We start from the raw sequence: 57,179 nt of genomic DNA, 5'->3' as shown, positions 1-57,179 counted from the left end.
AACCGGAACCGCACGGACTCGGGCGCACCCGACGACCTCCCGGAGGTCCAGCCGCAGGCGCAGGCCCAGGTGAACACGCAGGCCGTGGACGACGTCCTCGACGACATCGACAGCGTCCTGGAGTCGAACGCCGAGGAGTTCGTCAAGAACTTCGTCCAGAAGGGCGGGCAGTGAACACCGGATTCCCCGCCGCCTTCCTCGACTCGACCTCGAACTCCTTCGTCGAGTTCGCGCGCGCCCACGCCCCACACGTGCTGCCCGGTGGTGACGGTGCCATGACCCGCGACCTCGCCGTCCGGGCCGCCGGTGCCGATCCCCACCACGGCGTCGAGGCGCCCGACGGCACCACCATCGTGTCGCTCACGACCGCCTCGGGCATCGTCATGGCCGGTGACCGTCGCGCGACGATGGGAAATCTCATCGCCAGCCGGACCATCGAGAAGGTCCACGCGGCCGATTCCGCGTCGGTCGTCGGTATCGCCGGGTCCGCCGGGTTGGCGCTCGACCTCGTACGGTTGTTCCAGTTGGAGCTCGAGCACTACGAGAAGATCGAGGGCACGCCACTGTCCCTGGAGGGCAAGGCCAACCGGCTCGCCTCCATGCTGCGCGGCAACCTCGGGCTCGCCATGCAGGGCCTGGCGGTCGTCCCGCTCTTCGCCGGGGTCGACCCGGGCCGGGAGTCGGGACGCCTGTACTCCTTCGACGTGACCGGCGGCAAGTACGAGGAGGTCGCCTTCCACTCGATCGGTTCGGGCTCCGGCTTCGCCCGCGGGGCGCTCAAGAAGCTGTGGACCCCCGGTCTGGAGGCCTCCGACGGCGTCCGTGTCGCGGTCGAGGCGCTCGTCGACGCCGCGGACGACGACTCCGCGACCGGTGGACCCGACTTCATGCGGTCCATCGCCCCCGTCGTGTACACCGTCGACGGAACCGGCGTCACCCGGGTCGACCAGGACGCGGTCCTGGCCGTCGCCCGCGAGGTCGTCGACGCCCGGGCCGGAAGGAGCCAGGCATGAGTCAGCCGTTCTACGTCTCACCCGAACAGCTCATGAAGGACCGGGCGGAGTTCGCCCGGAAGGGGATCGCGCGCGGCCGGTCGGTCGTCGTCACCCGCTACGCCGACGGCGTCCTCATGCTCGCGCAGAACCCCTCGCAGACCCTGCACAAGGTTGCGGAGATCTACGACCGCATCGGGTTCGCGGCCGTCGGCAAGTACAACGAGTTCGAGACCCTCCGGCAGGCCGGTGTCCGCTACGCCGACCTGCGCGGGTACTCCTACGACCGGATCGACGTCACCGCCCGGGGTCTCACGAACGCCTATGCGCAGACGCTCGCCGGGGTGTTCACCACCGAGTCGAAGCCCTTCGAGGTCGAACTCGTCGTCGCCGAGGTCGGCGACACCCCGGAGTCCGACCGTCTGTTCCGGCTGTCCTACGACGGCTCGGTCGCGGACGAGGGCGACCACGTGGCGATCGGTGGCCGCGCGGAGGCGGTGGCCACGCGTCTGCAGGACTCGGCGGGCGCCTCGGCCGCGCTCGACGTCGCCCTGGCCGACGCCGTGCGTGCCCTCACCGATCCCGGCGAGGGCACGATCCCGGTCGAGCACCTGGAGGCGGCCGTCCTCGACCGCACGGTGACCTCGCACCGGAAGTTCCGCCGTCTGCCGGTGGACGAACTGCGGGAGCTGTTGGGCTGATGAAGAGGATCGGTGCATGAAGAGGATCTACGGTCTGGAGACCGAGTACGGCATCGCGTACACCGCGGGGGAGGGCCGTCGCCTGGGCCCCGAGGAGATCGCCCGGTACCTGTTCCGGCCCGTCGTCGAGTGGGGGCGGTCGTCGAACGTGTTCCTACCCAACGGCGCCCGGCTGTACCTCGACGTCGGCTCCCACCCGGAGTACGCGACCGCCGAGTGCGACCGGATCCCCGATCTCGTCGCGCAGGACGCCGCCGGACAGGAGCTCATGGTCGACCTCCTCGCCAAGGCCCAGGCGACCCTCGTCGAGGAGGGCCTGGACGGTACCGCGCACCTGGTGAAGAACAACACGGACTCCGCGGGGAACTCCTACGGCAGTCACGAGAACTTCCTCATCCGGCGCAGCATGGACTTCTCGCACCTCACCTCGGCGCTGTTGCCGTTCCTCGTCGCCCGGCAGTTGCTCGTCGGTGCCGGTGCGGTGTTGCCCGCGGCCGTGAGCACCGAGATGCAGCCGGCGGACGTCACCCGGGCCAACCCGAACGCGCCGCGGACCGAGGTCGTGGCACCCACGAGCGAACTCGTCTACGGACTGTCGCCCCGCTCGGACTTCATGTGGGAGGGCGTGTCGTCCGCGACCACCCGTTCCCGGCCCATCATCAACGCCCGCGACGAACCCCATGCCGACGCGGAGAAGTACCGCCGTCTGCACGTGATCGTCGGGGATTCCTCGATGTCGCAGACGACGACGGAGCTCAAGGTCGGGTCCGCCGGACTCGTCATCGACCTCATCGAGTCCGGTGCACCGATCGAGGACCTCACGTTGCGCCACCCCATCCGGGACATCCGGCGGGTCGCCCGTGACCTCACCGGGTCGACGGAACTCGAGCTGAGGGACGGGCGGAAGCTCTCCGTCCGGGCACTGCTCGGTATCTACCTGGAGCGCGCCCGGACCCTCGTCGACCGTGGCGACCACTCGCTCGGCGACCAGTCGACCGCCTCCCGGGTGGTCGACCTGTGGTCCCGCATGTTGGAGGCGACCGAGTCCGGTGACTTCTCCGCCGTCGACACGGAGATCGACTGGGTCATCAAGAAGAAGCTCATGGACCGGTACCTGCAGAAGTCGGGGGCGGGGGAGTCCGGCGGACTCGCGGATCCCCGGCTCGCGCGCCTGGACTTCGCATACCACGACGTCACCCCCGGTGTCGGACTGTTCCCCAAGCTCGAGGCCGCCGGGCTCGCCGCGCGGACGGTCGACGCGGCGGCCGTCACCGCCGCGACCACGCAGCCACCGGCGACCACCCGGGCGGCGGTCCGCGGTCGGTTCGTCGAGGCCGCGCACGACGCCCGCCGTGACTTCACCGTCGACTGGGTGCACCTGCGCCTCAACGACCGGATGCAGCGCGCCGTCGTCCTCAAGGATCCCTTCGATCCGACGAGCGCGGCCGCGGACACCCTCATCGAGGGGCTCGCAGCGGAGGCCTGAGCGGCTTCCCGGCTCCCCGTCGCCCGGCTTCCCGTCGCCTGGGAACGGCGGGGCGGCGGACCCCCTAGACTGACCGTCGGCCCATACGGAACAGCAAGGAGACCACGTGCTGCACAGGACAGCCAAGACCACGGTGCTCGGTGCGCTCACCGCCGCCACGCTCCTCCTCACCGCCTGTGGCGCGGGCGCCGGAGCGGATTCGCTGGAGGACGTCGCCGTCGAGGGGGCGACCGACGCCCAGCCGGAGGTCAGCTTCGACACGCCGCTGGAGATCGGTGACACGACGAGCGCGGTGGTCCGGCCCGGTGACGGCGAGACCGTGAAGGAAGGTCAGCAGGTCACGGCCAACATGACACTGGTCTCCGGAGAATCCGGGGAGATCATCGAGAGCTCCTACGAGGCCGACACCCCCGCCGGTTTCCCGATGGACACCTCGCAGATCAACCAGTCGCTGTTCGACGCGCTCATCGACGTCCCCGTCGGCAGCCGCGTGCTCATGACCCTCAACGGTGCCGCCACCCAGGGCGCGGAGGAGGAGACACTCCTCTACGTCATCGACATCACCGGTGTGGAGGACGTCCTCACCCGCGCAGAGGGTGAGGAGCAGGACCTTCCGGAAGGAATGCCGGAGCTCACCCGCGGAGACGACGGTGCCCCTAGCATCACCCAGCCGGAGGGCGACGCGCCGACGGAGCTCCAGACCCATGTGGCGATCAAGGGCGAGGGCGAAGAGGTCCGGGCCGGCGACACCACCACCGTGCACTACACCGGCTGGTTGTGGGATGACGCCTCGGAACCCTTCGACAGCAGCTGGGACCGCGGTCAGCCCTTCCCGGTCGAAGGCGTGGGCCAGGCCCCGGTCATCGACGGCTGGAACGAGGCGCTCCAGGGTCAGACCGTCGGTTCACAGATCCTCGTCGTCATCCCGCCCGAGAAGGGCTACGGCGAAGAGGGCAGCGGCGAGTCCATCCCGCCGAACTCGACCCTCGTCTTCGTCATCGACATCCTGAAGACCACACGCTGACACTGCGCTCGACGCCGCCCGGACCCCGGCACCCCACCACGGGGTTCCCCGTCGCCCGGGCCCGCACCACCGACTTCCATACGTAACGACTGACTCCAGAGGAGCACACCATGGCGAAGACCAAGCCCGAGATCGACTTCCCCGGCGACACCGCCCCCACCGAGCTCGAGATCGTCGACAACGAGATCGGCACCGGCGAGGAGGCCAAGGCCGGCGACATCGTGTCCGTCCACTACGTCGGCGTCTCGCACTCGACCGGCGAGGAGTTCGACGCCTCCTGGAACCGTGGCCAGCCGCTGCGCTTCCAGCTCGGCGTCGGCATGGTCATCCCCGGCTGGGACCAGGGCGTCCAGGGGATGAAGGTCGGCGGCCGCCGCACGCTGCGCATCCCGTCCTCCCTCGCCTACGGCCAGCAGGGCGTCCCCGGCACGATCGCTCCCGGTGAGTCGCTCGTGTTCGTGTGTGATCTCGAAGGGATCGGCTGACCACACCCGTCTCGCTTCCAAGGCGCCCTGCAGTCCGCGTGTAGAGGTGCCGGGCGCGGCGGGGTGTGAGAACCACCCCTCCCGCCCACATCGGCCCCGCCCCCGACCTCCGTAGGACTCCGGTCGGGGGCGGGGCCGATGTATGCCCGACCGCTATCCCCTCGGGGGAAACCTCACACCCCCCCGCGCCCTCCCTTGGCATGCCGGCTGGGTACCTCGGGAACGCTCGGGCGCGTCAGCCCAGGAGTGTCGCGGCGTGGGGGCCAGCGGCGGCCGCGGCGAGGAAGGCCGGGGTGTCCTCGGTGAGCCCGCGCCCCATCGTCGACAGACGCACCGGGGACGAGGTGAGCGCCTCGAACAACCCCACCGTCGAGACGTCCACCCGCCGGTGACGAGCCAGGTGTTCGGTCACCTGCTCGTCCGCCAGGTCGGAGATCATGGCCGGGTCACGGTCACACTTGAGGCGCTCCTTCTGCGGCATGTCACGGAAGTCCGGCACCGGCAGGTGCACAGGGGTGAGCGCCCCCGTCCCGACGGCCGTGAGCGTGTGGTGGGAGATCCCGTAATGGCGGCCGCGGGCATCCGCATCGGACATCCGCAGACACGCGACCGGTTCGCCCCCGAGTGCCGCCACCGCATTCAGGTGGTCCCCGACGACCATGCCGGAGAACCCGAAGGGCGTGCCCGTCCCCAGATTGCCCGGACCCTGTGCGACGACCACCACGTCGGCCTCGACGACGTGGCGCGCCGCGAGCAGCGCCGAGTGGACCGTCACCGCCTCGTGGTCACCTCCCCAGGCCTGGCCGACGGAGAACGTGGAGTGCAGCCACCCCGCCTCGACGAGACCGGCGACGGCGCGGGAGAACGGCAGCGCGAGCGCGGCTCCGTCGGTCATCACATAGGAGACACGGGCCTCGGGCGCCGCGGTCCGCAGACCCGCGATGACGGCGGGCAGTGCGGAGTGGAGGTCCGCGACGACGACGGGCATGCCGTCGATCGAGCGCGCCTCGGCGAGCACGTGATGGTGTGGTGACTCCTGATCGTCGACCCCGAGCACCATCGTCTGCGTGGGGGAGTAGCGGTCCTTCACCAGGTGCCCGTCGGCCGGCGGGGGATCGGCGGGCAGGCGGTCCGGCAGCGCGACGACGAGCGCGAAGCCCCCGGTCCCCAGCCCCCGCGCGAGGGCCGACACGTTGAGCAGGACCCGATCACCCTCCTCGGGAGTCCCCACGAGGTCCGCATAGGCGATCGCCCGGATCGGCGCGATCGCCTCACTGCTCTGCTCGCCCGCGGTACCGGGGAGCGGGGTCGACGGGCGGGCCCACACCTCGCGGACCCCCGGCCACTCGCCCTTCACCGATTCGACTGTCGCCTCGCGCCAATGGATCATGCACGCCACCGTACCGGGAACCACAGCCGGAGTCCCGGACCAGGACCCCACAGGCTGTGCCCGACGCCACCCGGCACCCCGCCCCGATATCGTCGGCGACCCTCGGTATGTCACGACATATCCGGGGTCACCGGGGACATCGGGGCGGTTGTCTGACCGTGGCCGGAAAGTCGCCGGGCAGTCACTGGACAGTAGCCGGTCTGTCGCCAGGCCGTCGCCGGGTGATGCTTGCTACATTCAGGCCTCGTGGGTACCCCAGTGCATGACCAGTCCGAACGCCTCCTCACGCTGCTCTACGTGCTGCGCCGATCGGAACGAGGTCTCACGGCCGGACAGATCCGACGCCTCGTCGAGCCGTACCGCGCGCACCCGGACACCACCAAGGGGAACGAGGCGTTCACCAAGCAGTTCGACCGCGACAAGGCCAAGCTCCGCGAGCTCGGCGTGCGCATCCAGGCCATCACCCACGACGCGCAGGGACCCCGGCTCCTCGACGTCGCCGAGGAGCCCACGGATGCCGAACTCGCGGCCCTCGACGCGGACCCCGACGCCGAGGCGCCCCGCACGGGCAAGGCTCCCACGACACCTCGCGGTGAGGCCCTGTCCGAGCCGGTCTACCGCATCGCCCAGGAGGACTTCGCCCTCCCGGAGATCACCCTCACCGGCCCCGAACGCGCGGTCCTGTCACTCGCCCGCGGCTTTTGGCGCGGCTCCGAGCACGAGCGGGACATGGAACGCGTCCTCCGCAAGTTCCGCGCCGACGGTGGCGACCTCACCGGCACCGATCCCACGGCCGACCCCGACGACGCCACCCTCGCCTCCACCCTCCCGGGCCCGGCGCCGCTCGCCCCGCACCTCGGCACCCCGACCTTCGTCGACGCGACGTTGCGCGACGCCCAACGGTTCGTCGACGAACGCCGCCCCGTGTCCTTCCGCTACCGCAAGCCCGGCGAGGCGCCCTCCCGCCGCACCGTCCAACCCTGGGGCATCCACCAACGGGGGAGGACCGCCTATCTGGCCGGATACGACCTCGACCGTGACGGGGTGCGGTACTTCCGCCTGTCCCGCGTCGAGGGGCCGATCCGCGCCCTCGGTGGCTCGTCCGGCGCGCGCACCTTCGAGATCGACCCCGACTTCGACATCGCCGCCGGGTTCCGGTCCCTCGACGCCGACCAGCGTGACACCGGCCCCATCGCCGTCGACCTCGCTGTCGTGCCCGGACGCGGCACCCCGCTGCGCGACGACGCCGTCGAGATCGAACCCGCGGCCATCCGTCTGGCCGCCGGCTCCCGCGACCGCCTGCGCCTGGAGGTCGCCGAACCCGCCGCCCTCGTCGCCCGGGTCGCTCCGCTCGTACCCCACGCCGTCATCGTCGCCCCGGAGTCGACGGCGACCGCACTGCAGGACCACCTGCGGGCCACCGCCGACGGGCTGCGCCGCGCGGCCGCCACACCCCTGCCGGACCTCCCGGAGACCGCCGCGGGCCGGAAGAAGAAGGTGTACAAGAAGCGGGAGGACGCCGTCGACGTCGTCCAGCGCTGGCTGCGGCTCCTCGTCCACGTCACCGAACACCCTGACGCGCGTCTGGACGAGACCGCCGCCCACCTGGGTCTCGCCCCGGAGGAGCTCGAGGCCGAACTCGGCACCATCAGCGTCGTCGGGCGCGCCGACGAGCCCCACACCGGTTACATCCGCGCGGAGGTCCTCGGCGACCGGATCGTCGTCGACAACGCCGCGGAGATCGCCCGCCCCGCCCGCCTCAACGGCACCGAGACCGCCGCGCTCCTCATCGCGCTCGACTTCTTCGCCGCCACCGCCGGCCACGAGGTCCGCCGCACCGTCGACTCCGTCCGCGACAAGCTGCTCACCACCCTGGCGAGCTCCGAGGCCGGGGCACCCGCCCGTCTCTCCGTCCCCGAGGTGCCCGCCGAGTTCCGCGACGCCCTCGACGCCGCGATCCGCCGGGGCACCACCCTCGACCTCGTCTACTACGTCGCCTCCCGCGACGAGCTCACCGAACGCACCGTCACCCCGCGCCGCCTGCGCCTGGCCGACGGCCTACGCCTCGACGCCTGGTGCCACACCGCCGGCGGCGAGCGGACCTTCGCCGTCGAGCACATCCGCGCCCTCGCCCCGGCCGCCACCGAACCCACGACCCCCGCCGCCGAGGCGCCCCGCACAGGAGCACCGGACGCCCGGGGCGCCTCGGGAGCGGCGTCCGAGCAGGAACCGGACGGGCTGCGTCGGGGAGAGGACCAGGGCGCCTCGGGAACGGCGTCCGGGCAGGAGGACGCCCGGGACGACGACCGGGAGGTCGTGCTCGTGCTCGATCCTCAGGCCTCGTGGCTCGCCGACGAGATCGTCGGGGCCCGGACCGTGCACGACACGCACGGGCCAGGCTCCGTCACGCTCGTCTACCGTCCCTGGGGATCGGCCTGGCTGACGGGCCTGTTGTTGCAGCACGGCCCGCACGTCCGCGCGATCGGGTACGCCGACGGGGCCGGGGGTACGCCGCCGGCCGTCGATCGGGCGATCGCGCGGGCGGAGGAGGCCCTCGGGTTACGCCCGGGTGGCCAGTCGCCGACGCAGGGGTGAACCATCCCGGTCGCGCGAGCCGATACCGTGCGTGACTGGTGACGGAACACCCAGGCACCGGGTCTAGAATGAACCGTCGCCGTACCCACGACCACCGAAGGAAACCATGTTTCGCTCCATCGAGCCCTGGCACCTGATCGTCGTACTGCTCGTCATCCTTGTCATCTTTGGTGCTCCCAAGCTTCCGTCGGTGGCAAAGAACCTCGGCAAGTCGATGAAGATTTTCAAGTCCGAGGTCAAGGACCTACGCGGGGACGACTCCGAGGAGAAGGACACCCCGCAGGAGATCACCGACGCCCAGCGCGCGGGTGAGGCACGGACCGGGACGGCCACGTCGAAGGACGAGGTCCCCGGTGTGACCGTGGACGAGACCGACCGCAAGAACTGACCGGTGGGTCCCACCCTCCCCGCCCCTCCCAGGATGAAGAAGACCCGTAACCCCGAGCGGACCATGCCGCTCATGGGGCACCTCAAGGAGCTCCGGAACCGCATGCTCGTCGCCGGTTTCGGCGTGCTCGTCGGTGCCGTCGCCGGTTGGTTCCTCTACGACCCGGTCCTGCAGCTCCTGCAGGCCCCGGTCAAGGAGATCTCCGACCAGGCCGGACGTGTCGCCGAGGTGAATTTCGCCTCGGTCGCCTCGCCCTTTGACATGAAGATCAAAATTTCACTGTTTATCGGTGTACTCGTGTCTTCACCAGTCTGGCTCTTCCAAGCAGCAGCATTTATTTTGCCCGGACTTACCAAGAAGGAAAAGAAGTACGCTCTTTCTTTCGTTTTCGCCTCACTACCACTGTTCATCGGGGGATCTGGTCTAGCGTGGTTCGCAATTCCGAAGGCGGTTGAGGGCCTCACGTCCTTCACGCCGGAGGGGTCGACGAACATCATCCCAGCACAGGACTACCTGACCTTCGTCATGGTGGTCATCGTGGTGTTCGGCCTCGCCTTCGTCCTGCCGGTATTCATGGTCGGGTTTAACATGCTGGGAATTCTTTCCGCCAAGCGAATACAAAAGTCTTGGCGCTGGCTAGTGGTGCTGATATTTGTTTTTGCAGCAATGGCATCCCCAGCACCTGATGTATTGTCAATGTTCATTCTTGTGGTCCCAATGACCGTCCTTTTCTCCCTCGCCTGGTTGCTCTGCTTCCTCCACGACCGCAGGGTCAAGAAGAAGATGATCGCGGATGGCACCTGGGTCGAGCCGGAGGAGTGAGCCCGACGCCGCCCGAGCCCCGGCACCCCGCCGCTGCTCAGGGCTGATCCCTCTGCCTCCGGGGTGAGTACCCGCACACCCGGCGGCTCCTCTGACACGCGTATCATCGGGGATCATGGATTCCGAGCTCACGCCCGCGCAGGCCTACGCAGCATTCACGGCGAAAACTCGGTCGCGGAAGGGCCGTGCCCCACATCAGGACTCCGCGTCGAAGGGGACCCGCGGTGGGTCCGTGCTCGACGACTTCCGCCTCGAGTTCGACCACGGCCTCGACGATTTCCAGGTCCGTGCCTGTGAGTCCCTGGAGTCCGGACGCTCCGTCCTCGTCGCCGCACCCACCGGCGCCGGCAAGACCGTCGTCGCCGAGTTCGCGGTGGCACTGGCCATCGCCCGCGGCGTCCGCGTCTTCTACACCGCGCCCATCAAGGCCCTGAGCAACCAGAAGTTCCAGGACCTCTCGGCGCGCTACGGCGCCTCCCGGGTCGGTCTCCTCACCGGCGACACGACGATCAACCGGGACGCCCCGATCGTCGTCATGACGACCGAGGTCCTGCGGAACATGGTCTACGCCGGGCAGGACCTCGCCGATCTCGGCTTCGTCGTGCTCGACGAGGTGCACTACCTCGGCGACCGCTTCCGCGGGCCGGTCTGGGAGGAGGTCATCATCCATCTCCCGGAGCACGTGCGGCTGGTGAGCCTCTCGGCGACCGTCTCGAACGCCGAGGAGTTCGGCGACTGGCTGTCCGAGGTCCGCGGCAGCACCGAGGTGATCGTCTCCGAGCACCGTCCGGTCCCGCTCCACCACCATGTGGCCGTCGGCACCGACATCCACCCGCTCTTCGAACCCTCGGGCCCGGCCGGCGACACCACCGGTCCCGGTGGGCACCGTGACCGGAGCGGGACCGGGAAGAAGGGCTCCAACAAGAACGGCTCCGTGAAGAAGGGGAAGGGCACCGCGGCCAAGCGCGGGCCGGGAGTGCAGGGCGCCTCGGCGGCAGTGGGTCGATCCGGACCCCCGCGGGTCTCCCGCGACCTCCAGCAGGTGGTCCGGCCCTTCGTCGGGCGCGGCGGCTCACGCCGGGACAAGTACCGGCGTCCGGGCGGTCACCTGCGGTTCCGGCGGCCCTCGCGGGTGCTCATCGCCCGGGAGCTCGACGAGGTCGGACTGTTGCCGGCGATCTTCTTCATCTTCTCCCGTCGGGGGTGTGACGACGCGGTCGAGCAGATGCTCGCCGGCGGAGCGGACTTCACGACGCAGGAGGAGAAGGACCACATCCTCGCCCGGCTCGACGACCTGATCGACGAAGTCGCGACCGAGGACCTCGGTGTGCTCGGCTTCCACTCCTTCCAGGAAGGGCTCATGAAGGGGTACGGCGCCCACCATGCCGGCCTCATCCCCGCCTTCAAGGAACTCGTCGAGGAACTCTTCGCCGACGGCTACCTGCGGCTCGTGTTCGCCACCGAGACCCTCGCACTCGGGGTCAACATGCCCGCGCGCACCGTCGTCCTCGAGAAGCTCACGAAGTTCAACGGCGAGTCCCACGTGCAGATCACGCCGGGCGAGTTCACCCAGCTCACCGGGCGTGCCGGGCGGCGCGGCATCGACGTCGAGGGCCACGCACTCGTCGTCTGGCACCCGAGCATCGAGCTCGCCGACATCGGTGCCCTGGCCTCGAAGCGCACCTACGCGCTGCGCAGCCAGTTCACGCCCACCTACAACATGACGGCCAACCTGCTGGCGCGGATGACCGTCGAGGACGCGACCGGGGTCCTCGAGACCTCCTTCGCCCAGTTCCAGGCCGACCGTGGTGTCGTCGAACTCGCGCGCCGCGTGCGGAAGAACGAGGAGGCGCTGGCCGGGTACCGGAAGTCGATGGCCTGCGACCGCGGCGACTTCGAGGAGTACGCGGCGCTCCGCCAGCAACTGACCGACACCGAGAAGTCAGCGGGGAAGACGCGCAACCGGGTGCGGCAGGTGTCCGCCCTGGAGTCCCTGGACGAGGTCGCCCCCGGTGACGTCATCGTCCTGCCGGGGTCGAAGATCCGCGGGGCGGCCGTCGTCCTGACCGGCACGGAGAACCGGGGCGGGGCCACGCGACTGCCGAGTGTGCTCACCGAGAACGGCAAGATCTGGCACCTTCGCCCGCACGAGGTGCAGCACCCGGCCCTGCCGCTGGGCCGCGTCCGCATGCCCAAGAAGTTCAATCTCCGCAGCGGGGGAGAGCGGCACCGGCTCGCCCAGTCGCTCGCGTCCGCCCTCGAGGCCGGCAAGGTCGAACGACCCGCGGAGGCGATCGCGCGCTCCCGGCAGGAGGGCGGGCGTGCCCGGACGAAGGGCGCCCGGGTCGACGTCGACGAGATCGAGCGGCTGCGGGAGGCCATCCGGTCCCATCCCTGCCACGACTGCCCCGACCGCGAGGCGCACGCCCGCTGGGCCAATCGGGTGCACCGTCTGGAGAAGGAGGGCGCCGGGCTCACCCGGCAGATCGAGAAGCGCACGAGCTCGATCGCCCAGGTCTTCGTCCGGGTCCGCGAGGTCCTCACCACCCTCGGGTTCCTGCCCGACGACAGCCGGATCCTGCGCCGGATCTACGGCGAGCGGGACCTGCTCACCGCCATGACCGTCCGCGAGGGGCTGTGGGACCGTCTCGACGAGCCGGAGGTCGCCGCACTCGCCTCGACGCTCGTCTACCAGGCACGCCGGGCCGAGATGTACGGCCGGAGGACCCTGCCCTCGGCCGGGGTCGAGGAGGCCTACGGAGATCTCCAGCGACTCTGGAAGGACCTCTACCGCCTGGAGGAGGACGCCGGGCTGCCCACGACCCCGGAGCCCGACGACGGACTGGCGAACGCCGTGTTCCGGTGGACCGAGGGTGCCACGCTCACCCGCGCGCTCGGGTCGAGCGACATCGCGGCCGGCGACTTCGTGCGCTGGGCCAAACAGACACTCGACCTCCTCGGGCAGGTCGCCGAGGTGTGCGCCCCGGCCACCGCGCCGACCGTCCGCCGCGCCGCCGAGGCGATCCGCCGCGGGGTCGTCGCGGATTGAACTGTGCTCGACGCCGCCCGCCCCCCGGCACCCCACCGCTGCTGAAGGCGAGAGGGCGCATACCCGCGGATCCGAGACCGGAATCCGCGGGTATGTGCCCTCTCGACTGTGAGTGGCGCGCGCTTCAGGTGCTCGCCGCGCCGACCCGCTTGACGAAGGACTCGATGTCGGAGCCGAAGGTCGACTCCGTCGTCAGGTAGGTCCACGTCGACGAGGGCCGCTTCATGCCCTGGGCCGGCAGGTCGATGCCCGCGGAGGTGAGGGCGTCCTCCGGGAGGTCCTCGAAGGTCGTCACGGACTGCTCGACGACGTCCTCCCAGAAGGTCCCGAAAGCGCGGATCGACTCGGTGTTGAACGCCTCGTGGGGCTTCTCCCGGGCGAGCGTGCGCAGGTGGATGCCCTCGCGCAGGTCGTTGAGGAAGGCGAGGTGGTCGACCCACCGGGCGTCGAGGCGGAACAGCAGGACGTCGCGGACCGCCTCCCGGAGGACCTCCTCGCCCACCCGGTCGACCATCGCGTCCCAGGCCTCGTCACCGAGTGCGGTGCGGACCTCGTCCTGGCCGGACTCGTCACCCTCCATCGACCGCACGGCGGCACGACGGCGCAGGACGACCTCACGCTGGCGGCTCATGAGCTGGTTGAAGCGCCAGGTGTCACGATGGATCGCGGTGTTCTCGCCCTCGGCGGTGCGCTGGGCGTGCTCGACGAGCTGGGCGGCGCGCTTGGCGGTGATGTGACCGGTCTCGTCACCCTCCTCGACGAAGCGCTGGGCCTCCGGTACGCGGGCCATGAGGTCGTCCTCGAGCGAGGTGAAGAAGACGGAGGTCCCGGGGTCACCCTGGCGTCCCGCACGGCCACGCAGCTGGTCGTCGAGGCGGGAGGAGTCGTAGCGTCCGGCGCCGATGACGAGCAGGCCACCGGCCTCCTCGGCCTCGGTGTCGAGGCGGATGTCGGTACCGCGTCCGGCCATCTGCGTGGACACCGTCACCGCACCGGCATGTCCGGCCGCGGCGATGATCCGGGCCTCGTCGGCCTCGTCCTTCGCGTTGAGGACCGCGCACTCGACGCCGCGGGCGCGCAGGCGCTCGGCCAGGCTCTCCGACTCCGCCACGGACCGGGTGCCCACGAGCACCGGTCGGCCCTCGGCGTGGGCGGCCGAGATCTCCTCGACGATCGCCTTCTCCTTCGACTCCTGGAAGGTGTAGAGGCGATCGGGTTCGTCGACGCGGATGAGTTTCTCGTGCGGCTCGACCGGAACGATCTCCAGTTCGTAGAACTCCCGTAGGTCGTCACCGACGGCGAGAGCCGTGCCCGTCATGCCACAGACCGTCGTGTAACCGTGGATGAGTTCCTCGACGGTGATCTGGTCGAGGATCTCGCCGCTCGCGGTGGTCTGCAGTTTCTCCTTCGCCTCGACGGCGGCCTGCAGCCCGTCGGGCCAGCGCTGGAGTTCGGCGATCCGGCCACGGGACTCGGAGACGAGCTTGATGCGGCCGTCGACGACCAGGTAGTCGACGTCCCGCTTGACGAGCGCCTTGGCGTAGAGCGCCAGGTTGAGGGAGGCCAACGTGGCCGCGTCCTCTCCGAACAGGTCGACGTCGAGTTCGACCTCGACGTGTTCGATGCCCTCCTCGGTGAGCGACACCGCCTTGTGGTCGGCGCTCACCTCGTAGTGGACGCCGGGGACCAGGTTCTCGGCGAGGACGGCCATCTCCGCGTCGGCGTCCTCCAGCGTGGAGGACCCCGCGAGGACGAGGGGCACTCGGGCCTCGTCGATGAGCACGGAATCCGCCTCGTCGACGATGACGACCTCGCGGTCACCCACGCGGACGTCCGCGTCGTCGAGGACGAACCGGTCGCGGAGGACGTCGAAGCCGACCTCCGAGACCGAGGCGTAGACAACCTCGGACCGGTAGGCCTCCCGGCGGGCGTCCTCCGTGTCGTCACCGCGGACGGCGCTCACCGACACACCCAGGAGTTCGAGGACCGGTCGCATCCAGTCGGCGTCACGCGCGGCGAGGTAGTCGTTGACGCTCACGACGTGTACCCGACGGCCCCGCAGGGCGTAACCGGCCGCGGCCAGGGCACCGACGAGCGTCTTTCCCTCACCGGTGTTCATCTCGACGACGGTGCCGTCGAGCAGACCGATGAGGCCCTGCACCTGGGTGTCGTAGGGGCGTTCACCGAGTGTGCGGTCGGCGACCTCGCGGGCCAGGGCCGCATAGGCGAGCACCTGGTCCTGCGCATTCCCGGTGGTGAAGACCTCTCCGGCCTTCTCCGTGAGTTCTGCGTCGTCGAGGTCCGCGTACTTCCGGCCCAGTTCCTCCAGGCGGGGCCACCGTTTCTGCAACCAGCCGATCCGGCGTCCGGCCTGGGAGCCTGGTCGGTTGAGCAGTCGGGTGAGGAGTCCCATGCGGTCGTACTCTCTTCCTCGTCGTCGATCGGTGTGCCGGTGCTGTGGCCGTGCCGGACCAAAGTCTAGGGTGGCGCGCGCCACGTCTCTGCCAGGAGGCTTCCAGGCTGTGTTCTCGGGCCCGTTCGGGTCGTGTTCTCGGGCCCGTCCGGGTCGAGCCTTCCGAAGCCCGCCCGGGTTCAGCGTTCGAAGGGCCAGTCGCCGCTCACGTCGTTCCCGCTGCGGCCCTTGCGCTGCAGGTAGGCGCGGAAGTCCGCAGCCTGGGCCGCTTTCCAGTCGATCTGCGCCGCATGGACGGCACGGGCGTCGAGGCCTCCGACCTCCGGGTGGGCCCGGGCGATCCGCAGGGCCATGAGCGCGGCCGCACGGGCGTCCGCCGTGGCGTCGTGAGCGTCGTCGAGCGCCACGCCCCAGACCGCCGTGAGGGTCGTGAGGTCACGCTTGCCGCGGCGGTACTTCTCCACCTGCTTGTCGAGGACGAAGGTGTCGACGACCGCGCCGACGACCTCCTTGGCGGTCCGCGGCGTCCCGTCGGGTGCGGTCTGTCCGGTCCGCAGGGACTCCGCCTGCAGGATCGTGAGGTCGTAGACGACGTTGTGCCCGACGATCACCCCGCCCTCGGCCGCGACGGCGGCCAGGGCGTCGAGGATCGAGGCGACGCCGGTCGCGGGGTCCTGCCCCTCGGCACGCACCCGTTCGTTCGTGATCCCGTGGACGGCGATCGCCGCCTCGGGGATCGGCACGCCCGGGTCGAGCAGCCACTCCCGCGGCTCCAGCGGCACGCGCAGCATGGGATCCGGCCGCGCACCCCCGGTGGCCGCCGGGACCGGACCGAAGGGGACGAGTGCCGCGGAGACGATCCGGGCGGTCCGGGTGTCGACGCCGGTGGTCTCCAGATCGAACCCGTAGAACGGACCGGTCGACCAGGGTGCCCCCTCGCCGGAGGCCTCAGCGGTACCGGAGGAGGCGGCAGGTCCGGCGACGGCCGTGGAGACGGCCGGTGTGTCGATCGGGAGCGCCGCCTGTACCTCGGCGCCCGCGGCACCCGCCGGGCCCGCGGATCCACCCGCGGCAGCTCCACCGGAGTCCGCCCCACCCGCGGGCGCGCCACCACCGACCGCGTCCAGTGCCGTGAGCAATCGCTGTACCGACCGGTCGACGGCGTGATGGTGCGCCAGGTCCGCCAGCGCGCCCGGATCCCGCCGGTCGGCCACGCGGTCGGCCGCGGCCATCAGGTCCGCGACCGGCAGGTCCTCCTTGCAGCGCATGACCTCGAAGGTCGCCCGCACGGCGTCCGCGTGGGCGAGGATGCTCTCCCGCCGTTTGGGGGAGAGTCCGTGCTCCTTCTGCCCGGCCCCGGCCGCCGCGAGGATCCCCTCGAGCGTGCCGTAGCCGGCCAACAGCTTGGCCGCGGTCTTCTCGCCGATCCCGGGGGCGCCGGGAAGACCGTCCGAGGGATCACCCCGGAGGGCGGCGAGCATGCGGTAGGTGGTCCCGTCGGGCACGCCGTAGAGTCCGGCGAGGTCCTCGACCCGGGTGGTCTCCCACTGGCCCTTGGGCCGCGGTCGGTGCAGGCGCACGTCCGCCCCGTCCCGCAAGAGCGCCAGGAGGTCCCGATCGGGGGAGACGACGGCCACCGGCACCCCGGCGGCCACACCCGCGACGACGAGGGAGGCGATGACGTCGTCCGCCTCCGTGCCCTCGATCGACCCGATGGGGATGCCCGCGAGTTCCAACAGCCTGGTGAGCACGGGCACCTGCGGTTCGAGTGCCGGCGGGGTCTCGATGCCGCGTTCGGCGTCGGTCACCCGCTGGGCCTTGTACTCCGGGACGAGCGCGGTCCGGAAGGCCGGGCGCCAGTCCGCGTCCATGCAGGCGACGACCCGGGCGGAGCCGAGGTCCTCGACGAGCGCGGCGACCGAGTCCACGAGACCGCGCACGGCCCCGATCGGCATCCCCTGTGGATCGGTCATGTTCTCCGGCATGGCGTAGAACGACCGGTAGTACAGCGCCGGGGTGTCGAGGACGACGAGCGGGGTGGTGTTCGCGGCTGAGTTCACGGCGTCCACCCTAGCGGGCGCCTCGGACGCCATTCCTCACCGCACGCGCTGCCGCACGCCCTCCCGGGGTGCGGACCGGCCCTCCGGGGTGGGATACTCTCCGACCGTGACTCTCCACGACTCCGCCTCGAAGACCTCCGCCCCGACGACCGTCCTCTCCGGCGGTGACGTGTACAGCAGCGCCGACCCGTTCGCGACGGCGCTGGCCGTCGACGGGCCCACCGTCGCCTGGGTGGGTGGCGACGAGGCGGCCGCGGACACCGTGGGCGGCCCCGACGCCACCCGCATCGACCTCGCCGAGGACTTCGTCACCCCCGGCCTGGTGACCGCCGGGCTCGACCTCCGCACCCACTCCGTGACCGCGGAGGATCTCGTCGCCGCCGGCATCACCGCCGCCCACGTGGTCGGCCAGTCGTCCGCCGTGGCCTCCTTCGCTGACCGTGCCCCCGCCGGCTTCACCGTCCACGCCTACCCCCTGGACGCCGCCGAGGCGCCCGCCGACCCCGCGGACACCGTGCCTTCCGGCCCCGCCGCCGTCCGCGTCACCGACCTCGACACCACGGCCCTGCCGGCCGCCGCCCGGTTCCTCCTCGTCGACGACGCCGCCGACCTGGCAGCCCTCCGCACGCTCCTGGCCGACTCCGCCTTCCGGACGCATGCGCAGCGCCACGCCTACCGCGTCCTCGTGTCGACGCCGCTCGGCGCGGAGGACGTGGACCCGCTCGCCTCCTCCGGGATCGGCCTCACGCTCGATCCGGCCGCGCACGACCAGCCGCTGGCGCCCCTTCTCGCCGCCGGCGCCCAGGTGAGCTTCGCCCTCGACCCGGCGCGCCCCTGGGCGACCCTCGCCGCGGCCGTCTTCGGCACGACCGCCGGGATCTCCGCCCGTGCCGCCTTCAACGCCGTCACCCGGTTCGCCCACCGCGCCACCGGCGATTTCGAGGGTGGGACCCTGCGGCCCGGTGCACCCGCCACGATGGTCCGCTGGAAGGTCTCCGAACTCGTCGTCCAGGTCGCGGACGAACGCGTGGCCGCCTGGAGCACAGACCCCCGGTCGGGGACGGCCGGGCTGCCCGATCTCTCCGATCCCGCGCAGCTCCCCGAGGTCGTCACCGTCTGGCTCGCAGGCTCACCGCAGACCCGTTCCTGAACTTTTCCTGAGCAGAGTTCCTCGGATTCTGACCCGCCTCACCTGCACCGACACATGTCACTGCAGGTCAGACCGCGGTTGTCCGTGACCTCTCGTCCGAGTAAGTTCGGACCCCTGAGCCACACGGCGGCCCGGATCCCCGGGACCTCGTCGACGGCCGTGACCCGGTGCCGGCGCCATTAGAAAACTCCGCGGGGGACTCACCTCCACGGAGGCCCGAAGGTGTCGGCACCGGGTCGTTCCTGAGAGCTCCCGCACGGGATAGGACTCCCCGGACCACCCTCCGTCCGGACTCCACAGGACACCACTTAGATGCCATACAGTGGCACGGTGCTCACATTGGTCGTCATCCCCACGTACAACGAACGCGAGTCCCTGCCCGTCACGCTCGAGCAGATCCACCGCTACAGCCCCGCCGCCCACGTCCTCGTCGTCGACGACGCGTCCCCGGACGGCACGGGGGAGTGGGCCGCGGAACGCGCTTCCACCGACGAGCGGGTCCACGTCCTCCACCGCCAAGGCAAGGGCGGCCTGGGCGCGGCATATGTCGCAGGGTTCCGCTGGGCACTCGATCGTCCCGAGTACGGCATCGTCTGCGAGATGGACGCCGACGGGTCCCACCGCGGCCGCGACCTGCCCCAGCTCCTGGCCGCCGTCACCCCCGACGACTCCGGCCACTCCCGCGCGGACCTGGCCATCGGCGCCCGCTGGATCCCCGGCGGCGCCGTCGTCAACTGGCCGCGCGAGCGTCTGGTCCTGTCCCGCGGCGCGAACATCTACGTGAACCTCCTCATGGGCCTGGGCGTGCGCGACGCGACCGCCGGCTTCCGCGCCTACCGCCGCGAGGCCCTGGCGGCCATCGACCTCGACGGCATCGAGTCCCGCGGCTACAGCTTCCAGGTCGACATGACCCGCCGCGTCGCCGACGCGGGCCTGCGCATCACCGAGGTGCCGATCGTCTTCGTCGAACGCGTCCTCGGCGAGTCGAAGATGAGCGGCGACATCATCCAGGAGGCCGTCGTCCGCGTCGCCCGCTGGGGCCTCGAACGCCGCCTGCGGCAGCTGGGTGCCTTCCTCCCACGCCGCTGAGCCCGACACCGACCGCACCCCGCCGTCGAGGCGCCCCGCCCGGGACGACGAACGCCCCACCGGTCTCATGGACCGATGGGGCGTGGGTGTCGTCGGGGGTTCAGACCTGCGGGGGCAGCTCGCCGCGGCGGATCTTGAGACGCTCGTCGAGGAGCACCTCGAGCTCCTCGAAGGAGCGACGTTCGAGGAGCATGTCCCAGTGCGTGCGCACGTGCTTGCCCTCCTCGTCCTCCGGCTGCTCGGCGCCGACGCGCTGGCCCAGGCCGTGCGTGCCGTCCTCCCAGGTCGCGGGCACCTCGGCCTCGACGGAGAAGGTCACGGTGAAACGGGTGCCGTCCTCGGTCTCGTACTCCACCACCTGCCGGGGTGCCGGCTCGACCCCGGACTCGGATTCCAAGCTCCGGGAACCCAGCTGGGTACCGCGCAGACTGCGTTCGCTCATGACACACCTTCCGGTCGACGACCACTGATCGGACGAATACAACAGTCTACGGCATCGGTTTCTTCCCGCAGGCGTCGATCCCGGTGGTCGCCCGGATCGGGGTGACGATCACCGCGTCGTGAAGGCCGTGGTCACCGCGCCGTGAACTCCGCGACCACCTCGGCGGCGAGCAGCGGGTGATCGGTGATGAGGGCGTCGACCCCGGCTGCCAGCGAACGCTCCATGTCCGCCCGGTCGTTGACGGTCCACTCGTGGACCTGGAGTCCCGCGGCGTGGACGGCCCGGACGAACCGGCCGGTGACGACCGGGATCCCCGCCTGGGCACGGGGGACCTGGAAGCAGTCGAGGGCCGGGTGGAGCCCGCGCGCACACCCCAGGGCGACGACGCGGGCCGTCTCCGCGGTCCCGGCGGAGGTCGGCACGTCGGGCAGGGCGCGGCGCAGGCGCTTCAAGCGGGCACTCGAGAACGAGGCGAGGCGGATCCGGTCCGCGGCCCCGGACCGGCGGACGGTCCGCACCATCGCGGCGACCGAGCGGTCGGCCTTCACGTCGATGTTGAAGGAGGTGTCCGGTAGGTCCTCGAGGGCGTCCTCCAGCCGTGGGATCAGCCCGCCGTCGGCCAGGTCGACCCGGTCGAGATCGCGGGCGGACAGATCGCCGATCGCCGCGTCGATCCCGGCCAGACGGTCCAAGCGTTCGTCGTGGAAGGCGTAGAGCACGCCGTCCCGGCTCGCGTGCACATCGGTCTCGATCCACGTGATCCCGGCAGCGACCGCCGCACGGAAGGCCGGCAGCGTGTTCTCGGCACAGCCGGGCCACAGGCCACCCCGGTGAGCGATGACGAAGGGGGTCGGGGGAGAGGAGTCCACAGCGACGATCCTATCGACGCCCCGTCACGCCGGAACGCCGGGCGCCGACTGGGGATTTCCTCCGTTCCCGGTCACGGGCCCGCCGGTAGGCTGGACGTGACGTACGACAACCCGTTGCCGCCACCCCAGGGAGAGGGACCCGCGATGACCGAGCAGCACACACCCCGGGACGAGAACGACACGACCCACCGGGCCGACGAGCCCATCGAACCGACCCGGGTCTTCGACGCGACCCGACGTTCCACCCGGGACCGTCTGCGCGACGCCGCGGAGTCCGTGACCGGCCGGGGCACCTCGGCGGCGTCGAAGGCCACGGGTGCCTTCGCCGGTCTCAAGGACTTCGCCGAGCAGGCCGTCAAGGACGGCTCGCAGCGCCTGCGGGAGGGTTCGAAGAAGGTCCCGGGCGACCCGGCGGGCAAGGCCGAGGAGTACGCCTCGACGGCGCAGGAGCGCACCTCGGGCCTGCGGGACAGGGCCCGCTCCCAGGCAGGCAGGATCGCCGCTCCCGGCGGGGCCGTCGACTGGACCGAGAACACCGTGAACAAGCTGCTGGGCGGCGTCGGCGGATTCGTCACCGGGGTCGTCACGAGCGGCAAGGTCGACAAGGCCGTGAACTTCGCCCAGTCGGGCGTGACGAAGGGCGCCACGCAGGCACGCAAGCTGCTGCGGAAGTGACCGCATCCGTGTGACATGACGCGGCCCCGTCGACCGATCGGTCGGCGGGGCCGCGTCATGTCAGGCGGGCCGGATCACTCCGCGTCGGCGTCGATGTCCGGGGTGCGGGAGCCCAGCTCCGAGTCGATCCGGAGGACGCCGGCACCGTCGTCCTTGATGAGTTCCAGACGACCGACGATCTCGCCGACGCTCGCCTCCTCCTCGACCTGCTCGGTGAGGAACCAGTTGAGGAGCGGGAGGATGTCGATGTCGCCCTCGTCCTGGGCGGTCCGGTAGAGGTCACGGATGGCCTCCGAGACCGTCTCCTCGTGGGCGAGGGCGGCGCGGAAGAGCTCGACGGGCGTGGAGCCGACGATCTTGGGCGCCTCGATCGCACCGATCTGCGGGGCGAGGCCACGGTCGAGGGCGTGCTGGATGAACTTGGCCGCGTGAACCTGCTCCTCCTCGGCCTGGGCCCGCATCCACCGACTCATGCCGGTGAGGTCCTGGTCCTCCAGGTGGACGGCCAGCTGCAGGTACACGATCGAGGCGGAGAGTTCGAGGGTGATCTGGTCTTCGAGAGCGGTCGCGAGGGCAGGTGTGATCTTCATGCCGGACACGCTACGCCTCCTGCCGGGATCCGCACCCCAGGCGAGGCAATCCTTCGGCAGGTAAGCCTCACCTCGCAGGTACCGTGGGGCCCATGACCGACGCACCCACACCCCCTGCCGCACTCCTCGCCGTCGTCCGGGGTCTGTCGACCCCGGAACTCCTGGAGGACTTCTGGGCCGACGAGTTCCCCTTCGCCGGGCTCGGCGAACAACTCGACGCGGCCCGGGCGGTGCTCACGGAGTTGCGGGCGCGGTGGGACGCCGGTGAGCGGTTCGACCCGCCGCCCTTCGTGCTCGACGACGTCGACGAGGTGATCTTCCACCTCGCCCGTCACCTCCGGCAGGACCCCAAGGGCAAGAAGGCCGCACTGTTCCAGATGCACATCGGGATCGGGCTCCAGCAGGCCGGCTCCGAACGGGGTGACGCCCTGGAGAAGTACGTCGACGCGGTCCGCGCCGACGAGCCCGGCTCCGTCACCGGCCCCCTCAAACGTGCCCTCAAGGCCGAACTGCTCGGCGAGGCGCCGGCGGGCTGAGGCGGCCCCTCAGCACTCGGCCTTCATCTGCTTGACCCAGTCGCGCTTGGTCGAGCGCCACTCCTCGTCGGTGAGCGGACGCTTCCAGTAGGGGGAGCAGGAGAACATGTCGTCGTCGGCGAAACCACGCTCGGTGATGAGGTGTTTCCGGACCACACGGATCTCCTCCGCCTCACCGTGGATGAAGGAGTGTGCCGTCCCGTCCGGGAAGGCGGCGGCCCCGAGGGCACCGACGAGCAGATCGACGTCCTGATCGGCCGCACCGGTCCGGTGCAGCCAGGTGATGTCGACACCGGAGGGCGCCTCGACGGCGAGTTCGTGGGCGGGGGAGTCGACGAGGACGAAGGCGTGCCCGATCGCGGTCGCAGGCAGCACCCGCAGGGAGGCGGCGATCGCCGGCAGCGCGGACTCGTCGCCGACGAACAGGTGCCAGTCGGCCTCCGGGTCCGGCGCGTACCCCGAGCCCGGGCCGTTGAAGACGAGGACGTCACCGGGGGCTGCGTTCGCCGCCCACGGGCCGGCCTTCCCCTCGTCGCCGTGGACGACGAAGTCGACGTCGAGCCGATGGTTCTCCGCGTCCCAGGCCCCGACGGTGTAGCGGCGACGGAAGAGCTTGACGTCCGGGTGCGACTCGCGGATCGCGGCGGGCTCGAAGACGGGTCCGAAGGGCGCGTCGTCCGGCGGGATCGCGACGTTGATGTAGGCATCGGTGTGCGCGGGCATCGCGAAGTCCGCGAGGTCCCCCTCGGCCAGATGGACGCGGATGAGGCCGGGGGTCAGGCGGGTGGTGCCGGTGACGACTGCATGCATGGTGGTGGGGGAGCTCCTGTCGACGCCCGGAAGGGGCGTCCTCGTCCGTCGACCCGGCCAGGGTCGAGGTGAAGAATGGAATTACGTAATGTTTTCGTGGTTGATTGTGTCACCGCTCGTGTCCCGGCGCACGTCACACCGCGTGATCCGTGATCGATCCGTGACGGAGGAGGGGCCGACAGTGCACGTCAAGGGCACGTTCCGGCCCTGGTGAGGGCGCCTCGGCGGCGCGTAGGGTCGGGCCCGGGGCCCGTACCGACGGCCCCGCACCGACGTCGACCGAGGAGTCAGCATGCGCATCCACGTCCTGGGAGGAACCGGTTTCGCCGGAGGGCACACCGTCGCCGAGGCGGCCGCCCGCGGACACGAGGTCGTGTCCTTCAGCCGCCACGTCCCCGACCGGAAGGTCCAGGGGGTGGCCTACCGCGAGGCCGACGTCCTCGACCCGGCCACCCTCGCCGAGGCGACGGAGGGCGCGGACGCCGTCGTCTCCGCGATCGCCCCACGAGGCGCCCTGGAGGGCCGCACCCGCCCCGCCCTGGCGGACCTCGCCGGTCACTGCGCGCAGAAGGGGGTGCGGCTCGGCGTCATCGGTGGGGCGGGATCCCTGCGTGTGTCCGAGGACGGACCGCTCGTCATGGACACGCCCGACTTCCCGGCGGAGATCCTCGCCGAGGTGAAGGAGATGGCCGGCGTCCTGGAGGACCTGCGGGCCGCGGACCAGCGCCTCGACTGGTTCTACCTGAGCCCCGCCGGTGGGTTCGGCGGATTCGATCCCGGTGAGCGGACCGGCACGTACCGGTTGGGCGGCGAGGTGCTCGTGACCGACGAGGACGGTCGGTCATACATCTCCGGGGCGGACCTGGCACTCGCGCTCGTCGACGAACTCGAAGCGCCGCGCCACCGGCAGGCGCGGTTCACCGTGGGGTACTGAGTTTCACGCCGCCCGGGCCCCGGCACCCCACCACTGAGTCCGACGCCGTTCAGGGCTTGAGCTTCGCGAGGAGGCGGAGGAACTCGGCGCGTTCGCCCTCCTCCAGGGGCGACAGGATCCGGTCCTGGATCGCGGTCATCGACCACCCGAGTTCCTTCGCCCTCCTGCGACCACGGTCCGTGATGCTCAGGAGTTTGCGCCGCCCGTCGCTCGGGTCCGGGGTGCGCTCCACGTGGCCACCGCGCTCCAGGAGCGTGACGGCGTGCGAGAGGTCGCCCTTGTCCATCCGCGCCTGGAGCCCGATCTCGGCCTGGGGGAGCGGCTCGGAGTGTTCGAGCACGCTGAGCACCCGGTAGTGGTGTTCGGAGATGCCCTCGGTGTCGAGCGCCTCGCGGAGGATCCCCTGGGACCGCTGCTGCGCGCGGGACAGGAGCCAGGACGGCAGCTCGTCGTAGGTGGTGCGGGTCGCGTCATCGGTCATGCGACCCAGCCTAGGAGACGTCCGTTGGTGGGACCAACCATATCGGGGTGATGGCCGGGACGCCTCGGGAGCGAGGTCCGGGTACTGGCGAGATTCGGGCACCGGGGGAGAGGCCGGTAGGACGGTGGGGAATCCACCGGTGACGGGGCGGCCAACCCCCGCGCCCGGAACAGGCCCGGACGGGAGCATGGAGGGCATGATGCCCTCACCCCGCCCGTCCACGCCCGCACCCGACCCGAGGTCCGATCCGGTTGTTCCGTCTGATCCGTCGGCGGCGTCCGCGCCGGTCGGCCGCGCACCGACGCGGACCGTCGCCGGGCACGTGGCCCTCGTCCTCGGGCTCGCGTTGCTCACCGTTCCACGAGTGGTGCTCCACGATCTGCACGTCATCGACGAGGGCACGGCAGTCAACAGTCTGCTCGTCTTCGTCCCGCTCGTCGCGTGGATCGGTGTCGTGGTGGCGCTCGCGGTGCGGTCGCGTGCCCCGCGCATCCCGAACCCGTTCGGCACCCTCGTCTTCACCGGGTTCGTCTCCGGAGTGCTGCTCGTCCTCGTCCACCAGATCCTCTGGACCCAGAACCTCGGCGCCTCGACGCCGGTGCTCGGCGGGAACCTGGCGGACCTGGATCCCGGCCTCCAGGCACTGGTCTTCCGGGTGTCCGCGGTGTTCTCGGGGCTCGCGCTCGGGACGTTCCTCGGGGTCGTCACCGGCGGTGCGGCATGGGTGCTCACGCGGCTCGTCACGCGGATGCGCCGTGACTGAGGATGCACCGCGACTGGGGCGTCAACCGAGACAGCGACCGAGACAGCGACGCAACCGCCTCGTTGCGCCATGTGAGCCCATATATCTACCATCTCGGTAGGAATAGTGGGCTCGACCTCCGAGGTCGAGCCCGACCTGGCACCGCCCCCGACGGTCGGTGCGCGGTTCGGAGCCCGACCACCGGGCTCCGCGATGACGGAGGAGTCCACGATGGGTATCGACGCTTGGCTCACCCTCGCCGTGGTCCTCGGAGTCCTCGTCGCCCTGGTCGGCAACCGGGTCTCACCGGCGGTCGTCATGCTCTCCGGTGCCGTCGCGGTCCTCGTCCTCGGGATCGTCCCCGCGGAGGACGCCTTCTCCGGGTTCGCGAACGCCGCACCGATCACGGTCGCCGCGCTCTACGTACTGGCCGCCGGCGTCGAGAAGACCGGGGCGCTCACCCCACTCATGCAGGGGACGCTCGGGCAGAAGGGCACCTATCGACGGCCGTTGCTGCGGACCCTGATCCCGACGATGGGCGCCTCGGCGTTCCTCAACAACACGCCGATCGTGGCGATGCTGATCCCACAGTTGACCACCTGGGCGAACCGGCGCGGCGTCGCCGTGTCGAAACTGCTCATGCCGGTCTCGTTCGCCGCCGTCATGGGTGGCCTGCTCACCGTCATCGGCACCTCGACGAACCTCGTCGTCTCCGGGCAGATGACGACCCTCGGCCTGGACGAACTCGGCTTCTTCGAGATCGCGAAGGTCGGCCTGCCGATCGCCGCCGTCGGACTGGTCCTGCTCCTCGTGCTGTCACCGATACTGTTGCCCGACCGCCGTTCGGCCCGGGCCGAGGTGGAGAAGGAAGGTCGCCGGTTCTCCTTCGAGATGATCGTGGAGCCGGGTGGCCCGATCGACGGCCGGACGGTCGAGCAGGCCCGGTTGCGTGACCTCGAAGGCCTCTACCTCGCCTCGGTCGACCGTGGTGACACGGTCATCGCGCCGACCCGCCCGGACACGGTGCTGCGCGGTGGTAACCGCCTCCACTTCGTCGGCCCGACCACCCGGGTCCTCGACCTGCAGAAGATCCGCGGGCTCCGGTCCGCCGAACTCACCCACGTCCTCGACCTCGGACAGTCGACGGTCCGGTACTTCGAGGCCGTCGTCGGCCCGCGGTCACCGCTCGTCGGTCGCACCCTCAAGTCCGTCGGGTTCCGTGCCACCTACCAGGCCGCGGTCCTCGCGATCCACCGCTCCGGGCACCTGGTGGAGAACCGGCTGGGTACAGAGCGGATCCGCCTCGGCGACACGCTCGTGCTGGCGAGCGATCCGGATTTCCGCGACCGCTGGAGCGATCGGGCGGACTTCCTGCTCGTCGCCGACCTCGACGCCGACCCGCCGGTGACCAGCCGGAAGGCATGGATCCCGATCGCGATCCTGCTCGCGGTGATCCTGGCCGCGGCGACAGGACTCGTGCCGATCCTGCACGGTTCGTTGATCGGGGCGATCGCGCTCGTCGCCACCCGGGTGCTCACCCCCTTGGAGGCCAGACGCGCCGTCGATTTCGAGGTGATCGTGGTGATCGCCTCGGCCTTCGGACTGGCGGCGGCCATGCAGAGCTCCGGGCTGGCGGAGACGATCGCCTCAGGCCTGGTCGGTGCCTTCGGGGGATTCGGGACCTACGGGGTGATCCTGGGGCTCGTGCTCACGACCGTCGTCCTCACGGAGCTCATCACCAACAACGCCGCGGCACTGCTCATGTTGCCGATCGCGGTGAGTGCCGCCGTGAGCACCGGGGTGGATCCGCGTGGCGCGGCCATCGCCGTGGCGGTCGCGGCCTCCGCCTCGTTCCTCTCGCCGATCGGGTACCAGACGAACATGATGGTGTACGGACCGGGCGGTTACCGGTTCACCGACTACGCGCGACTGGGCTGGGTGTTCACCGCGCTCGTCATCGTCGCGACGGTTGTGCTCGTCCCGGTGATCTGGGCCGGCTGAGGCGGTTGGCCGCGACTGGTCGGCTCGGCTGCGTCGGTACACGCGAACCCCTCTCCTGACTCCCGTGAATCGAGTGCCGATAATATACATTATGTTAACTAGGCATCGAGAGCAGCTCTCGGGACTCCCCTCCGACATGTGACTGCGAGGAACATGTCGTTTCGCAGGACTCATGTCTCGCACTCCTGCGTGACTGCGAGACATGTGCCCCGTCGAACGACATCTACCTCGTAGTCACGCCGTCTAGGATCTGCCCATCGCACCGACGCCCGACAGCCAGCTCCTCGACTCCGCCTCCGGGACGTTCTTCCGCGCGATCGACCCGGCGTTCCGGGAGCACGCCCTCGACGGCGCACGTTCCGCCGGCCGCTACAACCGTCCCGGACAACGCACGCTCTACCTGAGCGGTTCCCGAGACGGTGTCGCCGCCGCGATGATCGCCCACACCGATGACACGACTCCGGAGCGCGAGATCCTGGAGATCTCCGTACGGGCCGACCGGATCGTCGACCTGCGCGATCCCGAGGTCGGCACCCGGTTCGGGTTCGACCCCGCGGATGCCGCCGCCGACTGGCAACACCTGCTCGACGAGCACGGCCGACCGCGGATCACCGCTCCGCCGTCCTGGCAGGTCCGCGACCTCCTCGAATCCGCCGGCGCCCACGGACTCATCGACCCGTCGCGCAAGGCCCCCGGTCTCTGGCACCTGGTCCTCTTCGACTGGAACTCCGGCCCCGACTCCCCTCACGTTGAGGTCCCCTGACCCCTGTATCGTTGGTCAGCCCAACAATTTGTGCACCCGTCGGCGCCCCGCACCACATGCTTGCGCAACCTCCCTGTCGTCTGCCGTACCGATGTCCGGCAATCCGGGAAGACTGCCGGACATCGGTACGGCAATCGACGATGAGCATGCACTCATCGTGGACGGGCGTGCGACCACCCGAAACACACCCCACGACATCGGGACCCGGATCACCTAGGCTCGCGGCATGGTCGAGACCGATGCACACACATCCCTCCGCGCCGCCGTCTTCCTGGGCCTGAGCGTCGACGGCAGGATCGCCCGCCCCGATGACGACCTCGAATGGCTCACCAGCCGTGGTGAGGCCGCCGGGGACGCCGGCTTCACCCCCTTCATGCACTCGGTCGATGCCGTGGTCATGGGCAGGAAGACCTTCGAGACCATCGCGCCCATGGACGACTGGCCCTACCTCGACCGCCCCATGCACGTCATCAGCACCACCCTTCCCCAGGCCCCGGAACCCGAAGCCGACCCCCGGATCACGGTGCACCGCTCCCCCGAGGCCGCTGTCGCCGCACTCGAGGCCGCCGGCCACCGACGCGTCTATGCCGACGGCGGCGCGACCGTCCGCTGGTTCCTCAGGGCCGGACTCGTCGAGGACCTCACGCTCTCGCAGGTCCCCGTCCTCATCGGTGACGGCCCCACGCTGTTCGGCCCTCTCGGCGGCGACGTCGACCTCGAACACCTGGACACGCGGGTCCTCGGCGGCGGGATGGTCCAGACCACCTACCGCGTCGTGAGCGGCCCGACGCCACCCGCCTGACCCGATCCACCCACACCGCTCGACGCACCCTGATAGCGTCCTGATCCATGACCATCGAGATCGGCGTGGTCCTCGGCATCGTCGCCGTCGCGCTGTACCTGTTCGCCAGCCAGAAGCTCCCGCTCTACGTCACGTCGCTGGCGATCATGGTGATCGTCATCTGTGTGCCGTTCCTCGACCACCTGTCGTGGATCCGGGATGCCGGACTCGACTTCACCGGCACCTTCCCCACCGTCACCGAGGGACTGTCCGGACTCTCCAACCCGGCGACCGTCACCGTCATGGCGATGTTCCTGCTCTCCGCGGGTATCCAGCGCTCCGGCCTCATGCACGTACTCGGCCGCAAGCTCGTCCCGCTCGTCGGCAACTCCGAGACCCGGTTCCTCCTCGTCGTCACCGGCCTCGTCGGCCTCATCTCGGGGTTCGTCAACAACACGGCCGCCGTCGCGGTCGCCATCCCCTTCGTCATCGAACTGGCCCGGCGCATCGGCATCCGCGCATCGAAGGCGCTCATCCCCCTGAGTTTCGTGAGCATGCTCGGCGGGATGCTCACCGTCATCGGCACCTCGACGTCGATCCTCGCCGTCGCTGTCCTCGCGGACATGCCGGAGTTCGGCCGCCCGCTCAGAATGTTCGAGTTCGCCCCCGTCGGACTCCTCATCCTCGTCGTCGGTCTCGTCTACTTCCTCACCGTGGGCCGTCACCTGCTCCCCGACCGCGAGATCGGTGGCGAGGCGACCGCCGGAACCGGGAGCGACGACGGCACCGACGGCAACGGCGACACCTCCGAGGGCACCTTCGTCGTCGAACTCCGCGTCCCCAAGGGCAGCGAGGCCGTCGGCCGCACCCTCGACGACTTCGGCGCCTTCACCGAGATCGGCGCCACTCCCCTGCGCCTCACCCACCCGGAGGACTCCGACACCTCCGACCGTCCCGCACCCACCGCCGCCGAGGCGCTCTCCACCACCCCACTCTCCGACGGAGACATCGTCACCGTCTCCGCCACCACCCGCCAGGTCGCCGACTTCGTGGCCGCCGAGGACTTCCACGTCGCCTCGGACATGGACGGGTCCTACGGGCACGCCCGCGACGGCGTCCTCGTCCGGGCCCTCGTCCGCAACCGCCTGCTGTTCGACGGCCGCAGGGCCCGCGACATCGGCTTCTGGCGCCGCTACCGGGCGCGGCCCATCGGCATCGAGGCGGAGGGCGTTCACTCGCCCCGCCTCGCCGACGCCACCCTCCGCGTCGGCGAGGTCGTCCTCCTGGAGACCGAGGAGTCCGAGATCCCCCGTCTGCGCCGGCGCCCCGACCTCGTGCTCCTCAGCGAGTTCGAGGACGAGTTCGACCGCGCCCGCATGTGGGTCACCGGTCTCACGATGGTGGCCGTCATCGCGCTGGCTGCCCTCACCCCGGTCCCGATCGTCGTCTCTGCACTCGCCGGTGTCGTCGCGATGGCCGTCACCCGCTGCATCACCGCCGAGGACCTCACGAGCGGCGTCCAGTGGGAGATCATCTTCATGCTCGCCGGTGTCATCCCGCTGGGCATCGCGATGACGAAGTCCGGCGGCGCGGAACTCATCGGCGAGACCCTCGCCGCCGCCACCGGCTCCTGGCCACCTCTCCTCGTCCTCATGGCGCTCTACGCCGTCACGACCGTCCTCACCGAGGTCGTGAGCAACAACGCGAGCGTCGTCATCCTCGTCCCCGTCGCCGTCACCCTGTCCTCGGCGCTCGACATCCCCGTCCTCGCCGTCGCGCTCACCGTCGTCTTCGCCGCCTCGACGAGCTTCCTCTCCCCCGTCGGCTACCAGACGAACGCCATGGTCTTCGGCACCGGCGTCTACCGCTTCACCGACTTCGCCAAGGTCGGCGCACCCCTCAACGCGATCCTCATGGTCGTCACCTGCTCGGCCATCTGGTTCCTCTGGGGCTGAACTCCCATCGGATCATCCGGAGTGCGCCCAGTGGCGTTCTCCGGGCCCGGATCCGCCACTGAGCGCACGCCGGATATCGTTGGTCTTCCCAACGGACTCCTCGCGCGTGCCCTTTGGACACTTTTGGATTTCTCGCTCCCGAGGCGTCCTGGCCCGTTCCCCGACGCAACCGGACCATCCCTGCCCGGTCCCCGCCCCCGAGGCTCCCTGGCCTCCACCTCTCACCCGCCGTCGACCTCTCCGCCCTCCCCGTGTCGCGCCGTGCGCAGGGGTGAGAACACGATGACGAGCGGGCCGGTGCCGGTCCACGCCACCGGGGCGAGCCCCCGCCCCAGCAGCAGTGCACCACCGGCCCCGAGCCGTCGTCCGACGGCCGGGGCCAGCAGCGCACCGAGCACTCCACCCGCTCCCCCGCAGGCGAGGACCAGCCCGAACCCCACCGGCCCCACTCCGAGTTCGCGCAGCGCGAAGGGCGCGAAGGCCGTCATCGTGAGCGCCAGGGGCCGCACGGTCCGGTGCGAGTAGGTCCAGCGGAGGCCGTCGAGCACCTCGTGACCCACGTGCCGGCCGCTCGTACGGGCCGGCGCACGGGGTTCCTCGACCCGGATGCACGCTGCGACGACCGCGCTGCCGGCGGAGACCACGACGTCGATCACGACTGCGAAGGGCGCCGTGAGCCAGGCGACGACCGCACCCCCGAGTGCCGGCCCGCCGGACTGCGCGAGTGCCCCGGCCTGCATGATCCGCGCGTTGGCGGGCAACAGATCGCGCCGGTCCACGAGCCGCGGCAGCAAGGCCTGAGTGGCCGAGTCGTGGAAGAGCGCCACGAGCCCCACCGCGCAGAACACCCCACCGAGCGGCCACACGTCCAGGTGCCCGCCGACCGACAGGACCGGGATCGCCGCGAGGGCGAGCGCGCGGGCGGCATGGGCACCGACGAGCACCGGTCTCCGCCGCCAGCGGTGCATCCACGCGCCGACCAGCAGCCCGAGGAACACGTACGGCACGACGCGCAGCGCGTTCAGCACCCCGATCTCGAACGCGGCGGCACCGACGACGCTCACGACGAGCACCTGGAACGCGACGGTCGTGAGCGACCCGGAGAAGTCCGTGGCCGTCGAGGCGGTCCAGAACAGCGCGAAGGGCCGACGTCGTAGCACCTCCCGAGCCTCACCCATCCGTCGACGGTACCCCGCCCCCGAGGCGCCCTGGCCCGATCCCCGACGCAGACGGTCGGTCGGGTGCCCGCACGACGACGTGGCGCCCTGCGCGCAGGCGACGGCCTGCGACCCGGGTGACCCACCTGCGATACTGGCCCGCGTGACGGAGTGGATGGAGAAGCACCAGGTGGGGCTGTACGTGGCGGCTCTCGGTGTGGGCGCCGTCCTCGGTCTCGGACTCCCCGCCCTCGGTCTACCCTCCGTCGCTCCACTCGCCGCCACGCTCGTCGAACCCTTCCTCGCACTCCTGCTCTTCTCCACGTTCCTCGCCGTCCCGCTCGCCCGCATCCCGGAATCGATCCGCTCCCCGCGCTTCCTGCTCGCCGCGATCGGCGTCAACGTCCTCCTCGTCCCGCTGCTCGTGTGGGCGATCGCCGCGGTTCTCCACACCATCGGCACGCCCGCGCCCGTGCTCGTCGGGGTCGTGCTCGTGCTGCTCGCCCCGTGCATCGACTACGTGGTCGTCTTCACCCGCCTCGCCGGCGGCGCCACCGCCCGGGTCCTCGCCGCCACTCCCCTGCTGCTCGCCGCGCAGGCCGTCACGCTCCCCGTCCTCCTCCCCGCCATCGCGGGCACCTCCCTCACCGACGCCGCCGAGGCGCCCTGGCCACCCCTCCTCCGCGCCCTCCTACTCCTCGTCGTCGCGCCCTTCCTGTGCGCCGCCGTGATCCAGCTGTACACACGTGAGAACTCCCGGGCACCCGGACCGGTCCGCCGGATCGCCGGCACCCTCGATCACCTGGGTACCGGCGCGATGGTCCCGCTCATGATGCTCGTGCTCGGCTGCACCGTCGCCGGTCACGTGGCCGCGGTCGGCTCGGCACTCGGCGCACTCGTGCCGGCCGTGCTCGCATTCCTCGTGTTCTCCCTCGTCATCGTCGTGCTCGTCGGTGCATTCGGGGGTCGACTGCTGGGCGGAACACCGGAACGAGCGAACCATCCGGGCACCGGGTTCTCCACGGACCCGGCCGCCCAGGTCGCCGCACACCGGGGGCTCGTGCTCACCGGGCTCACACGGAACTCCCTCGTCGTCCTGCCCGTGGCACTCGCACTCGGCACCTCCGGCGCGGCCGGGCCGGATTCCTCGCTCATCCCGATCACGGTCGTCACCCAGACACTCGTCGAGCTCGTGGTGCTCGTCGTCCTCGTCCGCCTGCTCCCCCGGGTCATCCCCCACCGATGATTTAGTTGATTCTTCAACTATCTTGTCGTAGACTTCCCTCATGACCGCTTTCACGCAGCAGCCCGTCGATCCCGCTCTCACCGTCGACCGCCTCGGCGCCACGACCGCCATGGGCGCGGTCACCCTCTACGTCGCCGATCTCGACGGCATGGTCGCCTACTACCGGGACGGCGTCCGTCTCGACCTGCTGCGGCAGGAGGGCGCCTCGGCGGTGCTCGGCCGCCAGGCCCCCGGACGCGCGCCGGAGCCCGTCGTCGTCCTCGAGCACTCCCCCACGCTCGCCGCCGCCACCCCCGGGTCCGCCGGCCTGTTCCACGTCGCCGTCCTCTACGAACAGCGCGCCGACCTGGCCGCGAGCGTCCTGTCCCTGGCCGAGAAATACCCGCAGACCTACGTCGCCAACCAGGACCACCTCGTCTCCCAGGCCTTCTACTTCACCGACCCCGAGGGCAACGGTGTCGAGCTCTACTGGGACCGTGACCGTGCGGACTGGGACTGGGTCGACGGGCAGGTGCAGATGGACAACCTCGCCTTCGACCCCAACGCTTTCGTCACCTCCCACGTCGACGAGGCGGCCGTCCGCGACGCCCAGGTCCGCCCGGCGAGCGTCGGCCACGTCCACCTGTCGGTCGGCGACATCGACACCGCCCGGGATTTCTACGTGAGCACCCTCGGGTTCGCCCAGACCTTCGTCATGCACGGCACCGCTCTCTTCGTGAGCGCCGGTGGCTACCACCACCACATGGCGATGAATGTGTGGAACTCCCGCGGTGCCGGCCTGCGCGCCCCGGCACTGGGCCTCGGCCTCGTGCGCATCGCCCTGCCCGACCGCCAGGCGATCGACCACGTCGTCGAACGCATGCGCGACCACGGCGTCGACACCCGTGACGAGGGCGCGACCGTGAGTTTCGACGACCCGTGGGCCAACCGCATCGAACTCTCCGTCACCGGCTGAGTTCGACGCCGCCCGCACCCCGGCACCCCACCGGCGAGGCGTGAGGTCTCCGGCGAAGAAGGCCGAGGGTGTCGTCGGCCGGCCTCAGACCTCCTTGGGGTCCACCGGGGACCGGCCGGTGACGGCGTCGAGCAGATCCGCGAGGATCCCCACGCGGTCGGTCGGCAGCTTGTCGAACACGATCCGCCGGACGTCCTCGACGTGCACGGGCGCCGCCCGCTCGACGAGCTCCCGCCCGGCCTGAGTGAGTTCCACGAGCGATGTCCGCTTGTCCTCGGGCTTCGGGAACTTGCGCACCTGACCGCGCTTCTCCAACTTCGCGACGGTGTGCGACAGACGCGACAGCGACCCGTGGGTGACCATCGCCAGGTCCGTCATCGGGCGCAACCCCTCGCGGTGTTCGCTGAGCATCGCGAGCACGTTGTACTCGTAGCGGGTGAGGTCGAACTCCTTCTTCAGCCGGCGTTCGATCGCCGCCGGGACCGTCTCCGCGAAGCTCAGGATCGCCAACCACGTCCGGCGCTCCTCGGAGCTGAGCCACCGGACCTCGTCCGCCGGGACCTCCGGGCCGGTACGGTCCCCCGCGGCACCGTCCGTGGGGATCTCGGCGAAGTCCTCGCCGGAGGTGGACATGGGATCGTTCTCGTGGTGCACGGTCATGCCTGCCATCATCGCACTATCGGCGCTCGCCCCGGCATCACCCGCCCTCCGGGTCCCCGACAGCAGGTCGCCGGACCGTTCAGATCGTCACGTCGACGAAGTCCGTCGAGGCGAACCGCAGCCCGTCCTCCGAGTCCTCCAGGACGGTGTCGACCTCGACGGCGGGGCCGGTGATCCGCAGGTGCGCCCCCGAGGCGCCTTCGTTCACCGCTACGAACGTGCGGTCGAGTGCCGCGACGTAATCGGCGACGAAGGCGTCGGCCAGGGAACCGCCGACCGAACGGGCCTGATCGGTGAGGAGTTCGGTGACGAGGCGCCGGGAGTCGTCGGGAAGATCGGTGACGGCAATACGTGCAGCGGGGGCCGCGACCCCCGTCCCGGCGGCGATGACCGCAGCGGCGGTACCCGCCCCCAACCACTGGGTGACGGCGGTCGTTGTCGTACTCATGCCCCGCACCCTTCCACTCCCTCCGGTGAGGACACCCGGCACCGGCTGTGCATCCGCTGAGTCGTCCAGACCTCAATGATCGACGCCTCAACCATCGGGGGTCCGACCATCCGGATCCCGGCCGGTCAGGACGGCGCGGCGCCCCTGTCACCAGGCGATTCGTCACGAGACGACTCCTGATCCCGCACCTCACGGGCGACGGTCTCCAGGGTCTGGGCGAACACCTCGGCCGGCTGGGCACCCGACACCCCGTACTTCTGTTCGAACACGAAGAACGGCACCCCACTGATGCCCAGGCGCCGCGCCGTCGCGAGATCGTCCTCCACGAGCCCGGCGATCGTCTCGCTCTCCACCGCCGCGTCCACCGCGGCGGCGTCGAGACCGAACCGGGCCCCGAGGTCACGCAGGACCGCAGGTTCGGACAGCGCCCGCCCCTCGACGAAGTGGGCGGAGAACAGTGTCTCCTCCACCTCACCGGCGTCCGCCCCGCGGAGCACGGCCTCCTTCGCCAGGGAGTGCGCCTTGAGGGACTGCGCCGGCACGAGCGCGTCGAAGTCGTAGTCGAGACCGAGGTCGGCGGCGACCTCGGTGACCTGGCGGAGCATCTGCGCGACCTGCTCGGCGGGCATGCCCTTGCGTTCGGCCAGGTAGTCCGCCTCGGACCCCGCGTAGCGGTCGGGTAGGTCGGGATCGAGGACGTAGGCGTGCCAGGTCACCTCGACCTCGGGCGCGCCCTCGTCCCCGGAGCGGAAGAGTTCCAGCCCCTGTTCGAACCGGCGCTTACCGATGTAGCACCACGGGCAGTTCACGTCGGACCAGATGTCCACTCGGATCGTCATGTCCCCCAGCCTAGGACCCCGGACACGACGACAGCCCGTCCCCGGAGATCCGGGAACGGGCCGTACGTGGCTGCCTCCTGCGGAGGCGGTGCCCCATCAGGGGCGATGTGTCACTTGAGGGCGTCGCGGGCGATACCCGTGAAGATCTTGGTGACGGAGTTGATGTAGTCGGCGTGTGCCTTCGTGATCGAGGAGATGAACTCGACCTCGGTGGAGTCGGCGGTCTTCTGCGAGTACTGCAGCATGTCGGCCAGGGTCTTCTCGTAGACGTCGAGCGAGACGTTGCCGTTCTGCTTGGCGGCCTCGATGAGCTTCTCGTTGAGGTCGCGGACGCGGGTGGCGGCCTCCTCGAACTGGGGTGCGAAGGCGTCGGCGGGGTTCTGGGCGCCTGCGGCGGGCTTCTGTGCGGCCATGATGTTCTCCTCGTGGTCTCGGTGGAGCGAACTGTACGGATCTACGCGGCGGGCCCTCCGCGTGTTAGCAACGTTAGCAGAGAGCTGCTAACACGCGCAAGGGGTCACTTCCCCTCGGTCTCCGCAGGCTTCGCCGGAGCCTTCTGCGCGGGCTTGTTCGCCGCTGCCGCCGTGGAGTCCGTCTCCGTCTTCTTCGCCGCCGGCTTCCGCGTCGTCGAGGACTTCGCGGTCGAGGTCTTCGACGCCGAGGCGCGCGCCGTGCCCGTCTTCGCCGCCGTGGTCTTCTTGGCGGTGGCACCGGTCGTCCGCGCGGTCCGCGTCCGGGTCGTCTTCGCAGGAGCCGCCTCCGCGGAGGTGCTTGTGGTAGCAGCCGACTTCGCGGTCGTCGCCGGGGCAGCGGGCACCTCGGGAGCGGCCTTCTCCTCGAACAGGGTCTCCGGCGCCTCGGCGGACTTCGCCTCAGCGGCCCGCGCCGCGGTCGACTCGGCGATGTCGCCGAAGACCGGGCCCCAGTGCTCCTGGAGGGAGCTGCGGCCCATGAACAGGCCCAGGTGGCCGGCCTCGAAGAGGCGGGCGTGGACGTCCTCGCGCGGGGTCGAGGCGTGGTCGGCGAGCGCCCACACCTGCTCCGGCGGGGTGATGTGGTCACGGGTGCCGGCGAGCAGGTAGAGCGGCGCGGTGATCTTCCCGAGGTCGACGGTCTCGCCACCGACCTGCAGGGTGCCGGCCACCACCTCGTTGTCGACGAACAGGTGCTCGACGGTCCACAGGTAGAAGTCGCCGGGCATGTCCTGGGTCGTCTCGAACCAGGACACGAAGTCGGTGTAGCGCTCGACGTAGGCCTCGTCACCGATGTTGGCCCACAGTTCCGCCAGGCGGGTCAGCTCGCCGGCCGGCTCCATGAGCTTGAAGCCGTCGAGCTGGTTCTGTCCGCGGTGGACGCCGCGGCCGGCCTTCACGAGGGACCGGTAGACGACCATCGGGTCGTCGACGGACTTCCGGAAGGCGGTCATCCAGTCGACGATCGCACCGTGTCCGGCATGGAAGTCGATGGGGGCGGCACCGATGGACAGCGTCGCGACGTTCTCCGGGCGCAGGGCCGCGTAGATCGTCGCGAGCCATCCGCCCTGGCAGTCACCGACGAGGTTGACCGGTCCGCCGACCTCCTGCACGACCTCGTCGAGCACGGCCACGTAGTCCTCGATCGTCGTGTGCTCGGTGATCTCGGAGGCCGCCACCCATTCGAGGACGTACATCCGGTCGAGACCGGCCGCCGTACCCGTACGGACCTGCGACTGTGTCGCGGTGTAGTCGACGATCGTCGAGGGGTGACCGGCCTGCGGCGGCAGGATCACCGTCGGGTGCGTGGCGGTGTCACCGGTCGAGAAGTCGAGCAGGCGGGTGGACGGCCAGCTCTTCACGACGCGGTGCTCGGTCGACCAGGTGGTCTCCGGGCGGGCCCCGGCGACGTCCCAGAAGCGGACGGCGTCCTCCCAGACCTGCCACGGGTTGTGGGCGTGCTGGAGAGCGCGGGTGCCGTAGGACGCCCAGCCGGCGGCCCGGGACATAGCGGAACACCAGGTCACGCGGCCGCAGGAGGTCGAAGGCGGTGGCCATGTCCTTGGCCGGGAGCACTCCCCCGGAGGCCTCCATCCGGACCTTGAGACGGTCGAGGGTCTCGTCGTCGACCATCATCCCCAACTGGCCCGGCTCCGAGTAGTCGAGCAGGGTGTTGAGTGTCGTGAGCGTGACCAGGCGGGTGTCCTTCCGGGCCGCCAGGTGGGCCGCGGCCATCGAGGCCATGGCGCCGCCCAGGCACAGGCCCAACAGGTCGATCTTCTTGGCCCCGGCGATCTCCGCGACCACCTCGAAGGCGGTGAGGACGCCCTGCTCCAGGTAGTCGGCCATCGTGAGCGACTGCATCGAGGCGTCCGGGTCGCGGTAGCTGATCATGAAGACGGTCCGCCCGTGGTCGACGGCCCACTGCACGAGGCTGCGGTCCGGGGCGAGGTCCATGACGTAGAACTTGTTGATCCACGGCGGGCTGCACAGGATCGGTACGGCCCGGACCTTCTCCGTCCGCGGGCTGTACTGGATGAGCTCGATGAGGTCGTTGCGGAAGACCACGTGCCCCTCGGTCGCGGCCATGTTCTCCCCGAGGGTGAACGGCGTGTCGTCGACCTGGGCGGGCATGCCGCCGCGTGCGGCCAGGTCCTCGACCAGGTGGGCCGCACCCTTGACGAGCGAGGTCCCGCCGGTCTGGAAGGCCCGGGTGAGCGCCTCGGGGTTCGTCGCCGCGTAGTTCGTGGGTGCGGCGGCCTCGGTGACGAGTTCGGCCAGGAAGGCCGCCTTCTGGTCGGCCAGGTCCCCACCACCCTCATGGCGTCCCGTCTCCAGGACGTCGGCGACGAACCGGCAGCCGAGCAGGTACTGCTGACGCAGCGCGTAGAAGGCGGGGTTCGTGGTCCACGCAGGGTCGGAGAAGCGGCGGTCGCGGGAGTCCGGGGAGATCTCCTCCTCGGTCTCGACACCGGCGGCCCGTGCGATCGCCCCGGTCGCCGCCTGCGCCGTCCCGAGGCCCAGGCGGGTCGCCGCCGAGAGCAGCCCGAACGGGTGGGTGGCCGCCCGACCGAGCACCGTCGCGGTCGCGGGCCCCAGACCCAGCGGGTCGACCTGCGCCATGACCTGGGCGGGAACCGCCTGACCGAAGGCCGACGTCATCGCCTCCAGGGGGTCGGGGAGGTCGGTCCCGGGCGTGCCCGCGTCACCTGCGGACTTCTCGGGTCGGGGTCCGTCGGATCCGGCCGGTCCGGACTGTGGCGTGTTCATGCTGTCCTCCACTCGTGGGCGGTCCGTGCACTCCCGCGTCGGCCGCGACCGGACGCGGATGGCCTCGGTACGGACCCTAGTGGAGACGACGGCCCTCGGGGAGACCTGTGTCACATGCAGGGCCTTGATCGGGCACGGTCCGGGGTCCCGACCGCCCCTGCCAGGACACCCCGACGGGCACGCGACCGCGCGCCGATAGACTGGTCGGCATGTCGAACGTCCCGTCCCTCGGTGCCCTCATCCGCCAGCAACGTGAGGTCGCGGCCCTCACCATGCGGCAACTGGCCACCATGTCCGGGATCTCCGGCCCCTACCTCTCGCAGATCGAGAACGGCCTGCGCCGTCCGAGCGAGCAGGTGCTCCGCAACCTCGCGACCACCCTCGGCCTGGAGCCGGAGGACCTCCTGGGCCGCGATACCGCGGACATCCACGCCGCCGCCCGTGAGGCGACGATCACCGCCATCCGCCACGACCCCAACCTCTCCCCCGCCCAGCAGGCCTCGCTCCTCGAGGTCTACCGCGCGATGGCCGGGGAATCCGCCGCTGGGGAATCCGCCGCCGAGGCACCCTCGCCTGCGGACACCACCACCGGTGACACCACCTCCGGTGGCACCGACGCCGAGGCGCCCTCCCCGGACGACGACGGGCGCTGATCACCCGGAGAACCACCCCTCGGACGCGCATCCGCTCCGACGAGCCGAGGCGACGGGCGAGTACGCAGGAGCACCCTCACCCGATCCCGAGAACCCCGGTCCCGAGCAGGAGGACGACGGGGAGCACCAGCAGCCCGACGACCGTCTGGGCGGCGATGATCGCGGCCATGAGCGGTGCGTTCCCACCCAGCTGACGGCTCATCACATAGGCACTGCTCGCCGTCGAGATCGACTGGAAGACGAGACCGACGACCGCGGCGTCGCCGGTCACGCCGAGGAGCAGGAACGACACGACGGTGAGCGCCGGGAGCAGGAGCATCTTCACGAGGGACCCGACCAGGAGCCCCACCGCGTGCAGACGGAGCGAGAAGGGTCGCAGACCCGCTCCGACACACATGAGCCCGATCGGCAGGGCGGCCGCAGCGAGGCCCTCGAAGACCGTGAGGACCGGGCCCCCGAGGCCCCAGGGACTCACCGACACGCCCGCCCCGAGCAGACAGGCGAGGACGAGCGGGTTGAGGATCACCGTGCGGGCCAGTCCCAGCCAGGAGTGCTTGTCGACGAGCAGGAGTTCGAACCCGAGAGTCGAGAGGACATTCACGAGCGGCACGAGCACCGCGCCGACGATCGCGGCGAGCGCACCGCCGGTCCCCGGGACGAGTCCGACCGCCAGGGACACACCCAGGTACGTGTTGAACCGGATGGCGCCCTGGAGCACCGAGGTGAAGGACGCGGCGTCCGGGGTGATGACCCGCCGCAATCCGAAGAGCAGCCCCGTGACGACGAGGGTGGGCAGCACCAGGGCGAGCGCATAGCGGCCGAGTGGGATGGTGCCGAGGTCGACCGCGGCGATGTTCGAGAACAGGAGGGCCGGGAGGAGGACGAAGTACGCGAGCTTCTCCGCCCCGGCCCAGAAGGCATCGGGATAGGCTCCCGTTCCCGAAGCATCGGTCCCCGCCGGTTCCCCGGCGCCGCGGTCGGACCGCAGCCGGGCGACGAACAGGTGGGTGTTGCGCAACGCGAACCCGAGGGCCATGTAGGCGACGACGGGGACGAGGACGAGCGCGATCTCACCGATTCCCATCGCGTGTCCGCCTCCTCCTCACACTGGCGTTCCTGATCACACGGTCGTTCCTGATCACACGGTCGTTCCTGACACCGTCGTTCCCGTCGCACAGGTCGTCGCACAGGTCCGTGGGTCCGTCCGCTCCCCCACCTGTTCCCTTCCTACCACCGGTGGAGGACACTGGAGGGTATGACACGAGCGAACGGGCCTCTCACCTCCCTCTTCACCTCCACCGTCGGGTCGATCGGACAGGCCGGCGTCCGTGCGGTCGAGAGCGTCGTCGAGGAGGTGCGCGCCCCCACGGACCGCCGCGCGGTGCCCATGGACCTCATGCGGACCCCGGAGGCCTGGATCGCCCGATTCGACGTGCCGGGAGTGGGCGCGGACGACATCGACGTCGACGTCCGGGACGGCCGGGTCACGGTCCGCGTCCGACGGGTCGACGACCTGGCCCCGGAGGAACACGACGAAGTCGTCACCCGCGAACGCCCTGTCGGGGAATTCGTCCGGGAACTGGCCATCGGTCCCCGGATCGACACGACCGCGGTCCGCGCCGATCACACCGACGGGGTCCTCACGCTCACGATCCCGTTCTCCTCCGACGCCCGCGCCCGCAAGGTCCCCGTCGAGTCCTGATACCTCGAATCCGACGCCGCCCGTCCCCCGGCAGCCCACCGCGGTGCCCGATGCCGCCCGCGCTCACACCTTCGTCGTCGTGTAGCGCAGACACAGGTAGGGCAGGTCGAGCACCGTCTCCGGGTGGTGGCCCAGGTGCTCCTCCAGGTACCAGCGCAGGTTGTCCGCGACCTTCTGCCGGGTCGCCTCCCCGGAGCGCAACCAGTAGGACCGGGTCGCCGCGAGGTCGACGAGGTCGGCCGTCGTCATCGGCTGGGTGAAGGCCGTCGTCGCCGCCTCGACGGCGCTGAACCCCTCGCCCACCTCCGGACGCCAGGCGGGCCGGTAGACGTCCCCGGCGTGCATGATCCGGCTCAGCCGGTGCACCCAAGGTTCCCGTACGTCGAGCTGGTTCACGAGGATCGCCAGCCGTCCGCCGGGCACGAGCACCCGGTGAACCTCCCGGCAGGTCGCAGCGGGCTCCATCCAGTGCCAGGCCTGCGCGATCGTCACGAGGTCGACCGAGGCGTCCGGCAGAGGGATCTCCTCCCCCGTCCCGACGTGCACCTCGGCGGCAGGGTTGCGCTGCAGGGCCGCCGCGTCCGGATCGACGGCCACGACCGTGCCGGCCCCGTGCTCACCCCACATCCCGTGCTCACCCCGTCCCTCCGGCGCACGCCGTCTCTCCAGCGCGCTCACGAGGTGCCCGCTGAGTTTCCCCGTCCCAGCCCCGAGGTCGAGGACCCGGGGAGCCTCCGGCAGGCCGTCCAGGAGCGCCTCGACGGCCGTGTCCGGGTACCCGGGGCGCACCCGGTCGTACCGGTCGGCCTCCTGCCCGAAGGCACGCCCGTGGACGCGGGCCTTCTCCGGGGTGATCCGTGGCCTCATGCCCCGCCCGCGGGACCGGACGGCTCCCGGAGCACCTCGGGAGCGGAGAAGTCCGTGCAGAGGGCACGGATCTGGCCGACGAGGGAGTCCGACAGCGGGATGCCCTCGACCCGGCGCCGGGCCCGTTCGGCGTGCTCGGGGTCGCCGGCGACCTGCACGGGCCGGTCCGGGTCGACCGGGTCCATGCCGCGCAGGGTGTCCCGCAGTTCCTTGGCGTAGGCCGGGGTGACGCCGCCGGGGTTGACGATCTCCGGGTCGATGGCGAGGAAGAAGTAGCCGATCGACTGGTAGCCCTCGGTGTCACCGGGTTGGTCGGCCCCGGCGAGCCCCGCCCCGAGCAGTTGGACCATCGTCGCGAGCGCGTACCCCTTGTGGCCGCCCCCGAGAACCCCGGCCCCACCGAGGGGCAGGAGGCCGTGGGACCCGTCGTGGGCCGTGAGCCCGGCCATCGCCGCCGCCGCGTCGTGGACCGGCGTGCCGGTGTCGTCGAGCACCCAGTCGGCCGGGAGCGGCGCGTCCTTGAGGTCGTAGACCTTCACCTTGTTGAGCGGGACGACCGAGGTCGACATGTCGACGACCACCGGTTCCTCCCCTGCGACGGGGCAGGCGAAGGCGATGGGGTTCGTGCCCATGAGGGGGGCCCTGGCCCCCGTCGGGGTCTGGAGCGCGTACTTGGTCGAGCACACCGACAGCCCGACGAGTCCCTGCTCCGCGGCCATCCGGGCGTAGTACCCGGCCGCCCCGTAGTGGTTGGTCCGGGTGACGTTCGCCGTCCCCACGCCGAAGGTCCGCGCCTTCGCGATCGCCTCCGTCATCGCCAGGTGCCCGGCCGGGTGGCCGAACCCGCGCTCCCCGTCGACGAGGACGACGGCACCCGTGTCGCGTACGACCCGGGGATCGGCCGCCGCGTCCAACTGCCCGTCACGGATCGCCTGGGCGTAGTGCGGGAGCATCGAGATGCCGTGGGAGTCGATACCGGACAGGTCCGTGTCGTACATGACGTCGGTGGCGATGGAGACGGTGGTCGGCGAGGCACCGAAGGCCTCCATGAGCACGCGGATCTGGTCACGGACGGAGGCCTCCTCGTACCGGGGCAGACCCGTCGAGGGGGCGGAGGTCGAAGCAGTCATGGGTTCATCACATCACCCCGGGGCCCGCCGGGGAAGACCCACCCTGTCGTCGGAACACCGTGTCGTCGGAGCACCGAGGTGATCTCTCACCCCACCGACGGATCGGACTTCAGGGCAAGATCGAAGCGCAGTGCCCGGTGGTCGGAGCCCGGGACGTCGAGCACCGCTGCCGAACGGGTCGTGTAGGCGTCCGGATCGACGAGCAGGTGGTCGATCCGCGCACCCGTCCACCCCGGAAGGTCCGCCGGCCACGTCCCGTACGCGAGCATCGGCACACCCCCGCCGTCCCGGCCCGTACCGACCCGGTCCGTGCCGTCGCCGCCGACCCGCGCGGCCGCGTTCACGCAGTCCGTGGCCTCCGTGAGCGAGCGATGGTCGACCGTCGCGTTGAAGTCCCCGAGGACGAGTGACCCGGTGCCCGCCCGGCACAGACCGGCGTTCTCGCCGACCGTCCGGGCCCACTCCGTCTGGACGAGGGACCGTTGGACGGGGGCGTGGGTGTGCACCGTGACGACCGGTCCCAGCCGGGTGTGCGCACCGGCCGCGGAGAACGGCAGGGTCGCAGGGTCCATCCCGACCGGCTCCAGGTGGTCGGCGACCAGGAGGACCGAGGCCGAGGTCGACGCCACCCCGTCCGCCCCGACCGGATCCGAGGTGAAGACGTGCCAGTCGCCCGCAGCGGCCCTGCCCGTGGCGACGAGATCGGCGAGCACGTCCCGTGCCACGGATTCGTCCGCCTCCTGCAGACCGACGACATCGGCACCGGCCCGCAGCTCGGCGGCGAGGAAGTCCCGATAGGCGTCCGACCGGTAGTACACGTTCGCCGTGACGACCCGCAGGGTCTCCCCGACCGCAGGGGCAGGAGGACGGGAGGGCGCCTCGGCGGCGAATCCCCGGCCCACCTGCCCGGCGAGCACCGCGAGGCACAGGAGGAGTGCGGTGAGCCCGCCGGCGGACAGGAGGACGGCGGCGGAGCGACGCCCACGGCGGAGCAGGAGAACGACGAGGAGCAGAGCGAGCAGCGCGAGGGCCCCGACCCCACCGGCTGTGGCCGTGCGCAGGGCCGTGAGGTGCACGAACCCCGAGACCGTGGGGAACAGACCGAGGACCGAGCCGAACGCGAGGAGCCCGACCAGACCGCCGAGCGCCACCCCGAGCAGGACCCGGCGGGCGAGCCGACGGGCACGTGGGCAGGAGACGACGGGGGTGGGGTCGGCGGCGGGAAGGGTCACGGTCCTAGGATATTCACCATGACGATTCCCCTTGCGTCCCTGTCGCGGACGGACCTCGAGGCAGAACTCGACCGCGCCCATGCCGCCTACCAGGACTTCGCGTCCCGCGGCCTCGCACTCGACATCACCCGGGGCAAGCCCGGGACCGACCAGCTCGACCTCTCCGCCGACCTGCTCACGGCCGTGACCGGTGACTCCTACACCTCCCCGGCCGGGACCGACACCCGCAACTACGGCGGCCTCGACGGGCTGCCGGAACTCCGTGAGATGTTCGGGGAACTGCTCAAGGTCCCGGCGGGCAACCTGCTCGCGCAGGGCAACAGTTCGCTCGTGCTCATGGGGCAGGCGCTCACCTTCGCGCTGCTGCACGGGACGACGAACGAGGGATCGACCCCCTGGGTCACTGGTCCCCGGCGTATCCTGTGCCCGGTTCCCGGCTACGACCGTCACTTCACGCTCGCCGAATCGCTCGGTTTCGAACTCGTCTCCGTCCCGATGGACGCCGAGGGGCCCGTCCTCTCCGAGGTCGCCCGCCTGGCCGGGTCCGACCCGTCCGTCAAGGGCATGTGGGTCGTCCCCATGTACTCGAACCCCACCGGCGTGACGATCTCCGAGGCCCGCGCCCGGGAGCTCCTGGCCCTGGAGACCGCAGCACCGGACTTCCGTCTCCTGTGGGACAACGCCTACGGCCTCCACCACCTCCGCGAGCCGCAGGCCGAGCTTCTCGACGTGCTCGCGCTCGCCGCCGAGGTGGGCCACCCGGAACGTGTGTGGACCTTCGCGTCGACCTCGAAGATCACCCATGCCGGGGCCGGGGTCGGGTTCTTCGGGGCGAACGACATGGAGGTCGACTGGTTCCGCGCCCACCTGGGACCCACCGCCATCGGCCCGGACAAGGTCAACCAGCTGCGCCACCTGCGCTTCTTCGGTGACGCTGCCGGTGTCCGCGCCCACATGGAGCGTCACGCCGCGCTCATCGGGCCCAAGTTCGACGCCGTCGAGGAGATCCTCGGCACGCAGCTGTCGGGCACCGGCGTGGCCGAGTGGACCTCGCCGAAGGGTGGCTACTTCATCACGCTCGCCGTGTTGCCGGGGATCGCCTCCCGGGTCGTCAAGCTCGCGGCCGAGGCGGGCGTCAAGCTCACCCCTGCCGGCGCCACGCACCCCTACGGTGTCGACCCCGACGACGCGATCATCCGCATCGCGCCGACGATGCCGGGCCTGGCCGACGTCCGCACCGCGACCGAGGGCCTGGCCGCCTGCGTCCGGTTGGCCGCCTGCGAGAAGCTCCTCGCCGAGGGCTGACCCAGCCCCCGGACGATCCCGGCCCGCTGAATCCTTTCGGCCCCCTGAGATGCGCATCTCAGGGGGCCGGAAGGACTCAACGGGCCGGGATCGTTGAGCGGCGTCGAGCTCCAGCGGTGGGGTGCCGGGGCTTAAGGCGGCGTCGGATTCAGTAGGTGTAGAACCCGCGGCCGGTCTTGCGGCCGAGCAGGCCGGCGTCGACCATGCGGCTGAGCAGCAGCGGCGGCTTGTGCGCCGGATCACCGGTCTCGGAGTACATCGACTCCCCGATCGCCAGGCAGGTGTCGAGGCCGACGGTGTCGGTCAGGGCGAAGGGACCCATGGGGTGGGCGCAGCCGTTGACCATACCGGCGTCGATGTCCTCCTTCGAGGCGTGGCCGTCCTCGAGCATGCGGATCGCCGAGAACAGGTAGGGCACCAGCAGTGCGTTGACGATGAAGCCGGGACGGTCGTCCGAGCGGATCGGCTTCTTGCCGAGCGCCTCGGAGGCGAAGGCCTCGATCTCGTCGACGACGGCCGGATCCGTGATGACCGACGGCACGACCTCGACGAGCGACTGGACGGGCGCCGGGTTGAAGAAGTGCAGACCCAGCACGCGCTCGGCGCGACGGGTGGCCTGGGCGAACCGGATGATCGGCATCGACGAGGTGTTCGAGGCGAGGATCGCGTCCGGGTCCGTCACGTACTCGTCGAGCTCGGCGAAGATCGCCTTCTTGATGTCCTCGTTCTCGCTCGCCGCCTCGATGACGAGCTGCCGGTCGGCCATGTCCTTCAGCTCGGTCGTGAAGGTGAGCCTGCCGAGTGCGGCCTCCTTGTCCTCGGCCGAGAGCTTGCCGCGGGACGCACCCTTCTCCAGGGACTTCGTCACGCGGGTCCGTCCGGCTTCCAGGGCCGTCTCCGAGATCTCCCGGACGACGACGTCGAGGCCCGACCGGGCGAGGACCTCTGCGATCCCGGCGCCCATGATCCCGGCGCCGACGACGCCGACTCGTGCAATGCTCATGTGTTCCCCTTTCGGGAGGTCAGGTGTGGGTCTGACGTGCCCGCGGTCCGCGGGCTTTCCTGTGTCCAATCGTACCGGTAACTTCTCAGAACCAGTCCGAGCGTCTCACGGCGCGCAGTGCGGTCCGCCGCGTGTCCGGGCGCAGGCGGTCGAGGTACAACAGCCCGTCGAGGTGATCGGTCTCGTGTTGGAGCATACGGGCCATGAGTCCCTCGCCGGAGATCTCCACGGGTTCGTTGTCGACGTCCACGCCGTGCACCGTGGCCCGTGACCACCGCGGAGTGGGGAAGGACAGGCCGGGCACCGACAGGCACCCCTCCGGTCCGTCCTCGATCAGTTCCCCACCGGTGGCCACCAGCTCGGGGTTGACCACGTACCCGGTCTCCCCGTCGATGTGCCAGGCGAAGACCCGCTTGGTCGAACCGATCTGGGTGGCCGCGACCCCCGCGCGCCCGTCCATGTCCGTCGTCTCCAACAGATCCTCGACGAGCACGCGGAGGGCCCGGTCGAAGACCGTGACCGGATCGGTCACGGTCTTCAACACGGGATCACCGAAGAGACGGATGTCCCTGACGGTCACGGTTCCCGCTCACTCCTCGACGACGACCACGAGGTCGCCGCCCTCGAGCTGCTGGACCGGGCCGATCGCCAGGCGCGAGACGGTTCCCGCGACCGGCGCCGTGATCGAGGCCTCCATCTTCATCGCCTCGATCGTCGCGACGGTCTGGCCGACCTCCACCCGGTCACCGACGGCCACCTGGAGGGTGACGACACCGGCGAAGGGGCTCGGGACGTGACCGGGCTGCGCGGTGTCGGCGCGCTCGGCGGTCGCGACGTCGACCTCGATCGACCGGTCGCGGACCGAGAGCGGACGCAGCTGGCCGTTGAGCGTGCACATGACCGAACGCATACCACGCTCGTCCGGCGCTCCGACGGCCTGGACACCGACGATGAGGGTCTTGCCCTTGTCGATGCTCACCCCGTGCTCCTCACCCTCGGTGAGGCCGTACAGGTAGTCCTGCGTCTCGAGGACGGACAGGTCGCCGTAGGCCTCGCGGACGCGCTGGAACTCCTTCGTGGGGGCCGGGAACAGCAGCCGGTTGAGGGTCTCCTGACGGGTGCGGCCCGGTGCGTCGAGCAGGGCGGAGTCGCTCGCGGCGAGGTCCTCGACGGCCGGCTTGGCGTGACGTCCGGCCAGGGCCTTCGTGCGGAAGGGCTCCGGCCAGCCACCGGGCGGATCACCGAGGTCACCGGAGAGGAACCCGATGACGGAGTCCGGGATGTCGAAGCTCTGCGGGTTCTCGGCGAACTCGGCCGGGTCGGCCCCGACGGCGACGAGATGGAGGGCCAGGTCGCCGACGACCTTCGAGGAGGGGGTGACCTTCACGAGGTGACCGAGGATGCGGTCGGCCGCCTCGTACATCTTCTCGATCTCCTCGAACTTCTCCCCGAGGCCCAGGGCCACGGCCTGCTGGCGCAGGTTGGAGAGCTGTCCGCCGGGGATCTCGTGGCGGTAGACACGACCGGTCGGGCCGGGCAGACCCGACTCGAAGGGTGCGTAGACGTTGCGCACGGCCTCCCAGTAGGGCTCCATGTCCTGGACGTTCGCCAGGGACAGTCCGGTGTCCCGGTCGGTGTGTTCGAGGGCGGCGACGAGGGCCGAGAGCGAGGGCTGGCTCGTGGTGCCGGCCATCGAGGCCGAGGCGGCGTCGACCGCATCGGCACCCGCGGCCGAGGCGGCGAGCAGGGTGGCGAGCTGGCCACCGGCGGTGTCGTGTGTGTGCACGTGGACCGGGAGGTCGAACTCCTTCCGCAGGGCCGTCACGAGAGTCGTCGCGGCGGCCGGGCGCAGGAGGCCGGCCATGTCCTTGACGGCGAGCACGTGGGCGCCGGCCTGCACGATCTTCTCGGCGAGGCCGAGGTAGTAGTCGAGCGTGTAGAGGGGTTCCGCCGGGTCCGAGAGGTCGGAGGTGTAGCACAGGGCGACCTCCGCGACCGTCGAACCGGTGGCGCGGACCGCCTCGATCGCCGGACGCACCTGCTCGACGTCGTTGAGGGCGTCGAAGATGCGGAAGACGTCGACTCCGGTGGCGGCGGCCTCCTCGACGAAGGCGGAGGTCACCTTCGTCGGGTAGGGGGTGTAGCCGACGGTGTTCCGGCCGCGCAGCAGCATCTGGATCGCCTGGTTGGGCATCGCCTCACGCAGGGCGGCCAGCCGCTCCCAGGGGTCCTCCCCGAGGAAGCGCAGCGCGACGTCGTAGGTGGCGCCGCCCCAGGCCTCGACGCTCAGGAGTTCCGGCGTGAGCCGGGCGACGTGCGGGGCGATGGCCAGCAGGTCCTTGGTGCGGACCCGGGTGGCGAGCAGGGACTGGTGCGCGTCACGGAAGGTCGTGTCCGTCACCGCGAGCGAGGCCCGCTCGCGCAGCGCGCGGGCCCAGCCCTCGGGGCCGGTTTCCTGGAGCTGCTGCCGGGAACCGGCGGGCGCCTCGGCGGCGGTGTCGGTGGCCGGCAGCTTGGTGCGCGGGCGCAGGGACACCGGCGACTCGCCGTGGGGCTTGTTGACGGTGACGTCGGCCAGGTACTCCAGGAGCTTGGAACCGCGGTCGGCGCCGACCTTGGCCTCGAGCAGGTGCGGGCGCTCCTCGATGAACTTCGTCGAGATGTCCCCGGCGACGAAGGAGGGGTCCTCCAGGACGGCGCGGAGGAAGCCGATGTTCGTCGAGACACCGCGGATGCGGAACTCGGCGAGGGCACGCGAGGCACGGGCGACGGCCTGGCCGAAGTCACGGCCGCGGGTCGTGCACTTCACGAGCATGGAGTCGAAGTGGGCGGAGACCTCCGCGCCCGCGTAGACCGTGCCGCCGTCCAGACGCACACCCGCGCCACCGGCGGACCGGTAGGCGGTGATGACGCCGGTGTCGGGACGGAAGGAATTGCCCGGGTCCTCGGTCGTGATGCGGCACTGGAGTGCCGCACCCTTGATGTGGAGGGACTCCTGGGTGAACCCGAGCTCAGCCAGGCTCGCCCCACCGGCGATCCGCATCTGGGACTGGACGAGGTCGACGTCCGTCACCTCCTCGGTGACGGTGTGCTCGACCTGGATCCGCGGGTTCATCTCGATGAAGGCGTGCTTGCCGGCCCGCGGCCCCTCGGTCTCCAGGAGGAACTCGACGGTGCCGGCGTTCTGATAACCGATCGCGCGAGCGAACTTCAGGGCGTCTTCCCGGAGTGCCTGGGCGACCTCGGGCTCCAGGTGCGGGGCCGGTGCGATCTCGACGACCTTCTGGTGACGCCGCTGGATCGAGCAGTCGCGCTCGAAGAGGTGGACGGCGTTCGCGTCGTTGTCCGCGAGGACCTGGACCTCGATGTGGCGGGGGCGCTGCACCGCCTGCTCGATGAAGACCGTCGGATCGCCGAAGGCACCCTCGGCCTCCCGCATGGCGGCCTTGAGGGCGTCGACGAGCGCGTCCTGCGTGTCGACCCGGCGCATGCCGCGGCCGCCACCACCGGCGACGGCCTTGACGAAGAGGGGGTACTCGATGCCCTCGGCGTCGGCCAGCAGCTGGTCGATGTCCGCCGAGGCGCGGGTCGAGGACAGGGTGGGCACCCCGGCCCGACGTGCGGACTCGAGGGCCTGGACCTTGTTGCCGGCCATCTCGAGGACGTCGGCGGCCGGACCGATGAAGGTGATTCCGTTTTCCGCGCAGGCGCGGGCGAGATCGGGGTTCTCCGAGAGGAAGCCGTAGCCGGGGTACACGGCGTCGGCGCCGGACTCCTTGGCCACACGGATGATCTCCTCGACGTCGAGGTAGGCGCGGACCGGGTGGCCCTTCTCGCCGATCAGGTAGGCCTCGTCGGCCTTGAGTCGGTGTTCGGAGTTGCGGTCCTCGTACGGGAAGACCGCGACGGTGCGGGCGCCCAGTTCGAATGCCGCTCGGAATGCACGGACCGCGATCTCTCCGCGGTTCGCCACGAGAACTTTCGAGAACATCTGTGTAGCTCGCTTATCTCTCGGTACCGGACGGGCCGGTAAGGGGTTCCGTTGACACGGGCCACTCTAGCGAGGGGTCCGACACACATGCGCACGGGGGTCGGCGGCGCCACCGGAGGAGGGCGGGCCGGGCGCAGTCGCACGCTCTCCGGCCCAGACGTGAGAAGTGTGTCCGAGCCCCCGGCTAGGGTGCGACACATGCGAGTGCTGCACACCTCCGATTGGCACCTGGGCCGGACCTTCCACCGGGTCGACATCGCCCACGCCCACGCCGCCTTCCTCGACCACCTGCTGCGGATCGTCGACGACCACGCGGTCGACGCCGTCGCGATCGCCGGTGACCTCTACGACCGGGCGGTCCCCGGTCCGGGGTCCCTCGCCCAGTTCGACGACGTGGCCGCCGGACTCGTCTCCCGTGGTGTGCCCGTGATCGTCTCCAGCGGCAACCACGACTCCTTCCGGCGCCTGGGGCACGGCGGACGGATGCTCGACGCGGCCGGCCTCCACGTCCGCACCCGCCTGCGGGACATCGTCCGTCCGGTCGTCCTCGACGACGGGCGTCTCACGGTGTACGCACTGCCCTACCTGGAACCCGGGCTCGTCCACCACCGCTGGGGTGTCGCCCGGACCCACACGGCCGTCCTCTCACACGCCATGGACCTCGTGCGCGCCCACCACGCCGCCCACCACCCGCAGGCGGCCCTGCTCGTGCTCTCGCACTCCTTCGTCCAGGGTTCCGGGGAACCGGCCACCTCGGAGTCCGAGCGGGACCTCGACATCGGCGGCCTCGGGGTCGCCCCGGCCGGTGTGTTCGACGGCGCCGACTACGTGGCGCTGGGACACCTGCACCGCCCACAGCGGGTGACGGACACGGTCCGGTACTCCGGCTCCCCCGTCGCCTTCTCCTTCTCCGAGGCCCGGTCCGCCAAGTCCCTGCTCCTCGTCGACCTCGGTACACACGGTGAGGAGGTCGCGGTCACCCCCGTCCCGCTCGACCCCTACCTGCCGGTGGCCACCGTCACCGGAACGCTCGACGAGGTCGTGACACGGGCTCCGGAGTACCGGGACCACCTCGTCGAGGTCGTCCTCACCGACACCGACCGGCCGCCGCGGACCCGGGAACGCCTGTTCGCCGCCTACGGTCGCCCCTACGAGGACGACGGCGGTCCCACGGGCATCGTCAAGTACGGGTGGGCACACGCGACCCCGGCGGCCCCGGCCGAGACCCGGGACGCCCGGACACTCGCCCGCCGCACCGAGACGGAGGTCTTCTCCGACTTCCTCGTCGAGGTCCTCGGCACCGGCCCCACCCCCGGCCAACGGGACCGCTTCGACTCCGCACTCGCACTCGCCCGCCAGGAGGACGCATGAGATTCCACCGCCTGGAGATCTCCGCCTTCGGCCCCTTCGCCGGGACGGAGACGATCGACTTCGACCGCCTCACCGGGGACGGCCTGTTCCTCGTGTCCGGACCCACCGGCGCGGGCAAGACCTCGGTCTTCGACGCCCTGTGCTTCGGCCTGTTCGGGCGGGTGCCCGGCGCCCGCAACGACGCCGCCCAGTTCCGCAGCCAGTTCGCACCGGACGACCTGCCCACCCGCGTCGTGCTCGACTTCTCCGCCGGCGGACGGACCTTCCGGGTCGAGCGCACCCCGGCCTACGACCGGGTGAAGAAGCGCGGCGGCAAGGACGGTGCCACGACCCGGCAGCGTCCCACCGCACTCCTGGAGGAATGGGTCGACGGGGAGCGGAAGGCACTCGCCCGCACGATGAAGGAGGCCGCTCCCCTCATCGAGGACGTCCTCCACGTGAACGCGGAACAGTTCTCCCGGATCGTCATGCTCCCCCAGGGCGAGTTCGCCCGGTTCCTGCGTGCGGACCCCCAGGAGCGCGAACCCCTGTTGCGGCAGTTGTTCGGTACCGGCATCTACCAGGCCGTCACCCGTGTCCTGGAGGACCGGGCAGCCGCCGCCCGGTCGCGCCTGACCGAGGAGTCCAGCCGCCGCCGCGGTCTCATGGAACAGGCCGCCGCCGCGCACTCCCCCACGCTCCCGGTCCCACCCGCCCCGGACCCCACGGAGTCCGACCTCCTGTCGGTCCTCGTCCCGGCCACCGCCCTGTACCGCGAGCAGCAGGAGGTCGCCGGTGTCGTCGCCGCACTCGCGCAGAGTCGTGCCGCCGCGGCGACCGACGCCCGGACACACGCCGAAAGGCGCCTGGACGACCGGCGCGTCCTGGAGGACCTCTCCCGCCTGGATACCACCCACGCCGAGGCGGTCCCCGCCGTCGAGAAGGCCCGTGCGGTCCTCGACGCGGTCGGACGCTCCCGGTCGGTCGTCCCGGCCCTCACCGAGCACGAGCGGTCCACCGCCGCGCTCGCGCGCGCCGAGGAGGACGAACGGACCGCACGGCAGGCGCTCGACGCGGCCCGCGGGCGCCTCGGTGTCGGGACCGCGGACGGCGAAGTGACCGGAGACGGGACTGCCGGCGGAGTGGACCCGGCCACCCTCGCTCCGGCCGCCCGGGAGCTCTCCGGTGCCGCCGAGGGGTACCGGCAGTTCCTCGCGGCCCGGGCGGACCTGACGGACGACACCACGGAGGCGCAGGCACATCACACGGCGGCCGAGGAGGCCGTCGTGCAGGCGCAGGCCCGTGTCACCGACCTCGGGGGCCGGATCGGTAAGGCCCGGGAGTCCACCGTCGACCCCCAGGCCCTCCGCACCCGGATCGAGACGCACGAGGAGGAACTCACAGCCCTCGACGCCTCGGCCGCGCTCCTCGACCGGGTCGCCACGGCCCGCGCCGCGACCGAGCGGACCCGGACGGCCGTCGAGAGCGCCCGGGACCGGGCCCGGGAGGCCCGGGAGAGCCACGCGCGCCTGGTCGACCGGCGCCTGGCCGGGATCGCCGGGGAGCTGGCCGCGGACCTGGAGGCCGGTGCACCCTGTCCCGTGTGCGGGGGGACCGAGCACCCGGCCCCGGCCGTCCTCGACGCCGACCACGTGACCCGGGAGGACGTCGCGAGCGCCCAGGAGACCGCCGAGGCCGCGGCGGCCGCCCTGCACGCCGCCACCGAGGAGCACGCCACCGCCGAGCACCACCTCGCCGGACTCCGCGGCGCCCTGGGCGACACGACCGAGGAATCGGTCGCCACCGAACGCGCCCGCCTGCGCACCACGCTCACCGATCTGCAGGACCGGTTCACCGCTGCGCAAAAGGCCGAACGCGCACTCGCCCGCCTGGAGGCGGACCTGGAGTCCGCCCGGACCGCGCTGGACACCGCGCACCAGGAGGTGGCCGCCGCCCGCGGCACCCGGGACACCCTGCGCGAACGCCTGGAGGCGCTCGCCCCGGACGCCGCCCACACCCGGACGTTCGTGCGGTGGGGCCTTCCTGCTCCGGAGACCCCGGAGGCGGCGACGGGGACGGCCCGTGCCGCCGCGGATCTCGAGACCGCCGCCCGTGACCGGGAGACCGCGCGGACGGCGGTCCGCACCGCCCGCACCGCGGCGGCGGAGCGGGAGGCCGCACTCACCACAGCACTTCAGGCGCACGGGTTCGGGTCCGTGTCGGAGGTCCGTGACCTCGCGGGCCGGGACACCACGGCCGAATCACAGCTCGTCGCCGGACACGAGGAACGCCGGATCGCCCTCGACCAACGTCGGGCGGACGACCGCCTTTCCCGGGCCCGGACCGACGAGGCGGACACCGCCGACCTGGAGGACGCCCTGGCCCGGGCATCCGAGGCCGCCACGACCGCGCATGCCCGGGCCGCCGCGGCCCGCGACGCACTGGCCGTCGCCACGGACCGCACGGCGACCGCCCACGCGGTGGTCGAGCGGACCCGCGATCGGGCCCGGGCGGAGGCGGCGGAGGTCGAGGACCTCGTCGAGACCGTCCGGCTCGCCGCGATCGTGCGGGCCACGAGTCCGGAGAACACCCGCGCCCTCACCTTGGAGTCCTATGCCCTCGTCGACCTGTTCGCCCGCGTCGCCGAGGCGGCCACGGAACGACTGTTGCGGATGAGTGCGGGCCGGTACCGGCTCGTCCATTCCCTCGAGACGGCCCGGAAGGAGAAGCGTGCGGGCCTGGGGCTGCGGGTCTTCGACGACCACACCCAGGAGACCCGCGACACACGGTCCCTCTCCGGCGGGGAGACCTTCCTCGCCTCGCTCGCGCTCGCCCTCGGCCTGGCGGACACCGTGCAGGCGGCGGCCGGCGGGATCCAGTTGGACTCGCTGTTCATCGACGAGGGGTTCGGGTCGCTCGACCCGGCCACGCTCGACGAGGTCCTCGGTGTCCTCGAGGAGCTGCGCAGTGGGGGCCGCACGGTGGGGATCATCTCCCACGTGACGGAGATGAAGGAGCGCCTGGACACCGGGATCGAGGTCCTCCCGGGCCCGTCCGGGTCGACCGTCCGCGTCTCGATCGCGGGCGCCGGGGAGTGACCGACATCCCCGCCCGTCGGTCGAACGGACTCCCGGCCACTTCGGCTACCGTAGGGGGCGTGTTCGTCCTCAGCATCTCGAGTCTCAAGGGCGGGGTCGGGAAGACCTCCGTCGCCCTCGGCCTCGCCTCCGCCGCATACACCCGGGGCATCCCGACCCTCGTCGTCGACATGGACCCCCAGGCCGACGCCTCGACGGGCCTGGGCATCCCGGTCACGACCGAGGTCGACGTGGCGGACGTGCTGGCCGCACCGCGCTCCCGCGTGCTCGAACGGGCCATCGTGCCCAGCAGCTGGTCGGAGGGCAAAGTCGGCCACATCGACGTCGTCCCCGGTTCCCCGCGCGCCGCGGAGTTCGACCGTCCCTCGCTGTCGGACCGGTACCTACGCCGCATGCGCGAGGCCCTGGAGAAGATCGGGACCGGCTACCGGCTCGTCATCATCGACTGCCCGCCCTCGCTCAACGGCCTCACCCGTGCCGCGTGGACGGCCAGCGACCAGGTGGCCGTCGTCACCGAGCCGGGCCTGTTCTCCGTCGCCGCCGCCGACCGGGCGCTGCGCGCCGCCGAGGAGCTGCACCGCCGCAACGACGTGAGCCTCACGCCCCTGGGTGTCGTGGTCAACCGCGTCCGCCCCGGGTCCCTGGAACACGGCTACCGCATCAACGAACTCAAGGAGATGTTCGGTCCGCTCGTCGTCGACCCACCGGTCCCCGAGCGCACCGTCCTCCAGCAGGCACAGGGCTCCGCCCGTCCGATCCACCAGTGGCCCGGGTCCGCCGCCGCGGAGCTCGCCACCGCATTCGACGGGATCCTCGAACGCGTCCTCCGTGCCGAGTCCGCCCGCCCCGGCGCCTCCACGGACGAAGCCGGCGAGGAGGATTCCGCCGCGAAGACCGCCGACACCGGCACGACGAACAGCGCCGCCGAGGAGCCCTCCCCCGGGGCCACCACGACGTCCACCCCAACCTCCACGGCTCCGAAGTCCGGTGCCGGGAAGCCCGGTGGGGAGAAGTCGGGTGCGGTCAAGCCGGGCGCGGATACGCCGGCTGCCGGGAAACCGGGTGTCCCGAAGACCGC

50 protein-coding genes (2 of these 50 cut by a window edge) are annotated in these 57,179 nt (G+C 71.0%); 28 read left to right on the top strand and 22 right to left on the bottom strand.

From position 1 onward, the window contains the following. The 6 genes from AAD496_RS06270 to AAD496_RS06245 all read left to right on the top strand — a co-directional run. Window positions 1-174, top strand: the 3' portion of a protein-coding gene (locus tag AAD496_RS06270; RefSeq protein ID WP_349827802.1) for a ubiquitin-like protein Pup. 21 nt of this gene lie to the left of the window's left edge; 174 of the gene's 195 nt are visible here — the last part of the coding sequence; its start codon lies off the left edge, out of view; the stop codon is at window positions 172-174. Then, window positions 171-1,013, top strand: coding sequence for a proteasome subunit beta (gene prcB / locus AAD496_RS06265; RefSeq protein WP_349827801.1), 843 nt, complete (start codon window positions 171-173; stop codon window positions 1,011-1,013). Before AAD496_RS06270 ends, prcB begins: the two co-directional genes overlap by 4 nt. Then, the gene (gene prcA, locus AAD496_RS06260) at window positions 1,010-1,693 is read left to right on the top strand and encodes a proteasome subunit alpha (protein ID WP_349827800.1); all 684 of its coding nucleotides are present in this window, start codon (window positions 1,010-1,012) and stop codon (window positions 1,691-1,693) included. The genes prcB and prcA overlap by 4 nt, the downstream gene beginning before the upstream one ends. A gap of 16 nt (window positions 1,694-1,709) precedes the next feature. Then, complete coding sequence (gene pafA / locus AAD496_RS06255) at window positions 1,710-3,179, top strand: Pup--protein ligase (protein ID WP_349827799.1); 1,470 nt, start codon at window positions 1,710-1,712, stop codon at window positions 3,177-3,179. 106 nt (window positions 3,180-3,285) lie between these two features. Continuing rightward, window positions 3,286-4,203, top strand: a complete 918-nt coding sequence (locus tag AAD496_RS06250) for an FKBP-type peptidyl-prolyl cis-trans isomerase (RefSeq protein ID WP_349827798.1) — start codon at window positions 3,286-3,288, stop codon at window positions 4,201-4,203. 110 nt (window positions 4,204-4,313) lie between these two features. Next, window positions 4,314-4,688 carry an FKBP-type peptidyl-prolyl cis-trans isomerase gene (locus tag AAD496_RS06245; RefSeq protein WP_349827797.1) on the top strand — a complete coding sequence of 125 codons (375 nt, stop codon included), beginning with the start codon at window positions 4,314-4,316 and terminating at the stop codon, window positions 4,686-4,688. Window positions 4,689-4,923: 235 nt separating this feature from the next. Here the strand turns inward: AAD496_RS06245 and AAD496_RS06240 are convergent, their stop codons facing one another. Continuing rightward, window positions 4,924-6,078, bottom strand: coding sequence for a DUF3866 family protein (locus tag AAD496_RS06240; RefSeq protein WP_349827796.1), 1,155 nt, complete (start codon window positions 6,076-6,078; stop codon window positions 4,924-4,926). Window positions 6,079-6,324: 246 nt separating this feature from the next. Here AAD496_RS06240 and AAD496_RS06235 point away from each other — a divergent pair, with 246 nt between their 5' ends. The 4 genes from AAD496_RS06235 to AAD496_RS06220 all read left to right on the top strand — a co-directional run bounded on the left by AAD496_RS06235 (window position 6,325) and on the right by AAD496_RS06220 (window position 12,932). After that, on the top strand, window positions 6,325-8,673 hold the full coding sequence (locus tag AAD496_RS06235; RefSeq protein ID WP_349827795.1) for a WYL domain-containing transcriptional regulator: 2,349 nt from the start codon (window positions 6,325-6,327) through the stop codon (window positions 8,671-8,673). A gap of 106 nt (window positions 8,674-8,779) precedes the next feature. After that, entirely contained in the window at window positions 8,780-9,061 is a 282-nt protein-coding gene (gene tatA / locus AAD496_RS06230; protein WP_349827794.1) for a Sec-independent protein translocase subunit TatA, read from the top strand. A 33-nt stretch (window positions 9,062-9,094) separates the two neighbouring features. Further along, window positions 9,095-9,883, top strand: a complete 789-nt coding sequence (gene tatC, locus AAD496_RS06225; protein ID WP_349827793.1) for a twin-arginine translocase subunit TatC — start codon at window positions 9,095-9,097, stop codon at window positions 9,881-9,883. 115 nt (window positions 9,884-9,998) lie between these two features. Further along, window positions 9,999-12,932, top strand: a complete 2,934-nt coding sequence (locus AAD496_RS06220) for a DEAD/DEAH box helicase (RefSeq protein WP_349827792.1) — start codon at window positions 9,999-10,001, stop codon at window positions 12,930-12,932. Window positions 12,933-13,056: 124 nt separating this feature from the next. On the opposite strand, the gene secA2 is transcribed toward AAD496_RS06220, so the two are convergent. Together secA2 and AAD496_RS06210 are read right to left on the bottom strand one after the other, a co-directional pair. Then, window positions 13,057-15,345, bottom strand: coding sequence for an accessory Sec system translocase SecA2 (gene secA2 / locus AAD496_RS06215; RefSeq protein WP_349827791.1), 2,289 nt, complete (start codon window positions 15,343-15,345; stop codon window positions 13,057-13,059). Window positions 15,346-15,524: 179 nt separating this feature from the next. Next, window positions 15,525-17,405, bottom strand: coding sequence for a 5'-3' exonuclease H3TH domain-containing protein (locus AAD496_RS06210; RefSeq protein WP_349827790.1), 1,881 nt, complete (start codon window positions 17,403-17,405; stop codon window positions 15,525-15,527). 106 nt (window positions 17,406-17,511) lie between these two features. Here AAD496_RS06210 and AAD496_RS06205 point away from each other — a divergent pair, with 106 nt between their 5' ends. Then, window positions 17,512-18,555 carry a metal-dependent hydrolase gene (locus AAD496_RS06205; RefSeq protein ID WP_349827789.1) on the top strand — a complete coding sequence of 348 codons (1,044 nt, stop codon included), beginning with the start codon at window positions 17,512-17,514 and terminating at the stop codon, window positions 18,553-18,555. Between the two features lie 330 nt (window positions 18,556-18,885). Beyond that, window positions 18,886-19,644 carry a polyprenol monophosphomannose synthase gene (locus AAD496_RS06200; RefSeq protein ID WP_349827788.1) on the top strand — a complete coding sequence of 253 codons (759 nt, stop codon included), beginning with the start codon at window positions 18,886-18,888 and terminating at the stop codon, window positions 19,642-19,644. 100 nt (window positions 19,645-19,744) lie between these two features. On the opposite strand, the gene AAD496_RS06195 is transcribed toward AAD496_RS06200, so the two are convergent. Beyond that, a complete protein-coding gene (locus AAD496_RS06195; protein WP_349827787.1) occupies window positions 19,745-20,086 on the bottom strand; it encodes an RNA polymerase-binding protein RbpA in 342 nt (113 codons plus the stop codon). 131 nt (window positions 20,087-20,217) lie between these two features. Next, window positions 20,218-20,955, bottom strand: coding sequence for a glycerophosphodiester phosphodiesterase family protein (locus AAD496_RS06190; RefSeq protein WP_349827786.1), 738 nt, complete (start codon window positions 20,953-20,955; stop codon window positions 20,218-20,220). 144 nt (window positions 20,956-21,099) lie between these two features. Between AAD496_RS06190 and AAD496_RS06185 the strand changes: the two genes are divergently transcribed. After that, the gene (locus AAD496_RS06185; RefSeq protein ID WP_349827785.1) at window positions 21,100-21,630 is read left to right on the top strand and encodes a hypothetical protein; all 531 of its coding nucleotides are present in this window, start codon (window positions 21,100-21,102) and stop codon (window positions 21,628-21,630) included. Between the two features lie 74 nt (window positions 21,631-21,704). Here the strand turns inward: AAD496_RS06185 and AAD496_RS06180 are convergent, their stop codons facing one another. After that, a complete protein-coding gene (locus tag AAD496_RS06180) occupies window positions 21,705-22,220 on the bottom strand; it encodes a ferritin (protein WP_349827784.1) in 516 nt (171 codons plus the stop codon). A gap of 92 nt (window positions 22,221-22,312) precedes the next feature. On the opposite strand from AAD496_RS06180, the gene AAD496_RS06175 reads away from it, so the two are divergent. Continuing rightward, window positions 22,313-22,756, top strand: a complete 444-nt coding sequence (locus tag AAD496_RS06175) for a hypothetical protein (protein WP_349827783.1) — start codon at window positions 22,313-22,315, stop codon at window positions 22,754-22,756. 9 nt (window positions 22,757-22,765) lie between these two features. On the opposite strand, the gene AAD496_RS06170 is transcribed toward AAD496_RS06175, so the two are convergent. Further along, a complete protein-coding gene (locus AAD496_RS06170; RefSeq protein WP_349827782.1) occupies window positions 22,766-23,566 on the bottom strand; it encodes a siderophore-interacting protein in 801 nt (266 codons plus the stop codon). Window positions 23,567-23,858: 292 nt separating this feature from the next. On the opposite strand from AAD496_RS06170, the gene AAD496_RS06165 reads away from it, so the two are divergent. After that, window positions 23,859-24,500, top strand: coding sequence for an NAD(P)-dependent oxidoreductase (locus AAD496_RS06165; RefSeq protein ID WP_349827781.1), 642 nt, complete (start codon window positions 23,859-23,861; stop codon window positions 24,498-24,500). 49 nt (window positions 24,501-24,549) lie between these two features. Here the strand turns inward: AAD496_RS06165 and AAD496_RS06160 are convergent, their stop codons facing one another. Next, the gene (locus AAD496_RS06160) at window positions 24,550-24,981 is read right to left on the bottom strand and encodes a MarR family winged helix-turn-helix transcriptional regulator (RefSeq protein ID WP_349827780.1); all 432 of its coding nucleotides are present in this window, start codon (window positions 24,979-24,981) and stop codon (window positions 24,550-24,552) included. A 196-nt stretch (window positions 24,982-25,177) separates the two neighbouring features. On the opposite strand from AAD496_RS06160, the gene AAD496_RS06155 reads away from it, so the two are divergent. The 5 genes from AAD496_RS06155 to AAD496_RS06135 all read left to right on the top strand — a co-directional run bounded on the left by AAD496_RS06155 (window position 25,178) and on the right by AAD496_RS06135 (window position 31,223). Continuing rightward, on the top strand, window positions 25,178-25,744 hold the full coding sequence (locus AAD496_RS06155; RefSeq protein WP_349827779.1) for a hypothetical protein: 567 nt from the start codon (window positions 25,178-25,180) through the stop codon (window positions 25,742-25,744). 210 nt (window positions 25,745-25,954) lie between these two features. After that, window positions 25,955-27,724, top strand: a complete 1,770-nt coding sequence (locus AAD496_RS06150; protein WP_349827778.1) for an SLC13 family permease — start codon at window positions 25,955-25,957, stop codon at window positions 27,722-27,724. A 250-nt stretch (window positions 27,725-27,974) separates the two neighbouring features. Continuing rightward, complete coding sequence (locus AAD496_RS06145) at window positions 27,975-28,487, top strand: RES family NAD+ phosphorylase (protein ID WP_349827807.1); 513 nt, start codon at window positions 27,975-27,977, stop codon at window positions 28,485-28,487. Window positions 28,488-28,713: 226 nt separating this feature from the next. Continuing rightward, window positions 28,714-29,289, top strand: a complete 576-nt coding sequence (locus AAD496_RS06140; protein ID WP_349827777.1) for a dihydrofolate reductase family protein — start codon at window positions 28,714-28,716, stop codon at window positions 29,287-29,289. 47 nt (window positions 29,290-29,336) lie between these two features. Beyond that, a complete protein-coding gene (locus AAD496_RS06135) occupies window positions 29,337-31,223 on the top strand; it encodes an SLC13 family permease (RefSeq protein ID WP_349827776.1) in 1,887 nt (628 codons plus the stop codon). 221 nt (window positions 31,224-31,444) lie between these two features. Here the strand turns inward: AAD496_RS06135 and AAD496_RS06130 are convergent, their stop codons facing one another. Continuing rightward, window positions 31,445-32,401, bottom strand: a complete 957-nt coding sequence (locus AAD496_RS06130; protein ID WP_349827775.1) for an MFS transporter — start codon at window positions 32,399-32,401, stop codon at window positions 31,445-31,447. Window positions 32,402-32,543: 142 nt separating this feature from the next. Between AAD496_RS06130 and AAD496_RS06125 the strand changes: the two genes are divergently transcribed. Both AAD496_RS06125 and AAD496_RS06120 read left to right on the top strand, forming a co-directional pair. Continuing rightward, the gene (locus tag AAD496_RS06125) at window positions 32,544-33,626 is read left to right on the top strand and encodes a bile acid:sodium symporter (protein ID WP_349827774.1); all 1,083 of its coding nucleotides are present in this window, start codon (window positions 32,544-32,546) and stop codon (window positions 33,624-33,626) included. A gap of 40 nt (window positions 33,627-33,666) precedes the next feature. Next, window positions 33,667-34,581, top strand: a complete 915-nt coding sequence (locus AAD496_RS06120; protein WP_349827773.1) for a VOC family protein — start codon at window positions 33,667-33,669, stop codon at window positions 34,579-34,581. Between the two features lie 84 nt (window positions 34,582-34,665). Here the strand turns inward: AAD496_RS06120 and AAD496_RS06115 are convergent, their stop codons facing one another. From AAD496_RS06115 to AAD496_RS06090, 6 genes are all read right to left on the bottom strand, one after another. Continuing rightward, complete coding sequence (locus AAD496_RS06115) at window positions 34,666-35,241, bottom strand: MarR family winged helix-turn-helix transcriptional regulator (RefSeq protein ID WP_349827772.1); 576 nt, start codon at window positions 35,239-35,241, stop codon at window positions 34,666-34,668. 79 nt (window positions 35,242-35,320) lie between these two features. Beyond that, on the bottom strand, window positions 35,321-35,689 hold the full coding sequence (locus AAD496_RS06110) for a hypothetical protein (protein ID WP_349827771.1): 369 nt from the start codon (window positions 35,687-35,689) through the stop codon (window positions 35,321-35,323). 125 nt (window positions 35,690-35,814) lie between these two features. Next, the gene (locus AAD496_RS06105; RefSeq protein WP_349827770.1) at window positions 35,815-36,528 is read right to left on the bottom strand and encodes a DsbA family oxidoreductase; all 714 of its coding nucleotides are present in this window, start codon (window positions 36,526-36,528) and stop codon (window positions 35,815-35,817) included. A 110-nt stretch (window positions 36,529-36,638) separates the two neighbouring features. Beyond that, entirely contained in the window at window positions 36,639-36,941 is a 303-nt protein-coding gene (locus AAD496_RS06100) for a hypothetical protein (RefSeq protein ID WP_349827769.1), read from the bottom strand. A gap of 104 nt (window positions 36,942-37,045) precedes the next feature. Continuing rightward, window positions 37,046-38,296, bottom strand: coding sequence for an alpha/beta fold hydrolase (locus AAD496_RS06095; protein ID WP_349827806.1), 1,251 nt, complete (start codon window positions 38,294-38,296; stop codon window positions 37,046-37,048). A 19-nt stretch (window positions 38,297-38,315) separates the two neighbouring features. Further along, window positions 38,316-39,770 carry a PHA/PHB synthase family protein gene (locus AAD496_RS06090; RefSeq protein WP_349827768.1) on the bottom strand — a complete coding sequence of 485 codons (1,455 nt, stop codon included), beginning with the start codon at window positions 39,768-39,770 and terminating at the stop codon, window positions 38,316-38,318. Window positions 39,771-39,979: 209 nt separating this feature from the next. Here AAD496_RS06090 and AAD496_RS06085 point away from each other — a divergent pair, with 209 nt between their 5' ends. Next, a complete protein-coding gene (locus tag AAD496_RS06085; RefSeq protein ID WP_349827767.1) occupies window positions 39,980-40,423 on the top strand; it encodes a helix-turn-helix domain-containing protein in 444 nt (147 codons plus the stop codon). A gap of 76 nt (window positions 40,424-40,499) precedes the next feature. Here AAD496_RS06085 and AAD496_RS06080 read toward each other — a convergent pair whose 3' ends face one another. Then, window positions 40,500-41,507, bottom strand: a complete 1,008-nt coding sequence (locus tag AAD496_RS06080) for an AEC family transporter (RefSeq protein ID WP_349827766.1) — start codon at window positions 41,505-41,507, stop codon at window positions 40,500-40,502. 171 nt (window positions 41,508-41,678) lie between these two features. Here AAD496_RS06080 and AAD496_RS06075 point away from each other — a divergent pair, with 171 nt between their 5' ends. After that, window positions 41,679-42,125 carry an Hsp20/alpha crystallin family protein gene (locus AAD496_RS06075; RefSeq protein WP_349827765.1) on the top strand — a complete coding sequence of 149 codons (447 nt, stop codon included), beginning with the start codon at window positions 41,679-41,681 and terminating at the stop codon, window positions 42,123-42,125. A 63-nt stretch (window positions 42,126-42,188) separates the two neighbouring features. On the opposite strand, the gene AAD496_RS06070 is transcribed toward AAD496_RS06075, so the two are convergent. The 3 genes from AAD496_RS06070 to AAD496_RS06060 all read right to left on the bottom strand — a co-directional run bounded on the left by AAD496_RS06070 (window position 42,189) and on the right by AAD496_RS06060 (window position 45,354). Continuing rightward, a complete protein-coding gene (locus AAD496_RS06070; protein ID WP_349827764.1) occupies window positions 42,189-42,992 on the bottom strand; it encodes a class I SAM-dependent methyltransferase in 804 nt (267 codons plus the stop codon). Beyond that, the gene (locus tag AAD496_RS06065) at window positions 42,989-44,122 is read right to left on the bottom strand and encodes an Ldh family oxidoreductase (protein WP_349827763.1); all 1,134 of its coding nucleotides are present in this window, start codon (window positions 44,120-44,122) and stop codon (window positions 42,989-42,991) included. The genes AAD496_RS06070 and AAD496_RS06065 overlap by 4 nt, the downstream gene beginning before the upstream one ends. Window positions 44,123-44,208: 86 nt before the next feature. Next, a complete protein-coding gene (locus AAD496_RS06060; RefSeq protein WP_349827762.1) occupies window positions 44,209-45,354 on the bottom strand; it encodes an endonuclease/exonuclease/phosphatase family protein in 1,146 nt (381 codons plus the stop codon). An 18-nt stretch (window positions 45,355-45,372) separates the two neighbouring features. Between AAD496_RS06060 and AAD496_RS06055 the strand changes: the two genes are divergently transcribed. Beyond that, window positions 45,373-46,659, top strand: coding sequence for an aspartate aminotransferase type Ic (locus AAD496_RS06055; protein ID WP_349827761.1), 1,287 nt, complete (start codon window positions 45,373-45,375; stop codon window positions 46,657-46,659). 148 nt (window positions 46,660-46,807) lie between these two features. On the opposite strand, the gene AAD496_RS06050 is transcribed toward AAD496_RS06055, so the two are convergent. The 3 genes from AAD496_RS06050 to AAD496_RS06040 form a co-directional block, all read right to left on the bottom strand. Beyond that, window positions 46,808-47,662: a 3-hydroxybutyryl-CoA dehydrogenase gene (locus tag AAD496_RS06050; RefSeq protein WP_349827760.1), complete on the bottom strand. Its 855-nt coding sequence runs from the start codon at window positions 47,660-47,662 to the stop codon at window positions 46,808-46,810. 85 nt (window positions 47,663-47,747) lie between these two features. Continuing rightward, window positions 47,748-48,242, bottom strand: a complete 495-nt coding sequence (gene def / locus AAD496_RS06045) for a peptide deformylase (protein ID WP_349827759.1) — start codon at window positions 48,240-48,242, stop codon at window positions 47,748-47,750. A gap of 9 nt (window positions 48,243-48,251) precedes the next feature. After that, entirely contained in the window at window positions 48,252-51,653 is a 3,402-nt protein-coding gene (locus AAD496_RS06040; protein ID WP_349827758.1) for a pyruvate carboxylase, read from the bottom strand. Between the two features lie 198 nt (window positions 51,654-51,851). Here AAD496_RS06040 and AAD496_RS06035 point away from each other — a divergent pair, with 198 nt between their 5' ends. The 3 genes in view from AAD496_RS06035 to AAD496_RS06025 are tightly spaced (at most 59 nt apart) and all read left to right on the top strand, a layout consistent with a single transcriptional unit that may run on beyond the window. Continuing rightward, window positions 51,852-53,024 (top strand): exonuclease SbcCD subunit D, encoded by a 1,173-nt coding sequence (locus tag AAD496_RS06035; RefSeq protein WP_349827757.1) that lies wholly within the window; start codon window positions 51,852-51,854, stop codon window positions 53,022-53,024. Then, on the top strand, window positions 53,021-56,101 hold the full coding sequence (locus tag AAD496_RS06030; protein ID WP_349827756.1) for an AAA family ATPase: 3,081 nt from the start codon (window positions 53,021-53,023) through the stop codon (window positions 56,099-56,101). The genes AAD496_RS06035 and AAD496_RS06030 overlap by 4 nt, the downstream gene beginning before the upstream one ends. 59 nt (window positions 56,102-56,160) lie before the next feature. Beyond that, window positions 56,161-57,179, top strand: partial view of a ParA family protein gene (locus tag AAD496_RS06025; protein ID WP_349827755.1) — the 5' portion only. 289 nt of this gene lie beyond the right edge of the window; only the first 1,019 of its 1,308 coding nucleotides appear in the window; it begins with the start codon at window positions 56,161-56,163; its stop codon lies beyond the right edge, outside the window.

Origin of the sequence: Brevibacterium litoralis, assembly GCF_040212315.1 — a bacterium.
Classification (GTDB): Bacteria; Actinomycetota; Actinomycetes; order Actinomycetales; family Brevibacteriaceae; genus Brevibacterium; species Brevibacterium litoralis.
Note: the sequence above shows the minus strand (reverse complement) of the source record. Positions and strands in the feature narration are given on the sequence as shown.

Excerpts from the sequence above, each read along its gene's own strand:
- prcA (WP_349827800.1), top strand. The coding sequence starts at position 1,010 with ATGAGTCAGCCGTTCTACGTCTCACCCGAACAGCTCATGAAGGACCGG.
- pafA (WP_349827799.1), top strand. The coding sequence starts at position 1,710 with ATGAAGAGGATCTACGGTCTGGAGACCGAGTACGGCATCGCGTACACC.
- AAD496_RS06245 (WP_349827797.1), top strand. The coding sequence starts at position 4,314 with ATGGCGAAGACCAAGCCCGAGATCGACTTCCCCGGCGACACCGCCCCC.
- AAD496_RS06240 (WP_349827796.1), bottom strand. The coding sequence starts at position 6,078 with ATGATCCATTGGCGCGAGGCGACAGTCGAATCGGTGAAGGGCGAGTGG.
- tatA (WP_349827794.1), top strand. The coding sequence starts at position 8,780 with ATGTTTCGCTCCATCGAGCCCTGGCACCTGATCGTCGTACTGCTCGTC.
- tatC (WP_349827793.1), top strand. The coding sequence starts at position 9,095 with ATGAAGAAGACCCGTAACCCCGAGCGGACCATGCCGCTCATGGGGCAC.
- AAD496_RS06220 (WP_349827792.1), top strand. The coding sequence starts at position 9,999 with ATGGATTCCGAGCTCACGCCCGCGCAGGCCTACGCAGCATTCACGGCG.
- secA2 (WP_349827791.1), bottom strand. The coding sequence starts at position 15,345 with ATGGGACTCCTCACCCGACTGCTCAACCGACCAGGCTCCCAGGCCGGA.
- AAD496_RS06195 (WP_349827787.1), bottom strand. The coding sequence starts at position 20,086 with ATGAGCGAACGCAGTCTGCGCGGTACCCAGCTGGGTTCCCGGAGCTTG.
- AAD496_RS06185 (WP_349827785.1), top strand. The coding sequence starts at position 21,100 with ATGACCGAGCAGCACACACCCCGGGACGAGAACGACACGACCCACCGG.
- AAD496_RS06180 (WP_349827784.1), bottom strand. The coding sequence starts at position 22,220 with ATGAAGATCACACCTGCCCTCGCGACCGCTCTCGAAGACCAGATCACC.
- AAD496_RS06175 (WP_349827783.1), top strand. The coding sequence starts at position 22,313 with ATGACCGACGCACCCACACCCCCTGCCGCACTCCTCGCCGTCGTCCGG.
- AAD496_RS06170 (WP_349827782.1), bottom strand. The coding sequence starts at position 23,566 with ATGCATGCAGTCGTCACCGGCACCACCCGCCTGACCCCCGGCCTCATC.
- AAD496_RS06165 (WP_349827781.1), top strand. The coding sequence starts at position 23,859 with ATGCGCATCCACGTCCTGGGAGGAACCGGTTTCGCCGGAGGGCACACC.
- AAD496_RS06160 (WP_349827780.1), bottom strand. The coding sequence starts at position 24,981 with ATGACCGATGACGCGACCCGCACCACCTACGACGAGCTGCCGTCCTGG.
- AAD496_RS06155 (WP_349827779.1), top strand. The coding sequence starts at position 25,178 with ATGATGCCCTCACCCCGCCCGTCCACGCCCGCACCCGACCCGAGGTCC.
- AAD496_RS06150 (WP_349827778.1), top strand. The coding sequence starts at position 25,955 with ATGGGTATCGACGCTTGGCTCACCCTCGCCGTGGTCCTCGGAGTCCTC.
- AAD496_RS06140 (WP_349827777.1), top strand. The coding sequence starts at position 28,714 with ATGGTCGAGACCGATGCACACACATCCCTCCGCGCCGCCGTCTTCCTG.
- AAD496_RS06135 (WP_349827776.1), top strand. The coding sequence starts at position 29,337 with ATGACCATCGAGATCGGCGTGGTCCTCGGCATCGTCGCCGTCGCGCTG.
- AAD496_RS06130 (WP_349827775.1), bottom strand. The coding sequence starts at position 32,401 with ATGGGTGAGGCTCGGGAGGTGCTACGACGTCGGCCCTTCGCGCTGTTC.
- AAD496_RS06120 (WP_349827773.1), top strand. The coding sequence starts at position 33,667 with ATGACCGCTTTCACGCAGCAGCCCGTCGATCCCGCTCTCACCGTCGAC.
- AAD496_RS06115 (WP_349827772.1), bottom strand. The coding sequence starts at position 35,241 with ATGACCGTGCACCACGAGAACGATCCCATGTCCACCTCCGGCGAGGAC.
- AAD496_RS06110 (WP_349827771.1), bottom strand. The coding sequence starts at position 35,689 with ATGAGTACGACAACGACCGCCGTCACCCAGTGGTTGGGGGCGGGTACC.
- AAD496_RS06105 (WP_349827770.1), bottom strand. The coding sequence starts at position 36,528 with ATGACGATCCGAGTGGACATCTGGTCCGACGTGAACTGCCCGTGGTGC.
- AAD496_RS06100 (WP_349827769.1), bottom strand. The coding sequence starts at position 36,941 with ATGGCCGCACAGAAGCCCGCCGCAGGCGCCCAGAACCCCGCCGACGCC.
- AAD496_RS06090 (WP_349827768.1), bottom strand. The coding sequence starts at position 39,770 with ATGAACACGCCACAGTCCGGACCGGCCGGATCCGACGGACCCCGACCC.
- AAD496_RS06085 (WP_349827767.1), top strand. The coding sequence starts at position 39,980 with ATGTCGAACGTCCCGTCCCTCGGTGCCCTCATCCGCCAGCAACGTGAG.
- AAD496_RS06080 (WP_349827766.1), bottom strand. The coding sequence starts at position 41,507 with ATGGGAATCGGTGAGATCGCGCTCGTCCTCGTCCCCGTCGTCGCCTAC.
- AAD496_RS06075 (WP_349827765.1), top strand. The coding sequence starts at position 41,679 with ATGACACGAGCGAACGGGCCTCTCACCTCCCTCTTCACCTCCACCGTC.
- AAD496_RS06070 (WP_349827764.1), bottom strand. The coding sequence starts at position 42,992 with ATGAGGCCACGGATCACCCCGGAGAAGGCCCGCGTCCACGGGCGTGCC.
- AAD496_RS06065 (WP_349827763.1), bottom strand. The coding sequence starts at position 44,122 with ATGACTGCTTCGACCTCCGCCCCCTCGACGGGTCTGCCCCGGTACGAG.
- AAD496_RS06055 (WP_349827761.1), top strand. The coding sequence starts at position 45,373 with ATGACGATTCCCCTTGCGTCCCTGTCGCGGACGGACCTCGAGGCAGAA.
- AAD496_RS06050 (WP_349827760.1), bottom strand. The coding sequence starts at position 47,662 with ATGAGCATTGCACGAGTCGGCGTCGTCGGCGCCGGGATCATGGGCGCC.
- AAD496_RS06040 (WP_349827758.1), bottom strand. The coding sequence starts at position 51,653 with ATGTTCTCGAAAGTTCTCGTGGCGAACCGCGGAGAGATCGCGGTCCGT.
- AAD496_RS06035 (WP_349827757.1), top strand. The coding sequence starts at position 51,852 with ATGCGAGTGCTGCACACCTCCGATTGGCACCTGGGCCGGACCTTCCAC.
- AAD496_RS06030 (WP_349827756.1), top strand. The coding sequence starts at position 53,021 with ATGAGATTCCACCGCCTGGAGATCTCCGCCTTCGGCCCCTTCGCCGGG.